This window comes from Nocardioides islandensis (assembly GCF_015352455.1).
Lineage (GTDB): Bacteria > Actinomycetota > Actinomycetes > Propionibacteriales > Nocardioidaceae > Nocardioides > Nocardioides islandensis.
This window is the reverse complement of sequence record NZ_JADKPN010000005.1, coordinates 57,672-113,190: the sequence shown is the minus strand read 5'-3', so window position 1 is coordinate 113,190 and position 55,519 is coordinate 57,672. Positions and strand designations below refer to the sequence as shown.

The 55,519-nt window shown below is 71.6% G+C and carries 57 protein-coding genes and 1 tRNA gene (2 of these 58 only partly in view); 36 read left to right on the top strand and 22 right to left on the bottom strand.

Going from position 1 to position 55,519, the window contains the following annotated elements; genetic code table 11:
- Positions 1 to 2,363 carry the 3' portion of a penicillin acylase family protein gene (locus tag ISU07_RS10645; RefSeq protein ID WP_194706769.1) on the top strand. It extends 244 nt beyond the left edge of the window, so 2,363 of the gene's 2,607 nt are visible here — the last part of the coding sequence; the start codon falls outside the window, past its left edge; it ends in the stop codon at positions 2,361 to 2,363.
- Here the strand turns inward: ISU07_RS10645 and ISU07_RS10640 are convergent, their stop codons facing one another.
- Positions 2,364 to 2,984, bottom strand: coding sequence for a 5-formyltetrahydrofolate cyclo-ligase (locus ISU07_RS10640; RefSeq protein ID WP_323742546.1), 621 nt, complete (start codon positions 2,982 to 2,984; stop codon positions 2,364 to 2,366).
- 22 nt (positions 2,985 to 3,006) lie between these two features.
- Between ISU07_RS10640 and ISU07_RS10635 the strand changes: the two genes are divergently transcribed.
- The 7 genes from ISU07_RS10635 to ISU07_RS10605 all read left to right on the top strand — a co-directional run bounded on the left by ISU07_RS10635 (position 3,007) and on the right by ISU07_RS10605 (position 8,223).
- Positions 3,007 to 4,380, top strand: coding sequence for a UTP--glucose-1-phosphate uridylyltransferase (locus tag ISU07_RS10635; protein ID WP_194706768.1), 1,374 nt, complete (start codon positions 3,007 to 3,009; stop codon positions 4,378 to 4,380).
- A complete protein-coding gene (glp, locus tag ISU07_RS10630; protein WP_194706767.1) occupies positions 4,373 to 5,626 on the top strand; it encodes a molybdotransferase-like divisome protein Glp in 1,254 nt (417 codons plus the stop codon). Before ISU07_RS10635 ends, glp begins: the two co-directional genes overlap by 8 nt.
- A complete protein-coding gene (moaC, locus tag ISU07_RS10625) occupies positions 5,626 to 6,105 on the top strand; it encodes a cyclic pyranopterin monophosphate synthase MoaC (RefSeq protein WP_194706766.1) in 480 nt (159 codons plus the stop codon). Before glp ends, moaC begins: the two co-directional genes overlap by 1 nt.
- A 19-nt stretch (positions 6,106 to 6,124) precedes the next feature.
- Positions 6,125 to 6,616, top strand: a complete 492-nt coding sequence (locus ISU07_RS10620) for a MogA/MoaB family molybdenum cofactor biosynthesis protein (protein WP_323742545.1) — start codon at positions 6,125 to 6,127, stop codon at positions 6,614 to 6,616.
- Positions 6,612 to 7,214, top strand: coding sequence for a GNAT family N-acetyltransferase (locus ISU07_RS10615; RefSeq protein ID WP_194706902.1), 603 nt, complete (start codon positions 6,612 to 6,614; stop codon positions 7,212 to 7,214). Before ISU07_RS10620 ends, ISU07_RS10615 begins: the two co-directional genes overlap by 5 nt.
- Before the next feature lie 73 nt (positions 7,215 to 7,287).
- Positions 7,288 to 8,094, top strand: a complete 807-nt coding sequence (sepX, locus tag ISU07_RS10610; protein WP_194706765.1) for a divisome protein SepX/GlpR — start codon at positions 7,288 to 7,290, stop codon at positions 8,092 to 8,094.
- Between the two features lie 56 nt (positions 8,095 to 8,150).
- A tRNA-Ala gene (locus tag ISU07_RS10605) sits at positions 8,151 to 8,223 on the top strand.
- Between the two features lie 17 nt (positions 8,224 to 8,240).
- Here ISU07_RS10605 and ISU07_RS10600 read toward each other — a convergent pair.
- Both ISU07_RS10600 and ISU07_RS10595 read right to left on the bottom strand, forming a co-directional pair.
- Positions 8,241 to 8,963: a maleylpyruvate isomerase family mycothiol-dependent enzyme gene (locus tag ISU07_RS10600; protein WP_194706764.1), complete on the bottom strand. Its 723-nt coding sequence runs from the start codon at positions 8,961 to 8,963 to the stop codon at positions 8,241 to 8,243.
- A gap of 4 nt (positions 8,964 to 8,967) precedes the next feature.
- On the bottom strand, positions 8,968 to 9,660 hold the full coding sequence (locus tag ISU07_RS10595) for a TetR/AcrR family transcriptional regulator (RefSeq protein WP_228521711.1): 693 nt from the start codon (positions 9,658 to 9,660) through the stop codon (positions 8,968 to 8,970).
- 131 nt (positions 9,661 to 9,791) lie between these two features.
- On the opposite strand from ISU07_RS10595, the gene ISU07_RS10590 reads away from it, so the two are divergent.
- From ISU07_RS10590 to ISU07_RS10580, 3 genes are all read left to right on the top strand, one after another.
- Complete coding sequence (locus tag ISU07_RS10590; protein ID WP_194706762.1) at positions 9,792 to 10,772, top strand: TolB family protein; 981 nt, start codon at positions 9,792 to 9,794, stop codon at positions 10,770 to 10,772.
- A gap of 11 nt (positions 10,773 to 10,783) precedes the next feature.
- Entirely contained in the window at positions 10,784 to 11,203 is a 420-nt protein-coding gene (locus tag ISU07_RS10585) for a hypothetical protein (RefSeq protein ID WP_194706761.1), read from the top strand.
- A gap of 220 nt (positions 11,204 to 11,423) precedes the next feature.
- Positions 11,424 to 12,092, top strand: coding sequence for a GDSL-type esterase/lipase family protein (locus ISU07_RS10580; RefSeq protein ID WP_194706760.1), 669 nt, complete (start codon positions 11,424 to 11,426; stop codon positions 12,090 to 12,092).
- Positions 12,093 to 12,162: 70 nt separating this feature from the next.
- Here the strand turns inward: ISU07_RS10580 and ISU07_RS10575 are convergent, their stop codons facing one another.
- The 6 genes from ISU07_RS10575 to ISU07_RS24770 form a co-directional block, all read right to left on the bottom strand.
- Positions 12,163 to 12,456, bottom strand: coding sequence for a 2TM domain-containing protein (locus tag ISU07_RS10575; RefSeq protein WP_194706759.1), 294 nt, complete (start codon positions 12,454 to 12,456; stop codon positions 12,163 to 12,165).
- Between the two features lie 19 nt (positions 12,457 to 12,475).
- Complete coding sequence (locus ISU07_RS10570) at positions 12,476 to 13,273, bottom strand: hypothetical protein (protein WP_194706758.1); 798 nt, start codon at positions 13,271 to 13,273, stop codon at positions 12,476 to 12,478.
- A gap of 70 nt (positions 13,274 to 13,343) precedes the next feature.
- On the bottom strand, positions 13,344 to 13,892 hold the full coding sequence (locus ISU07_RS10565; RefSeq protein WP_194706757.1) for a nitroreductase family deazaflavin-dependent oxidoreductase: 549 nt from the start codon (positions 13,890 to 13,892) through the stop codon (positions 13,344 to 13,346).
- Positions 13,893 to 14,099: 207 nt separating this feature from the next.
- Positions 14,100 to 15,488, bottom strand: a complete 1,389-nt coding sequence (locus tag ISU07_RS10560) for a phospholipase D-like domain-containing protein (RefSeq protein WP_194706756.1) — start codon at positions 15,486 to 15,488, stop codon at positions 14,100 to 14,102.
- Between the two features lie 657 nt (positions 15,489 to 16,145).
- On the bottom strand, positions 16,146 to 16,802 hold the full coding sequence (locus ISU07_RS10555; RefSeq protein ID WP_323742544.1) for a class I SAM-dependent methyltransferase: 657 nt from the start codon (positions 16,800 to 16,802) through the stop codon (positions 16,146 to 16,148).
- A gap of 260 nt (positions 16,803 to 17,062) precedes the next feature.
- Positions 17,063 to 18,568 (bottom strand): glycosyltransferase family 61 protein, encoded by a 1,506-nt coding sequence (locus ISU07_RS24770; RefSeq protein ID WP_194706754.1) that lies wholly within the window; start codon positions 18,566 to 18,568, stop codon positions 17,063 to 17,065.
- A gap of 286 nt (positions 18,569 to 18,854) precedes the next feature.
- On the opposite strand from ISU07_RS24770, the gene ISU07_RS10545 reads away from it, so the two are divergent.
- Together ISU07_RS10545 and tatA are read left to right on the top strand one after the other, a co-directional pair.
- The gene (locus ISU07_RS10545) at positions 18,855 to 19,679 is read left to right on the top strand and encodes a matrixin family metalloprotease (protein WP_194706753.1); all 825 of its coding nucleotides are present in this window, start codon (positions 18,855 to 18,857) and stop codon (positions 19,677 to 19,679) included.
- A 103-nt stretch (positions 19,680 to 19,782) separates the two neighbouring features.
- Positions 19,783 to 19,944 (top strand): twin-arginine translocase TatA/TatE family subunit, encoded by a 162-nt coding sequence (tatA, locus tag ISU07_RS10540; protein WP_194706752.1) that lies wholly within the window; start codon positions 19,783 to 19,785, stop codon positions 19,942 to 19,944.
- 59 nt (positions 19,945 to 20,003) lie between these two features.
- Here tatA and ISU07_RS10535 read toward each other — a convergent pair whose 3' ends face one another.
- Positions 20,004 to 21,389: a hypothetical protein gene (locus tag ISU07_RS10535; RefSeq protein ID WP_194706751.1), complete on the bottom strand. Its 1,386-nt coding sequence runs from the start codon at positions 21,387 to 21,389 to the stop codon at positions 20,004 to 20,006.
- A 176-nt stretch (positions 21,390 to 21,565) separates the two neighbouring features.
- Here ISU07_RS10535 and ISU07_RS10530 point away from each other — a divergent pair, with 176 nt between their 5' ends.
- The 5 genes from ISU07_RS10530 (at position 21,566) to ISU07_RS10510 (ending at position 28,232) form a co-directional block, all read left to right on the top strand.
- Positions 21,566 to 21,964, top strand: a complete 399-nt coding sequence (locus ISU07_RS10530) for a hypothetical protein (RefSeq protein WP_228521671.1) — start codon at positions 21,566 to 21,568, stop codon at positions 21,962 to 21,964.
- A 97-nt stretch (positions 21,965 to 22,061) separates the two neighbouring features.
- Positions 22,062 to 23,066, top strand: a complete 1,005-nt coding sequence (locus ISU07_RS10525; RefSeq protein ID WP_194706750.1) for an iron ABC transporter substrate-binding protein — start codon at positions 22,062 to 22,064, stop codon at positions 23,064 to 23,066.
- A gap of 56 nt (positions 23,067 to 23,122) precedes the next feature.
- Positions 23,123 to 24,637: an ABC transporter permease gene (locus ISU07_RS10520; protein ID WP_323742543.1), complete on the top strand. Its 1,515-nt coding sequence runs from the start codon at positions 23,123 to 23,125 to the stop codon at positions 24,635 to 24,637.
- Positions 24,634 to 25,665: an ABC transporter ATP-binding protein gene (locus ISU07_RS10515; protein ID WP_194706749.1), complete on the top strand. Its 1,032-nt coding sequence runs from the start codon at positions 24,634 to 24,636 to the stop codon at positions 25,663 to 25,665. Before ISU07_RS10520 ends, ISU07_RS10515 begins: the two co-directional genes overlap by 4 nt.
- Positions 25,662 to 28,232: an AMP-binding protein gene (locus tag ISU07_RS10510; RefSeq protein ID WP_194706748.1), complete on the top strand. Its 2,571-nt coding sequence runs from the start codon at positions 25,662 to 25,664 to the stop codon at positions 28,230 to 28,232. The genes ISU07_RS10515 and ISU07_RS10510 overlap by 4 nt, the downstream gene beginning before the upstream one ends.
- On the opposite strand, the gene ISU07_RS10505 is transcribed toward ISU07_RS10510, so the two are convergent.
- Positions 28,129 to 28,701 carry a TetR/AcrR family transcriptional regulator gene (locus ISU07_RS10505; protein WP_194706747.1) on the bottom strand — a complete coding sequence of 191 codons (573 nt, stop codon included), beginning with the start codon at positions 28,699 to 28,701 and terminating at the stop codon, positions 28,129 to 28,131. The genes ISU07_RS10510 and ISU07_RS10505 overlap by 104 nt on opposite strands.
- A gap of 493 nt (positions 28,702 to 29,194) precedes the next feature.
- Here ISU07_RS10505 and ISU07_RS10500 point away from each other — a divergent pair, with 493 nt between their 5' ends.
- Positions 29,195 to 29,332 (top strand): hypothetical protein, encoded by a 138-nt coding sequence (locus ISU07_RS10500; protein ID WP_194706746.1) that lies wholly within the window; start codon positions 29,195 to 29,197, stop codon positions 29,330 to 29,332.
- A gap of 1 nt (position 29,333) precedes the next feature.
- On the opposite strand, the gene ISU07_RS10495 is transcribed toward ISU07_RS10500, so the two are convergent.
- Positions 29,334 to 30,704: a helix-turn-helix domain-containing protein gene (locus ISU07_RS10495; RefSeq protein ID WP_194706745.1), complete on the bottom strand. Its 1,371-nt coding sequence runs from the start codon at positions 30,702 to 30,704 to the stop codon at positions 29,334 to 29,336.
- Between the two features lie 297 nt (positions 30,705 to 31,001).
- The gene (locus ISU07_RS10490; protein ID WP_323742542.1) at positions 31,002 to 32,723 is read right to left on the bottom strand and encodes a dolichyl-phosphate-mannose--protein mannosyltransferase; all 1,722 of its coding nucleotides are present in this window, start codon (positions 32,721 to 32,723) and stop codon (positions 31,002 to 31,004) included.
- 20 nt (positions 32,724 to 32,743) lie between these two features.
- Between ISU07_RS10490 and rsmI the strand changes: the two genes are divergently transcribed.
- The 6 genes from rsmI (at position 32,744) to ISU07_RS10460 (ending at position 39,434) form a co-directional block, all read left to right on the top strand.
- The gene (gene rsmI, locus ISU07_RS10485; RefSeq protein WP_194706743.1) at positions 32,744 to 33,580 is read left to right on the top strand and encodes a 16S rRNA (cytidine(1402)-2'-O)-methyltransferase; all 837 of its coding nucleotides are present in this window, start codon (positions 32,744 to 32,746) and stop codon (positions 33,578 to 33,580) included.
- An 87-nt stretch (positions 33,581 to 33,667) separates the two neighbouring features.
- The gene (locus ISU07_RS10480) at positions 33,668 to 34,564 is read left to right on the top strand and encodes a TatD family hydrolase (protein ID WP_323742541.1); all 897 of its coding nucleotides are present in this window, start codon (positions 33,668 to 33,670) and stop codon (positions 34,562 to 34,564) included.
- Between the two features lie 177 nt (positions 34,565 to 34,741).
- Positions 34,742 to 35,830 (top strand): transglycosylase family protein, encoded by a 1,089-nt coding sequence (locus ISU07_RS10475; protein ID WP_194706742.1) that lies wholly within the window; start codon positions 34,742 to 34,744, stop codon positions 35,828 to 35,830.
- A 22-nt stretch (positions 35,831 to 35,852) separates the two neighbouring features.
- Positions 35,853 to 36,719: a 16S rRNA (adenine(1518)-N(6)/adenine(1519)-N(6))-dimethyltransferase RsmA gene (gene rsmA, locus ISU07_RS10470; protein ID WP_194706741.1), complete on the top strand. Its 867-nt coding sequence runs from the start codon at positions 35,853 to 35,855 to the stop codon at positions 36,717 to 36,719.
- Positions 36,716 to 37,648: a 4-(cytidine 5'-diphospho)-2-C-methyl-D-erythritol kinase gene (locus ISU07_RS10465; protein ID WP_194706740.1), complete on the top strand. Its 933-nt coding sequence runs from the start codon at positions 36,716 to 36,718 to the stop codon at positions 37,646 to 37,648. Before rsmA ends, ISU07_RS10465 begins: the two co-directional genes overlap by 4 nt.
- Before the next feature lie 13 nt (positions 37,649 to 37,661).
- Positions 37,662 to 39,434 (top strand): ABC-F family ATP-binding cassette domain-containing protein, encoded by a 1,773-nt coding sequence (locus ISU07_RS10460; RefSeq protein ID WP_194706739.1) that lies wholly within the window; start codon positions 37,662 to 37,664, stop codon positions 39,432 to 39,434.
- Positions 39,435 to 39,438: 4 nt separating this feature from the next.
- Here ISU07_RS10460 and ISU07_RS10455 read toward each other — a convergent pair whose 3' ends face one another.
- Positions 39,439 to 40,242: a class I SAM-dependent methyltransferase gene (locus ISU07_RS10455; protein WP_194706738.1), complete on the bottom strand. Its 804-nt coding sequence runs from the start codon at positions 40,240 to 40,242 to the stop codon at positions 39,439 to 39,441.
- A gap of 2 nt (positions 40,243 to 40,244) precedes the next feature.
- The gene (locus ISU07_RS10450; protein ID WP_194706737.1) at positions 40,245 to 40,787 is read right to left on the bottom strand and encodes a MarR family winged helix-turn-helix transcriptional regulator; all 543 of its coding nucleotides are present in this window, start codon (positions 40,785 to 40,787) and stop codon (positions 40,245 to 40,247) included.
- A 65-nt stretch (positions 40,788 to 40,852) separates the two neighbouring features.
- Between ISU07_RS10450 and ISU07_RS10445 the strand changes: the two genes are divergently transcribed.
- Together ISU07_RS10445 and ISU07_RS10440 are read left to right on the top strand one after the other, a co-directional pair.
- Positions 40,853 to 41,644 (top strand): trans-aconitate 2-methyltransferase, encoded by a 792-nt coding sequence (locus ISU07_RS10445; RefSeq protein ID WP_194706736.1) that lies wholly within the window; start codon positions 40,853 to 40,855, stop codon positions 41,642 to 41,644.
- On the top strand, positions 41,641 to 42,021 hold the full coding sequence (locus ISU07_RS10440; RefSeq protein WP_228521670.1) for a VOC family protein: 381 nt from the start codon (positions 41,641 to 41,643) through the stop codon (positions 42,019 to 42,021). Before ISU07_RS10445 ends, ISU07_RS10440 begins: the two co-directional genes overlap by 4 nt.
- Here ISU07_RS10440 and ISU07_RS10435 read toward each other — a convergent pair.
- Positions 42,018 to 42,167: a hypothetical protein gene (locus ISU07_RS10435; protein ID WP_194706735.1), complete on the bottom strand. Its 150-nt coding sequence runs from the start codon at positions 42,165 to 42,167 to the stop codon at positions 42,018 to 42,020. The two genes, ISU07_RS10440 and ISU07_RS10435, sit on opposite strands and share 4 nt — an antisense overlap.
- 42 nt (positions 42,168 to 42,209) lie before the next feature.
- Here ISU07_RS10435 and ISU07_RS10430 point away from each other — a divergent pair, with 42 nt between their 5' ends.
- From ISU07_RS10430 to ISU07_RS10410, 5 genes are all read left to right on the top strand, one after another.
- Positions 42,210 to 44,042, top strand: a complete 1,833-nt coding sequence (locus ISU07_RS10430; RefSeq protein ID WP_323742540.1) for an alpha/beta hydrolase family protein — start codon at positions 42,210 to 42,212, stop codon at positions 44,040 to 44,042.
- 166 nt (positions 44,043 to 44,208) lie between these two features.
- A complete protein-coding gene (locus ISU07_RS10425) occupies positions 44,209 to 44,643 on the top strand; it encodes a hotdog fold domain-containing protein (protein ID WP_228521669.1) in 435 nt (144 codons plus the stop codon).
- 72 nt (positions 44,644 to 44,715) lie between these two features.
- The gene (locus tag ISU07_RS10420; RefSeq protein ID WP_194706733.1) at positions 44,716 to 45,075 is read left to right on the top strand and encodes a thioredoxin family protein; all 360 of its coding nucleotides are present in this window, start codon (positions 44,716 to 44,718) and stop codon (positions 45,073 to 45,075) included.
- A 67-nt stretch (positions 45,076 to 45,142) separates the two neighbouring features.
- Positions 45,143 to 46,615 (top strand): tRNA (N6-isopentenyl adenosine(37)-C2)-methylthiotransferase MiaB, encoded by a 1,473-nt coding sequence (miaB, locus tag ISU07_RS10415; protein WP_194706732.1) that lies wholly within the window; start codon positions 45,143 to 45,145, stop codon positions 46,613 to 46,615.
- 4 nt (positions 46,616 to 46,619) lie between these two features.
- Positions 46,620 to 47,879, top strand: coding sequence for an MFS transporter (locus ISU07_RS10410; RefSeq protein WP_194706731.1), 1,260 nt, complete (start codon positions 46,620 to 46,622; stop codon positions 47,877 to 47,879).
- On the opposite strand, the gene ISU07_RS10405 is transcribed toward ISU07_RS10410, so the two are convergent.
- From ISU07_RS10405 to ISU07_RS10390, 4 genes are all read right to left on the bottom strand, one after another.
- Complete coding sequence (locus ISU07_RS10405) at positions 47,843 to 48,340, bottom strand: NUDIX hydrolase (protein WP_194706730.1); 498 nt, start codon at positions 48,338 to 48,340, stop codon at positions 47,843 to 47,845. The two genes, ISU07_RS10410 and ISU07_RS10405, sit on opposite strands and share 37 nt — an antisense overlap.
- A complete protein-coding gene (locus ISU07_RS10400) occupies positions 48,337 to 48,528 on the bottom strand; it encodes an antitoxin (RefSeq protein WP_194706729.1) in 192 nt (63 codons plus the stop codon). Before ISU07_RS10400 ends, ISU07_RS10405 begins: the two co-directional genes overlap by 4 nt.
- 81 nt (positions 48,529 to 48,609) lie before the next feature.
- Positions 48,610 to 48,852 carry a hypothetical protein gene (locus ISU07_RS10395; protein WP_194706728.1) on the bottom strand — a complete coding sequence of 81 codons (243 nt, stop codon included), beginning with the start codon at positions 48,850 to 48,852 and terminating at the stop codon, positions 48,610 to 48,612.
- The gene (locus ISU07_RS10390) at positions 48,852 to 49,043 is read right to left on the bottom strand and encodes a hypothetical protein (protein WP_194706727.1); all 192 of its coding nucleotides are present in this window, start codon (positions 49,041 to 49,043) and stop codon (positions 48,852 to 48,854) included. Before ISU07_RS10390 ends, ISU07_RS10395 begins: the two co-directional genes overlap by 1 nt.
- A gap of 90 nt (positions 49,044 to 49,133) precedes the next feature.
- Here ISU07_RS10390 and miaA point away from each other — a divergent pair, with 90 nt between their 5' ends.
- The 3 genes from miaA to ISU07_RS10375 all read left to right on the top strand — a co-directional run bounded on the left by miaA (position 49,134) and on the right by ISU07_RS10375 (position 51,727).
- Positions 49,134 to 50,066 (top strand): tRNA (adenosine(37)-N6)-dimethylallyltransferase MiaA, encoded by a 933-nt coding sequence (gene miaA / locus ISU07_RS10385; protein WP_323742539.1) that lies wholly within the window; start codon positions 49,134 to 49,136, stop codon positions 50,064 to 50,066.
- Positions 50,059 to 50,886 carry a diaminopimelate epimerase gene (gene dapF, locus ISU07_RS10380; RefSeq protein WP_194706725.1) on the top strand — a complete coding sequence of 276 codons (828 nt, stop codon included), beginning with the start codon at positions 50,059 to 50,061 and terminating at the stop codon, positions 50,884 to 50,886. The genes miaA and dapF overlap by 8 nt, the downstream gene beginning before the upstream one ends.
- A gap of 64 nt (positions 50,887 to 50,950) precedes the next feature.
- Entirely contained in the window at positions 50,951 to 51,727 is a 777-nt protein-coding gene (locus ISU07_RS10375; RefSeq protein WP_194706724.1) for an SDR family oxidoreductase, read from the top strand.
- Between the two features lie 117 nt (positions 51,728 to 51,844).
- Here ISU07_RS10375 and ISU07_RS10370 read toward each other — a convergent pair whose 3' ends face one another.
- The gene (locus ISU07_RS10370; RefSeq protein ID WP_194706723.1) at positions 51,845 to 54,301 is read right to left on the bottom strand and encodes a GcvT family protein; all 2,457 of its coding nucleotides are present in this window, start codon (positions 54,299 to 54,301) and stop codon (positions 51,845 to 51,847) included.
- Positions 54,302 to 54,456: 155 nt separating this feature from the next.
- Positions 54,457 to 55,218 carry a PIG-L deacetylase family protein gene (locus tag ISU07_RS10365; protein WP_194706722.1) on the bottom strand — a complete coding sequence of 254 codons (762 nt, stop codon included), beginning with the start codon at positions 55,216 to 55,218 and terminating at the stop codon, positions 54,457 to 54,459.
- Between the two features lie 228 nt (positions 55,219 to 55,446).
- Here ISU07_RS10365 and hflX point away from each other — a divergent pair, with 228 nt between their 5' ends.
- Positions 55,447 to 55,519, top strand: partial view of a GTPase HflX gene (hflX, locus tag ISU07_RS10360; protein WP_228521694.1) — the start only. The gene runs 1,283 nt beyond the window's last position; the window shows 73 of its 1,356 coding nt (coding positions 1–73); it begins with the start codon at positions 55,447 to 55,449; its stop codon lies off the right edge, out of view.

Sequence of the window (55,519 nt, the reverse complement as noted above, 5' to 3'; positions counted from 1 at the left end):
ACTCGATGGCCGACCTGATGGCCGCGCAGGGCTACGTGCACGCGCAGGAGCGCTTCTACGAGATGGACGTGCGCCGGCACATCACGGCCGGCCGGCTCTCGGAGCTGTTCGGCTCCGACAGCCTGGAGACCGACGAGTTCATCCGTACCTTGGACTGGCGGCGGGTGGCCGAGCAGGAGCTGCCCCTGCTCAAGCCGGAGACGCGCGCGGCGCTCGAGGCGTACGCCGCGGGCGTGAACGCCTACCTCGAGACCCACAGCCCCTCGGAGATGGCCGTCGAGTACACCGTCCTCGGCCTCGGCGGTCTCGACTACCGGCCCGAGCCCTGGACGCCCGTCGACTCGCTGGCCTGGCTCAAGGCGATGGCGTGGGACCTCAAGGGCAACGTCGACGAGGAGATCGAGCGGGCACTGGACGGAGAGGACCACACCGCCGACCAGGTGGCCGAGCTGTTCCCGGCGTACGACTACCGGGCCCACCAGCCGATCGTCCGGCAGGGCGCGGTGGTGGACGGGGTGTTCGAGCAGGACGCGACCACCGGAGGTACGAGGACCCCGGAGCGGCCGGCGTACACGGCCGGACAGCGCGACCAGCTCGTGCGGCTGCACCGACTCCTGGACGACCTGCCCGAGATGGTCGGCCGCGGCGACGGGATCGGCAGCAACAGCTGGGTCGTCGACGGTGCCCACTCGACGACCGGCGAGCCCCTGCTGGCCAACGACCCGCACCTCGGCGTCGGCATCCCCGGCATCTGGGTGCAGATGGGCCTGCACTGCACGACCGTCGGCGACGACTGCCCGCTGGACGTCGCCGGGTTCACGTTCTCCGGGGTGCCGGGCGTGATCATCGGCCACAACGCGGACGTCGCGTGGGGGTTCACGAACCTGGGGCCGGACGTCACCGACCTGTACGTCGAGCGGGTCACCGACGACCAGTGGGAGCAGGACGGCCGGCTACGGCCGCTCACCACCCGCCAGGAGACGATCAAGGTGCTGGGCGGGGACGACGTCACGATCACCGTCCGGGCGACCAAGCACGGGCCGATCGTCAGCGACCTCGTGGACCTCTACGCCGACCTGGCCGAGGACGGCCCGCCCGATCCCTCGGGCACCGGCCGCGGCGCGCAGCCCGGCACGACGAGCGCGCTGTCCCTGGCCTGGACGGCGCTGACCCCGACCACCACCGCCGACGCGATCCTGGAGATCGACACCGCTCACGACTGGGCGAGCTTCCGCGAGGCGGCCTCGTCGTTCGCCGTACCGGCGCAGAACCTCGTCTACGCCGACCGCGAGGGCCACATCGGCTACCAGGCGCCCGGCCTGGTCCCGATCCGCAAGTCCGGCAACGACGGCCTCGTGCCGCAGGCCGGCTGGCTCAGCGAGAACGACTGGACCGGCGACTACGTCCCGTTCGACGGGCTGCCCAACGTGCTGGACCCCGACGAGGGCTTCATCGTCACGGCGAACCAGGCCGTCGTCGGGCCGGACTACCCGTACTTCCTCACCTCCGACTGGGACCGCGGCTACCGGTCGGAGCGGATCCGGGACCTGATCGAGCAGCAGGGCCGGCTGTCGGTCGACGACATGGCGGCGCTGCAGCTGGACACCCGGAGCCCGCTGGCGCCGGACCTGGTGCCCCGGTTGCTGGCGGTCGACCTGCCGCGCGGGTACGCCTCGGCCGGCCAGCGGCTGCTGCGCCACTGGGACTTCGACCAGGATGCCGACAGCGCGGCCGCGGAGTACTTCAACGTGGTCTGGCGCAACATCCTCGAGATGACCTTCCGCGACGACCTGCCCGAGGACGCCTGGCCCTTCGGCGGCGACCGGTGGACCCAGGTGGTCGGGAACCTGCTCGAGCAGCCCGACTCCACCTGGTGGGACGACGCGGACACCCCCGACGTGGTCGAGCACCGCGACGACATCCTGCGCGAGGCGATGGTCGAGGCGCGCGACGAGGTGACCAGGCTGGACGCCGTCTCGGTCGAGGGCTGGGAGTGGGGCCACCTGCACCACCTCGACCTGCGCAACCAGACCCTGGGGGAGTCGGGCATCGGCCCGGTCGAGTGGCTGGTCAACCGCGGCGGCTGGGAGGTCGGCGGCAGCGCGGCCTCGGTCAACGCGAGCGGGTGGGACGCCACCGACCCGTACTCGGTCGACTTCGGTCCGTCGATGCGGATGGTCGTGTCACTGGCCGACTTCGACGACTCCCGCTGGGTGAACCTCACCGGCGTCTCGGGCCACCCGTTCAACGCGCACTACACCGACCAGACCGACCTCTGGGCCGAGGGCAGGACGCTGCCGTGGTTGTTCTCCCGCGACGCCGTCGAGGAAGCCGGCGAGCACACGCTGACCCTCATGCCGTGATCAACCACCGAGACGGTGGATGCCGCTCGGCGTCACGGCGCCGGTGACCCGGCGGTCGTGGGGCTCGACGGGTACCTCGCGGCCCAGCTCGTCGTCGTACACCAGCACCCACACCGGCGTACCCACCGGGACGCGGGCCAGGGCGCGGTCGTAGCAGCCGCCGCCGCGGCCCATCCGGTCGCCGGTCGGGGAGACGGCCAGGCCGGGGATGAGCAGCACGTCGGCCGTGCCGATCGAGTCGACGCCCAGGCGCGGGCCGGCCGGCTCCAGCAGGCCCATCCGTGCGGGCATGAGGGAGGTGGGTCCCTGGTACACCGCCCAGTCCAGGTCGAGGTCCGGCAGCACGACGGGGAGCACGACCCGCTTGCCCAGGCCCACGAGCCCGTCGAGCAGCAGGCTGGTGCCGGGCTCGGTGCCGACCGAGACGTACGCCGAGAGGGTGGCCGCGCGACGTACCTCCGGAGCCGCCAGCACGTGCTCGGCGATCGCCCGTCCGGCCTCGCCCACCTCGAGCAGGCCGCGGCGGTGGCGGGTCGTCATCAGCTGGTCGCGCAGGGCGAGCTTCGCGGCGTTCGCCGAGGGCGGACGAGGAGGCTGGGAGGGGGATTGCCGCTCGACCACCCCGCAAGCCTACGATCGAAGCATGGGTAGTCCAGGTTTGCACCAGGCGCGGCAGAAGATGCTCGACGCCGGCGTGGACGAGGTGGCGGTCGACACCTTCGCCCACTACTACCGCCTCCTGGAGCACGGCGAGACGGGCATGATCCCCGAGTCGTCGATCGAGCCCCTGGACATGGAGTCGCTGGCCGACGTCGAGGTCGACGACGACGCCGCCGCCGAGGCGATCCGCACCACTGCCGTCATCAAGCTCAACGGCGGTCTGGGCACCTCGATGGGCATGGACCGCGCCAAGTCCCTGCTGTGCGTGCGCCGCGGCCTGTCCTTCCTCGACGTCATCGCGCGGCAGGTCCTGCACCTGCGCCAGGAGTACGACGCGCCGCTGCCGCTGATCTTCATGAACAGCTTCCGCACGTCGGCCGACACGATGGCCGCGCTGGCCAGGTACGGCGGCCTGCCGGTCGAGGGGCTGCCCCTGGAGTTCTGGCAGAACAAGGAGCCGAAGCTCCTCAAGAAGGACCTCAGCCCCGCGGCGTACCCGAAGAAGCCCGACCTCGAGTGGTGCCCTCCCGGCCACGGCGACCTCTACACCGCGCTCCGGGGCACGGGTCTGCTGGAGCGGTTGATCGAGCAGGGGTACGAGCGGGTGTTCGTGTCCAACTCCGACAACCTGGGCGCCGTGCCCTCCCCACGCATCGCCGGCTGGTTCGCCGGCAGGGGCATCCCGTTCGCGATCGAGGCCGTGCAGCGCACGCCGTCGGACCGCAAGGGCGGGCACTTCGCGCGCCGCAAGAGCGACGGCCACATCGTGCTGCGCGAGACCGCGCAGACCCTCAAGGAGGACCAGGCAGCGCTCGCCGACCTGGACCGGCACCGGTTCTCCTCGACCAACAACGTGTGGTTCGACCTGGTCGCGATGCGCCGTGAGCTCGACCGTCGCGGCGGCATCCTCGGCCTCCCGCTGATCCGCAACGTCAAGCACCTCGACCCCGCCGACCCGAGGACGCCCGAGGTGATCCAGATCGAGACCGCGATCGGGGCGGCGATCGAGGTGTTCGAGGACGCGCAGACCATCGAGGTCGGCCGCGACCGGTTCATCCCGGTGAAGACGACCAACGACCTGCTGGTGCTGCGCTCGGACGTCTACGACCTCGGCCAGGACTTCGGTCTCGACCAGGCGGCCGACGTGCCGTTCGTCGAGCTGGACCCGGAGTTCTACAAGCTCGTCGGCGACTTCGACCAGCGCTTCCCGGAGGGTGCGCCCTCGCTGCGCAAGGCCAGCTCGCTGAAGGTCGACGGCGACTTCACGTTCGGGCGAGGGGTCCAGGTCGTCGGCGACGTCGAGCTCGAGAGCAACGCCGCCCAGCGGATCCCGGCCGACACGGTGCTCGATGGGTGATCCGCTCCAGACGTTGCGCAGCGTCACCGAGCACCAGACAGAGATCCTCGACAGCCTGCGTCCGCTGCCGCCGTACGAGCAGCCGCTGCTCGACGCCCTCGGGCTGGTGGCGGCGGCCGACGTGTACTCCCCGATCGCGCTGCCGAGCTTCGACAACTCGGCGATGGACGGCTACGCCGTCTGCTTCGACGACGTCGCGTCCGCGACCGACGAGCACCCGGTCCACCTGCCCGTGGTGGGGGAGATCGGCGCCGGTCAGGCCCGGATCCTGGCGATGTCGCCGGGCACGGCGGTGAAGATCATGACCGGCGCGCCGGTGCCCGCGGGTGCGGACGCGGTGGTGCCGTACGAGTGGACCGACCGCGGCGTCGCGCAGGTGGTCATCGCGCGGGCGCCGGAGGAGGGCCAGCACGTGCGGTCCGCCGGCGAGGACGTCACCGAGGGCGACCTGCTGATCGAGGACGGGACCGTCCTCGGCCCGCGGCAGCTCGGCCTGCTCGCGAGCGTCGGGCTGGCCACCGTGGTGGTGCGGCCGCGGCCGCGCGTGGTGATCCTCTCGACGGGCTCGGAGCTGCGCGACCCGGGGTCGCCGCGCGGCCACGACTCGGTCTACGACGGCAACTCCTACATGCTGGCGGCCGCCGTGCGTCGCGCCGGTGCGATCGCGTACCGCGTCGGGATCGTGCCCGACGAGCCGAAGCTGTTCCTCGACGCCCTCAACGACCAGCTCGTGCGCGCCGACGCGGTGATCACCAGCGGTGGCGTGTCGATGGGCGACTTCGACGTGGTCAAGGAGGCCCTCTCGCCGTTGGGCACCGTGTGGTTCGGCGGGGTTGCCATGCAGCCGGGCAAGCCCCAGGGTTTCGGTGTGGTGGGCGAGGACGCGACCCCGATCTTCACCCTGCCGGGCAACCCCGTGTCGTCGTTCATCTCCTTCGAGATGTTCGTGCTGCCGGCGTTGCGCCGGATGATGGGCCGGCTGCCGTACACCCGTCCCACCGTCGCGGCGACGCTGACCCACGCCGTGTCCTCCCCGCCCGGCCGGGCGCAGTACCTGCGCGGCGAGCTCTCCGACGGCCCCACCGAACGACAGGCGAGACCGATGGTGTCGCCGGTCGGCGGGCCGGGATCGCACCTGGTCGGCGACCTGGCCCAGGCGAACGCCCTGATCGTCGTGCCCAGCGAGACCACCTCGGTGGCCGCCGGCGAGACCGTGACCGTCGTCCCGCTGGAGCAGGAGTTCTGATGGACGCCCCCGATCGCCTCACGCACGTCGACGAGTCGGGGGCTGCGCGGATGGTCGACGTGTCCGGCAAGGACGTGACGGCGCGTACGGCTTCCGCGTCAGGTCGCGTGCTCGTCTCGCCCGTCGTCGTGGACCTGCTCCGCGGCGCGGGTGTGCCGAAGGGCGACACCCTCGCCGTCGCGCGGCTGGCCGGGATCATGGGCGCCAAGCAGACCCCGTCGCTGATCCCGCTGTGCCACCCCCTCGCGCTCTCGTCGGTGACCGTCGACCTGACGGTGGCCGACGACGCCGTCGAGATCGTCGCGCGCGTCTCGACGACCGACCGGACCGGCGTGGAGATGGAGGCGCTGACCGCCGTGTCGGTGGCCGCCCTGACCGTGATCGACATGGTCAAGGCGGTCGACAAGGGCGCGGTGATCACCGACGTACGGGTGGAGACCAAGACCGGGGGCAAGTCCGGCGACTGGACCCGGAGTTGATCCGCGGGATGATCCGCTCGTGAACGACGAGGTCACGCACGTACCCGCCGCGGTGGTCGTCGCGTCCAACCGCGCGGCCGCCGGGGTGTACGAGGACGCGACGGGCCCGATCCTCGTGGAGTTCCTGCGGTCGCTGGACTTCGCGGTCGGCGACCCGGTCGTCGTACCGGACGGGCCTCCGGTCGGCGAGGCCATCGCGGCCGCCGCGGCCGACGGCGCTCGCGTGGTCCTGACCACGGGAGGTACGGGGCTGACGCCGACCGACCGCACACCGGAGGAGACCCGCAAGCTGCTGGACTTCGAGGTGCCCGGCATCGGCGAGGCGATCCGCGCCTACGGTGCCGCCAAGGGCATCCCGGCCGCCGCGCTGTCGCGCGGGACCGCCGGCGTGATCGGGCACTGCCTGGTGGTCAACCTGCCCGGGTCACGAGGTGGCGTGAAGGACGGTCTCGAGGTGCTGGCACCGATCCTCGAGCACGCCGTCGAGCAGATCGTCGGGAGCGACCATTAGCCCGTTCCCGCCGGGGTGGCCGGCCACCCTGCACCAGGGAAGCGTCACCGTCCGGCCGCTGAGCCGCGCGGACGCCCAGGCGTGGAAGGCGGCCCGCCGCTCGAACGCCGACTGGCTGCGGCCCTGGGACGCCACGGTGCCGCCCGGCGGTGCCGAGCGGCCGAGCAGCTTCCGGCAGCTCGTGCGCCGGCTCGACCGGCTGGCCCGCAGCGGGATGTGCATGCCGTTCGCCATCGACGTGGACGGTCGGTTCGCCGGGCAGGTCACCGTGAACAACATCGTGCGCGGGTCGGCGCAGTTCGCCTCGGTCGGCTACTGGCTGGACCGTGCCTACGCCGGCCGCGGCGTGATGCCGCTGGCCGTCGCGATGGTCATCGACCACTGCTTCACGACCGCCCGGCTGCACCGCATCGAGATCGCCATCCGGCCGGAGAACACGAACTCCTTGCGGGTCGTCGAGAAGCTCGGGATGGCCGAGTACGGGTATGCGCCGCGGTTCCTGCACATCGACGACGCCTGGCGCGACCACCGGTTGTACGCAGTGACGGTCGAGGAGGTGTCCGGCCGGATGGTCGATCGGCTCAAGGAATCCCACTAGTCACACGAGTTCGCTGGCGACACACCTCTTGACATCCGTCCCAGCATGCGCTGGCAAACCTAGGCTCGACCCCGTGGACCTGAGCGGACTGATCTTCGTCGCCCTGGCGGTGGCCTGGGCCGCCTACCTGATCCCCAAGGCGCTCAAGCACCACGAGGACAGCGTCCGCAGCCGGTCGGTCGACAAGTTCTCCAGCACCATGCGCGTGCTCGCCCGCCGCGAGCCCGTCGACCGCCGCAACGCGCGCCTGGTGGTGACGCCCGGCAAGCCGGCGGCCCAGGTCGAGGTCGCCGTCCAGGGATCGCCCGCCGTCGTCACCCCCGAGGTGCTGCGTGCCCGCCGCGCCGTGGCCAACCGCGCCGCGCGCCGGCGTCGCCGCGTGCTGCTGACGCTGCTGCTGGCCAACCTCGCCGTGGTCGCGCTCGCGACGGCTCACGTCATCTCCTGGTACTGGTCCGCCGCCCCGGCCGCCCTCCTCGTGCTGTGGCTGGTCGCCTGCCGGGTGATGGTCCGCCGCGAGCGGAGCTCCATGCCGTCGCTGGTCGAGCAGGTGGTCGAGGCCGTCGAGGAGATGGTCGACGAGACCGCCGAGCGCCCCGCCGTACCCCTCGACCTGGCCGACACCGACTCCTTCGCCGCCGTCTCCGCCGACCCCGCCCTCTGGGACCCGGTGCCGGTCACCCTTCCGACGTACGTCGACAAGGCCCCCGCCGCCCGCCGGGCCGTCCGCACCATCGACCTCGACAGCACCGGCGTGTGGACGTCGGGCCGCACCGAGGCCGACAGCCGCCTCGCGCGCGACGCCGAGGAGGCGGACCGGGCCGAGCGCTCCTCGCAGGACGACCGCTCCGCGCAGGACGGTCGCGCCGTCGGGTCCTGACAGGGCCGGCTGATTCGGCCGGGCCGACGGCCCGATGCTAACGTTTCGCTTCGCTTGGGGCTGTGGCGCAGTTGGTAGCGCGTCTCGTTCGCAATGAGAAGGTCAGGGGTTCGAATCCCCTCAGCTCCACTTACCCGACATGTGTGTCAGAAGACCACTGGTCGTGCGAGGAGCCCGCTCGCACGACCGCGACCGGAAAGAATCCGGCAGAACTCAACCGCGTCCATGCTCCACGTGGCCGACTCGGGGGCGACGCCACGCGCCCACGAGCCTCCTGCCGGGCCGGTCAGGTCCAGGTGGAACGGCTGGCCGTGCAGGTCGGCCCATTCCTCGACGGCGTGGGCGACGATCAGGCCGTCGTGTGGCGGGCTGAGCTCGAGCTGTCGCCCAGTCGCGCGCGCGAGGTCGATGCGGTGCATCCACGCGTCGCGGGTGTAGATGGTCCCCAGCAGTCGTTCGAGGGAACAGGCACCAAGTGGCTGTCCCAGGGGCAGCCGCAGTCTGCGAACCGGCGTCGGGATGCGGCGTCGTGCCTGGATCGACAGTCGGGCGGACCGCTGCAGGTCGGCGCGGAGCTGGAGCGGCGTGCGGTGGTGGCGCTCGGCCACCTGGATCGCGTTCATCGCATCGATGAGCAGCTCACCTCGTCGTCGACGGCGAAGTCCGGCCACGAGCTGGTGCACACGCTCACGGGTCCCGCCGGTCGCCTCGGCAGCGCCGACCAGATGGGCCACGACGGCCCAGACGTCCCATGGGGCGCAGTCCGTGGGACGTGACCAGTCCTCGGGACCGAACGTCGCCAGCAGACGATCGAGGCGCCGGTACTCCTCCTCGGCAGCGTCCATCCATCGGGTGTACGTCACGGGCACGGGGTCAGCCTGCCGGATTCGTCTTGCGTCGGGGTCTCGCACTGGCCCCCGGTACCCGGGAATCATCCAAGGTCGCGCTCAGGAACATGTCCACCGACCTGTCGACCAGCTGCGACCAACGCCGGCCCTGCGGATCGTTGCTGACCTGTTGGGAGGCGAGCCCGGTCATCAGCGCCGTGAACAGATCGATGTCGCTCGCATCGCGAACACCAGCCGACGCCAGGACATCGACGAGAGCCTGCAGCGCAGCGACCGCCAGCCGGTAGGACTCGGGCGATGGCTCGAAGCCGGGGACGGGTCTGAGGTAGAGGAGGGCGTATCTCGCCGGCTGCTCGACGGCGAAGTCGAAGAAGACGCGAGCCGCGCGGTGCAGCATCGTGACCGGGTCGGGGTCGACCTCCGTCGCCTCGATCCGGTCGAGCATGGCGCGGCAGCCGTCGGCAAACATCGCGTCGTACAAGGCGCTCTTGCTCTCGAAGTAGACGTACAACGACGGCGCCCGCATCCCCACCCTGCCGGCTACGTCCCGCAGGCCCCATCCGGTCACCCCGCGCTCGTCGGACAGCTGCCACGCAGACTCGACGATCTCGCGCTTGGTCGACTGGTGCCGGATGGAGCGGCGGTCCCGCGGCGCTGGCTCCTCCCACTCGGATGGCACAGGGCCTCCACCTGTGTTTTCGCCGGTAGCTCTTGACATGCCCACCAGGCAGAGCCTAACAATGTTAGGAAAACCGTGCGCTGTTCAGGAAAGGCGTGTCGCTACCTTGCGACGCCCACCCTGTCGAACTCGGGTCCGGCGCCGACCGACCCGACCGACGGAGGCTTCCCATGGCGTCACTCGCCGATGGCATCCAGACCAGAGCCCGCACCAGGTTCGTCCTGCTCTTGCTGGCCTCACTCATCGCCGCGGCGCCGGCCGCCCTGGTGCCCGTACCGGCGACCTCGGCGGCGCGCACGAACGCTGGGCACAACGGGATGCTCGTGTTCGCGGGCGACCTGGGACAGGGGTCAGAGATCTTCGTGATCGACGCGCGCGGCCGAGGCTTCACCCAGCTCACCGACGAGGCTGGGGAGGCAACATCCCCGGACTGGTCGCCCAACGGCGCCCGGATCGCATTCCAGCTCGACCACGACGAGACCGCCGACATCGCCGTCATGAGGGCCGACGGCGGCGGGCTGCACGTGCTCGACCTGCCGGGCTACCAGGCGCAGCCGGCCTTCACCGCGGACGGCACGCGCCTGGTGTTCGAGTGCGGCGACTGCGACGGGCGCAACGGCATCTTCGTGATGGACCTCGACGGCACCCAGCCGCAGCGGCTGACCACGAATCCGTTCCAGGACGAGGGCGACTCCGACCCCAACGTGTCGCCTGACGGCAGCACCGTCACCTTCGTCCGGCACCTCGTCGACGGCAAGCTCCAGGCGCTGTTCGCTGTCGACATCGACGGCACCAACCTGAGGAAGCTCGTCGACTACGGACGAGAGGTCGCCGTCAAGCACGACTGGGCACCCGACGGAGCTCACATCGTCATCACCACCGCGGCCGACTACCCCCACCACCGATCGCCCAACATCGCCACGATCCGCGCGGACGGCACCCACCTGAGATTCCTCACCCACTTCCGAGGAGGACGCTGGGGTGCGTTCGCCGGCAGCTACTCCCCGAACGGCGAGTGGATCGTGTACCGGATCGAGAACCTCGAGTCCGAGCGCTACGTGATGATGAAGATGCACCCGGACGGCTCCCACAAGACCCGCATCGCGGCGATGCCCTTCCGGCCCCGCGGCACCGACTGGGCCGTCCGATGAGGCCGCGTCCGGTGGGGTCTCTGAGCGCGGTCGCAGCCGTCCTGACGCTGGCGGTGGCCGTGGCGCCTGCTGCTGTCGCCGATCCGGCAGGCTCCCCGCAGTCGTCGGCTCAGACCATCACGTGTGACGCAGGCGCGGTCTTCCGTACCGCTGCGGCCGGCCACGGGCTGTACTCGCCCGCGCACGACCTGGACAGCACGGCCGTGCTGACGCCGGTCCACTTCGGGGAGATCACGTTCACCTTCGTCGGTGCGGACGGGAGCGTGGAGGTCGACGTGGTGCCCGGGGACAGCAAGGGCCCGGGGGCGCTGGGCACGGCCGGAGCGGTCCGGTGTGACTACGTGAGCAGCTTCGACGTACCCGGCGGAACCGTGTTCGTCTCCGGCGAGATGGTCGCAGTCATCACTCCTCGCGCAGGGGAGCGTGGATGACGGCGGCCAGGGCCGTCGAGACCGCTTCGGGGCCGTTCATGACCATTCATCGTTGCCACGGGGCGGCGTCGTGAAGCAGACGGTGCCGGCGGTGGTGCTGCTGATCGCGCTCGGGGCGACTGGCTGCGGAGCGGATGGTGGTACGGCCGAACCCAAGACGCCGACCGGGTCCAGCGCAGCGACGTCAGTCTCGTCACCCGCAGCCGAGAGTCGTGTCTATGTGTCACTCGGCGATTCGTGGCCGGAGGGCGCGCACTGCAACGGGTGTCGTACGTTCCCGCAGCTGCATGCCGAGATGCTCCAGGAGTCGCTCGGCGAGCCGGTCACGCTCGTCGACCTCGCGGGGCAGGCGCAACCCTCGTTCGACGCTCCGGGGGGCGGCGGCAGCGCGGGACTGCTCCACGCGCTCCGGACGGCGGAGTCGTTCCGCGCAGAGGTCGCGACCGGCGACATCATCGTGATCGCGACGGGACCGAACGATGGCGGTGAGATCTTCGAGCAGATCATGGACGGCACCTGCGGTGGCAAGGATGACGCCGGCTGCGTCGTACCTCTGGCCCGCACGTGGATGCGCGAGTTCGACGCGATCCTCGACGAGATCGAAGCTCTGCGGGCCGGACTGCCGACCGCGATCCGTCTGGTGAACGCTGCCAACGCCTTCAACGACCCCACGGCCAGTGCCGCGACTCGGCGCGGGTTCGCGGCGTACTTCCAGGCGCTGACCGTGGCGCTCTGCGACAACGCAGAAGCGCACCACGTGGTCTGCGTCGACGTCCGCCCGGTTCTGAACGGGCCGGACTTCGACCAACCGGTGGACGACAGCACGCAGGAGTCGATGGACGCAGTGGCCGAACTGCTCCGTCGGACGGGAGTGCCCGAGCTCGAGTAGCCGCGAGGAGAGCAGCGGAAGCTCTCGACGGTTGCCCATCCGCGAGGGACGTGATGGACCCCCGGGCCGGCTACCGCCTCATCTGGGCGGCGCGCGCCTCCGTCTTCTCCTGCTGCCTGGTGAGCTGGTCGTCGAGCTTGACGTAGCCGAACCACCAGTGGGCGAGCAGGCCGATCAGCATGCCGCCGACAGCGAACGCGGACCATGGGAACTCGGGCGCCAGGGTGATGTTGATGATGATCAGCCCGGCGGCGACCAGCAGGGTGACGATGCCGTGGACGACCACGCCCGTGGTCGCGTTCTCGTGCGCCATCGCCCGTTCGGCTGTCTCGTAGTCGTGCAGAGTGATGTTCGCGGTGCTCATGGAGTTCACCTCCCTTCCCTCAAGCGTTGGTGGCGCGCTGGCGCCGGACCAGGGCGGTGACGGCGCCGGCTGCGAGGAGGACCCACACCCCGGCGAGGCCGGCGGCCAGGTCGCTGTTGCCGTGGCTGGCGTAGTCGGCCGTCTCTTGGGGTGGCAGCATCTTGGTGGGGCCGCCTTCACTCTGATGCACCGCGGCCGAGACGTGTGCGGTGCCATGGGTGATGAAGGCACCGACCGGGTTACCGGTGAGCACCGCGGCGGAGTCGGCCATCACGGTGCCGACCAGCGGCGAGCGCATGTCGGCGTCGCGGTACTCGGGGTAGCCCAGGTGGTAGCTGGCCGACATCAGCAGCGACAGGGCCAGGACCAGTCCGGCGTACCCGACCTTGCGACGTGCTCCGGCACGGTCGCCGTGCATCAGCAGGTACGCGACGGCGGCGGGGAAGACGAACAGGATCAACGCGTCGACGCTGCCGTAGACCAGGCCACGCCAGCCGATCTCGAACCACCACCGCCACCCCTCGGGGTGGCCGGTGGCGTCGGAACCGAACACGACGGCGGCCACACCGACACCGGCGACCGCGCCGACGACCAGGCTCCACGCCAGGTTCAACGGCCACAGGTCGCGTAGCTGGGTCCCATAGGAGGCCAGGAACGCGCCGAACCACGCCAGCGCGACGGTGAAGTAGACCAGGTAGTACAGGTCGGGCTGGAGCCCGAGCACGTCGGCCCCGACGAAGGGCACCACGAAGAACAGCGCGGCTCCGCTGGCCAGCCAGATCAGCGGTCCAGCCGTGGCTTGGGAGCGTGGGCTCAACTCCGGGTGTGCGGGCGGGTCAGGACGACTCACCACAGGGTGTCCAGCGTGCGAGGTGATCATCACGCGTTCATCTCCTCTCCTGAGTGCTTCCGAGGGGTTCCACCGGCCGCAGCCCGACGAACGGCCGGGTGCTGAAGTAGTCGCGCATCGCGGCGTCCGAGTGCAGGTCGACTCCCAGCACGCGCTGGATCAGGCGCACGCGCCACGGGTGACGGCGGCGGAACTCGACCCCCACGGCGAAGGCCTCCTCGTCGCTGAGGAACCGATGCTGCGGTACGAACGACTCCCGCCCGATCTGCACGCGGAGCGCCGGGCCGGCCCGGAGGTTGCGGATCCAGTCCGCGCGGGCTCCCCAGACGGAGCAGATCACGGCCTCGCCGGTGGCCTTGTTCTCGGCCAGCACCATCGCGGCCGTCGCGTGTGGCTGCCCGGTCGTGCGTCCGACGTGGGTGAGCACGAGAAAGGTGCGGCCCAGGAACAGCCACCCCAGTCCCACGCGATAGAGGGGCAGGGGCAGCCGGAAGACGAACAGCGCCAACCTGCCGGGCTGCCGGCGGAAGCCCAGCAGCGACCGAGTGTCTGTCCGCTGGTTCCCTGGTCTGGTCGTCATCGCCATCGATGTCACCTCCATGGAGGCGGCTCGCGGTTGGGTGCGGTCCCCACTCGGATCACCGTGTCAACGTGAACGAGCCGACTCTCGCGATCCGTGGTCGCTCACTTCAAGGATGACCCTCGACCGCCACGCCGGTGCAGGGTCCTTGGACCGTCCTGCGAGGGACTTCGTGGCCGGTAGGCAAGTGACCAGCGTCAGTCCGCCGCCTCGTCAGTCCATGTCGACGTGGTCGTAGGGGTCGATCCGCCCACGGGCCACGGCGCGGGCGGTGCGCCTGTCCATCCGGGCGCTCCGGGGGAAGTTCTCGTACCAGTGGTCGATGAACCGCTGGTACTTCAGGGTGGGCGCGCGTCGCTTCAGGATCGCGTAGTTCTCGTCCGAGTACATGGCCGAACTCGTCCAGTTGGCAGATCCGTTGAGGGTGACGTAGGCCGTACGGTCGCCGTTCCACCTGCCGTTGATGGTCAGGGCCTTGAGGTGGAAGTAGTTGTCGAACTCCCCGTCGCCGTCGAAGTCCTGGACGAGGTGCTTCTTGGGCACGACCCCGCGGACGGTGGGGCGGTTGAGGAACCGGAAGACGTTGACGCCCATGACGGTGTAGGCGATGCGGACGTCGCAGCCTTCCGCCCACAGCTTCTTCAACTGGGACGCGATCTCCATCCCACGCTCCTCCCGCAGGACGTCGGGAGCGGCCCGGATGATCGTCCGACCGTGGGGGGTGTTCGTGGCGCCGTGGCAGGCGACCTTGTCCAGCAGGTCCCGGACGGGGTCTGGGCCGACTCCGTCTGGACCGAACATCGGGAAGAAGCCGAGGAGGTCCTTGCCGGAGCTGCGGTGGACGAACTGCTCCTCGACCGGCTGGTCCTGCCACATCTCCCGGTAGACCCCTACCGCGAAGTCGTACAGCGCGCGGTTGCCGACCCAGGTGTACATGTCGTTCCACTGGTTGATGACTCCGGCCACGGTGAGGTTGGCCGAGCCCGACATGACGACGTCGTGGGCCTTGCCGGTCTTGGAGAACAAGAAGACCTTCGTGTGGGCCGACCCCCTCCGTCCCCGGCAGGACAGGATGCACGTCTTGGCGTAGCTGCGCCGGCTGGAGGGGACAGTCTGGTTGCCGCGCTTGAGTCCGGCCCTGAGACGCTTGAACCCCGGGTTGGGCACGTCGACCAGGTTGGTGTTCGCCATCAGCACGCGGACCTTCACGCCACGCCTCTGGGCGTCCAGCAAGGCGTCGACGGCGACCCGCGACACGATGTTCCAGGACATGATCCGGATCCGCGACCTGGCCGGGGCGTGGCTGATGGCCGCGATGATCTTGCCGTAGACCGCGTTGCGGCGGTCTGGTGCGCCAAGGGCCGTGTTGAAGACCACGCCTGGGCGTGGCGCGTACCGGCGGGTCTTGGGAGCGGCCTTCTGCCGGGGCCCGGGAACGGCGCTGATCTTCGCGGCGGCAGGAGCTGACACGGAGGCCTCACGCGCCGACACGCCGGGGCGATGGGCCTGGGAGACGAGGGTGTCGTCGGCGGAGGCGCTCACGTCGACGGCAAGGGTCACGGCTACGAGGACGAGCGGGGCCACCCATGGTGCAAGCCGCACCTGCCACTCCTTTGAGACTCGGTCATCAAGGATCCCGATCCGGGCAAGCCACAGCGAATGGTGCCCCGCTGGAAGCGCCCGGCGCCGTGGCGAAACGGCACTATAACGCGCGCCTACGCCAGCGATGTCCCCGCTGGCGGACCCGTCACCCCGGTCGTCGACGGAGGCGTCAGGACCGCCGCCCGGCGCGGCTGCTCCGGTCGCGGGCAGCGCGCATTGCGGACCTGGCCGGGGCGGGGAGTCGTCGGACCACGCGACGCGCCAGCGCGTGCGCGCTCGAGTGGCGCCGACGGGGAGCCGGGGCACGGAGCCTGGTGACAGGAGCCGGGCCCGGGAGCAACGCGACGGGGAGGTGTGGCGCGGCGAGCAGCCTGGCGGAGACAGGGATCGACGTCCCGACGGAGGTGCGAAGCGACACCTGCCACGCGGAGTCGCCCAACGACTCCCGCCGTATGTCGAACCTGATGGCGACGGACTGGCCGTACGGGGTCACCTCAGCCGGCGCGACCAGGCTGTTGCCGTTCCCGTCGCTGAGCTCCATCTCCGTGGGCCCAGGCCCATCCGGAACGCCGGTCACGACGAGGCTGACACTGATCCTTCCCTGCTCTCGGCGCGCCCAGCTCAAGTGGTCGACCGCCAGCGGCTCGCCTGGGTCGGTCATGGGGTCAGGTCCTTAGCTCCGAGATCGGATCGCTCCCAGGCAGCTCGCAGTTCGCTCCTCGCCCTGGCGGGGTCGCGGTGGCGCGCCTTGCGAACAGCCGCGAGCAGCGGGCTGTCCAGCAGGGCTTCCGGAGAGATCGCGCGAGTGCGGGCCAGGACCCAGGGGGGCACGCCCTGCGGATCGGGTGAGACGAGGTCGGCGACGACCTCGTCGTACGCGGTCGCCAGCCTGCGGTCTTCGCGGTCAGCCATCAAGACGACCAGGCTGCCGGTTGGCGCCGTGTCGACCTCGAGCACGATGAGGTCGGGCCGGTGCCTGCGCAGCACGTCGATGATCTTGTAGACGTCGCCCGCCCATGCGCCCCCCGAGGCGGCGGTGCCGATACGGCCACGGCTTGCTTCGTCGGCCGACCGTGGCAGTACGTCGTCGATCACCACCACGGTCGCAGGATGGCAGTGACGCTCCGTGTTGATGAAGTCGCGCAACGCGAACTCGGCCAGATGCATCCCATCGATGAAAGCGAGATCCACCATCTGGCCCGGAAGATGCGCGAATGGATGGCGCCGAGCGAAGAACTCGTCGCTCGACGTCCTGACCAGGTGGACGTCGCACATCAGCTCGTGGCTGACCTCGAAGAAGGGGTCGACGCCCACACTGGGGACCCGAGACATGGACAGACTCTCCCCCCTGCGCACGCCGATCTCGAAGTAGGTGCGCGGCTGCAGCGTCCGGTGCAGACGGCGGAGGAGAGTGTGTTTTCGCACGCCGCGTCACCCCTTTCGACGGCAGGTCGAAGCGGGCCTGGTCGTGACGTCGGGTCCCACCAGACGAACCTAGTGCTTCACCACGAGGACTGATATCCCGGGCAGGGGCGAGGGCCCGAGTCTCCGATGGACTCCTGCCCTCACGTCGGCTACAAGCCGGCGAAGAGGTCGCGCAGATAGTCGCCCTCATCGCCGTCGGTGTCGAAGTAGAACGGTGAGACGAACCCCCGGCCAGCGCGCCGGCAGAAGAGCTGGTCGAGCCGGTGCCCCATCACGGAGGCGATCATGTACTCGTTGGTGGGGCCGTAACGACGCGACGTCACGGTGATCATCCGCTTCGGCTCGGTGGCGAAGAGAGCGCCGAACATCCCGGCCCCGGAGAACCCGGCTATCACGTCGGCCTCCCGAAACGTGCGCGCTTGTTCTGGCAGGCTCATGGTCTCGGGCCGCAGCACCGTGAATCCGAACTCCTCGGCGAGCCTCTCGACATCGTGACGGTTGCGGCAGTTGCGCCGTTCCTTGGACCGGGTCATGAAGACCCTGCGTGGGTACTCGCGCTCGGGCGCGCGGGTGACCAGCTCGTCTCCGACGCGCCGCCAGACCTCTGCGATCTCGGGGTGGACATACGCCGGCATGCTGAACATCGGCGTCGCCGTCAGCAATCGTTGCACGCGGACCGGCCGCCGGATGACGGCCAGCTGCTCGGGGCGGATGCCGGCTGCCTGCCAGAGCTCCAGCTCCCACGGCTGGATCCTGTGGGTCGTGACGCCCACCAGCACCTTGACGTCGGGAGCGATCCGGCGTGCCGCGGCCAGTGCCCACAGTCGTGACATCTGCTCGGTCATCGCGTGGCCGAACAGGCCGCGCCACTCGCTGTCCAGGTGGAAGAACGTAGCTCGTCGCAGCGGTGGTTCCTCAGCGGGTCGGTCGCTGATCCGGGCGAACAACGGTGCCAGCTCGTCCGTGCAGTGGTTGTGGAGCGGCCGCTCGAGGTGGTGGCGGTAGGTGTCGGGCATGAGGACGCTGTCGTGCGCGACCACCTGACCGGGCGCGCACACGGCTCCCTCGAGCTCGCGCAGGTGCAGCTCAGGAACCTCGAAGGCCGGCTCGTACGGGATGCGCAACGCCGAGGTGTTCTGGCTCAGTTCGCACCGCGACTCGAAACGCAGGCCCGGACGGCGCTCCACCACTCGTGCCGTGGCGCTCCCGCGCAGCTCGATGTACCGCGCCGACTCCACCTCATCGAGCTTGGCCAGCGCCCCTTCTGCCCGCGACACCAGCCAGAGCCACCCGTGCGCCAGATACGTCGCACTGGTCTCGGCGGCCAGCCGAGGCCGGCCCGAACGAAGCTTGGCCAGCATCTGTTCCAGCCCGTCCTGGCCGTCCTGGGTGAGAAAGCAGCCCCCTCGTTGCACGTGGTAGAACACCTCGCGCACCCGGGCGAGCCCGCATGGTCCGCCACGCAGGTCGACCACGACGGAGAAGGGGCCGGCTGCGGCCAGCTGGACGTGCACGTCTTCAGTGACCACGACAACGTCCGCGCCGCGTGCGGTGAGGGCGTTGCGCAGGGCGACGCCACTGGCACCCTCGGGCCCGCTCACGACCGCGACGCGCAGGGGTCGCTGCGTCGTGACGTCGAAGAGGCGACGAGTCACGCGCCTCGCACTGGCCGGCCCCGATGCGCGGGCAGCCCGCGCGCGGCGGAGCCTTCTGCGCACGAGTGACGCCAACCGCGGACCCACTCGTCGTGCGCTGGTCACATGTGCCTCACAACGTCCACACCGGGCTCGCGCCGAGATCGGCCTGCTTCCCGACACTCTAGGTCCAGCAGGGATTCCTGGCTCGCGGCTCGTCGGGTCGACGTCGGGGCGCAGGCTGACCGCACCGTTCGCCCGGAAAGTCGGTGAGTTCGGTCGTTCGGCGACGTACTCTCGTCCGGCCATGGACGACGACGAGCGGCCGCTCCCCACTGCTGAGGAGCTCGGCATCAGCGAGGCGGAGTACCAGCGCATCCTGCGCGGGCTCGACCTGGCGCCGGAGCAGATCGCGGCGACGGTGCGATCCGGTCAGGACCCCGGTGAGGACAAGCGGGGTGTGCGCTGGGAGAAGTGGCCGCTCGTCCTCACCGCCGCGATCCTGGTCGTCATCCTGGTACCCCGGTTCGGGCTGGTCGGCGGCAAGGACTACCCGCCGACGTACGAGTTCCTCCAGGCCGTCGACGGCCAACCCGTGACGTACAGCTCGTGCAGCCTGATCCAGGTCGCGGTGTACCCCGCCGGCGGACCGAGCAACGCCGAGCAGCTGGTCCGCGAGGCGGTCGCGAAGGTCAAGGCCGCGACCGGGCTCGACATCGTCGTGGTCGGGTCGTACGGCGGGCACGCCCCGAACTGGAACTTCGAGGCCGCGCCGGTCACCTACACGGACCCGGTCAGCGTGTCGTGGCAGGACGGCAACGCGATCGCGGCGATGACCGAGGACACGGCGGGCCTCGGCGGCAGCCCCGTGGTGACCAGCGTCAACGGGACGCAGCGCCGGGTGGCCGGCACGATCGCGCTGTCCCGCGACTACTACGCCCAGCTGCAGCAGCGCGGCGACCACGCCGAGGAGGTCGCGGTGCTCCTGCACGAGTTCGGGCACGTGATGGGTCTGGGGCACGTCGACTCGCCGCACGAGCTGATGTACGAGGACAACGTCGGGCAGACCGAGTTCGGCGCCGGCGACCTCGAGGGCCTGCGGCGCCTGGGCCAGGGGCCCTGCGTCTCCTGAGGACGACGTCGCGGCAAGGTGGCACGCGTACGTCGCGGGCGGCCGTAGTTGAGAAGTTGCTGAAGGCCCTTCCGTACGGCGCCGGGGTCCGTAGCCTGGCAGCGTGGACGTGGGTGCTCCCGAGCTGATCCTCCTGCTGGTGGTCCTCGTGCTGCTCTTCGGGGCCAAGAAGCTGCCGGAGCTGGCCCGCGGCAGCGGTCGGGCGCTGCGCATCTTCAAGCAGGAGGTCAACGCCAAGGACGAGGCGCCCGAGCAGGACGCCTGAACGACGAACCGGGGCCGCCGGCATGGTGCCCGTGACCCCGGTCCGCGTTCAGCGGCGGATCACCTCACGGGCTGGCCCGGCGGGACGTTCATGACCAGGAGCTGGCCCTTCTCGACCTGAGCCGGGTCGGCGACCGCGGTGTGGTTCTGGTCGTCGAGCAGGTACTTGCCGGCGCCGAGGAACGGGGCCCAGATGATGCCCGAGGACTCCTCGTCGATGGTGGTGAACGAGCTCCCGCCCGGAGTGAAGCGCTGCGGGTCGTGGTCGGCGATCCGTCGCATGGCGCCCGTCGTGGTGTCGTACTGGTAGATGCCGGCGAGGTAGGCGTTGCCACCCGGGTCCTCCTGGATGAGGACCTGTCCGCGACCGTTGATGGTCAGGTTGTCCATCATCTTGGGCCCGACGGAGGCCGGGGTGTCGTCGGCCGGGCCTTCGAGGACCTTGGTGATCGTGCCGCCGAGCTCCGGGTGGGCGGCGTCGACGAAGCTGAGCCGCCACAGACGGCTGTGCTTCGTCATGCCGGCCGTCGTCACGAAGTAGTAGTCGTTCGGGTTGCTGGGATCCCAGGCGCCGTCCTCGGGACGGTCGAACGCCGTGCCGGTGTCCGACAGGGTGAACGGCTGCGGGGTGCTGGGGAAGGCCGTCGCGCCGCTCTCCGTGGGGAAGCCGGTGACCGCGATGCTCTTGCGGGTCCCGCCGGTCAGACCGGCCCGCTCGATCGGGGAGCCGGTCGCCTTCTTGGTGCCCGAGTACACGTAGACGTTCTGCGTGCCGCCGTCGCTCTGGCCGATCACTGTCGTGGCGTCGCCGGTGGCCGGGTTGGCGACCACGTTCTCCCAGCCGGCCTTCCCCAGCGCGGTCAGCTCGTAGCTGGTGCCGCTGTCGACGACGTGGGCGAACGCGCGTCCGTTGGGCGCGCTCTCCTCGCCGTCCATGAAGATCCGACCGTCGTAGCCCAGGCCCGTCTCCGGGTTGTAGAAGGCCGTCAGGGCCGGCAGGTCGGCCGAGCACAGACGATCGAGGTTCTTCGGCCCCGTCACGTTGACCAGGTTGGTGATCTGGTCGCGACCGGAGATCACCTCCAGCGTGTCCTTGTCGATCACCCACCGGGAGACGAACGATCCCGACGTGTTGCCGTGGCTGCGCGCCACGCTCGTGGCGGCACCGAACTCGTGGTTCATCAGCACGGTGAAGGTGCCGTCACCGTTGTCGTAGGCGCCCAGGCCGTCGGGGGTGCCGGCCATCGTGTAGCCGCCGACGGTGTCACCCGCGGTGAGGATGCTGGTGAGGGTGACGCCCGGGACGTGGCGGACGAGGTACGGCGTGTCACTGCTGGACGGCCCGGAGGAGCCGCCGGGAGCGGCCATCGCGGCGCCGCCGACGCTGAGTGCGAGAGCGGACGCCACGGCGCCGGCGGCGAAGCGAGGTGTGGACTTGGCAGACATCGACGATCCCTTTCGAAGGTCTCCGCGGGGTGCGGACGTGGCCACGACGCTAGGGAGCGGAATCGACCCGGCCGCGGCACGTGGGACGACGAACGGGTGAACAGTCGGCGACGCTCGATCGCGCCATGGCGTCAGGGGCCGCGTGAGAGACTCCCGCCCCGAGCCAAGGAGTGCCCATGCCCCTGCCCCACATCACGCGCATGCCGATGCGCCGCACGGCCGCGGCCGCGGTCGCGACCGCCCTGCTGGCGCTGTCATTGACCGCCTGCGGGGACGACGGCTCCTCGTCGCCCGGCGGTGGCGCGACCGAGACCAAGACGATCACCATCACCTTCGACGGCGACACCGTCACGCCCAACGGTGAGCGTGTCGACGTCGCGGTCGGCCAGCCGATCGAGCTCGACGTCACCGCCGACGCCCCGGGCGAGATCCACGTGCACAGCAACCCCGAGCAGGAGCTCGAGTACGACGAGGGGTCCACGACCCTGACGCTCGACCCGATCACCCAGCCCGGGGTGGTCGACGTGGAGTCCCACAGCCTCGAGCAGACGATCGTCCAGCTCGAGGTGAAGTAGCGCGAGCGCTGGTCGGGGAGGTCGCGCTGGGTCGGCTTCCTCCACCAGGAGCGGCGTGAGTATGGTTAGGCTGCCCTAACTCCTTCGAGAGGTCGTCGTGAAGCCTGCTCCCGTCCTCCTCGCGCTCACCCTCGTCACCGCGCTGGCGGCGACGGGCTGCAGCAGTGACGACGGACCGTCGATCGTCGTCTACAACGCCCAGCACGAGCAGCTGCTGGAGGAGATCGCGCCGGCGTTCACCGACAAGACCGGGATCGAGGTCGAGCTGCGCAACGGCGACGACGCCGAGCTGTCCGCCCAGCTGGTCCAGGAGGGCGACGCCTCCCCGGCCGACGTGTTCCTCACCGAGAACTCTCCGGCCATGTCGGCCGTGGAGCGGGCCGGCCTGTTCGCGCCGCTCGACGCCGCCGCCACCGACCCGATCCCCGCGCAGTACCGCCCGGAGAGCGGCCTGTGGACCGGCTTCGTCGCACGCTCCACGGTGCTCGTCTACAACCCGAGCCTGATCTCCGAGGACGAGCTGCCGGACTCGATCATGGACCTCGCCGACCCGGCGTGGGCCGGCAAGATCGCGTTCTCCCCGACCGGTGCCGACTTCCAGGCCATCGTCGCGGCGGTGCTCGACCTCGAGGGCGAGGACGCCACGCGCCAGTGGCTGGCCGGTCTCAAGGCCAACGGCACGGTCTACGACGGCAACAACGTCGTGCTGGAGTCGGTCAATGCCGGCGAGGTGCCGATCGGCATCGAGTACCACTACTACTGGTACCGCGACCAGGCCGAGTCCGGCGAGAACAGCGACAACACCGAGCTCTACTTCTTCGGCGACCAGGATCCCGGAGCCTTCCTGTCGATCTCCGGGGCGGGCGTCCTGAAGTCCAGCGACCACGCGGCCGACGCCCAGAAGTTCGTGGAGTTCCTGACCAGCACCGAGGGCCAGCAGGACCTCGCGGACAGCTACGCGCTGGAGTACCCGCTCAACCCCGCGGTCGGCCTCGACCCGCCGGTGAGGCCGCTCTCGGAGCTCCAGCCGCCCACCGTCGGCATCAGCGACCTCGACGGGCAGCAGGTCGTCGACCTGATGACGGAAGCGGGGTTCCTCTGACGGCTCCCACCCGCGCCGGGGCTCCTGGTCCGGGCGCGGTCCTCGCCCTGCTGGGGGTGCTGGTCGCGGCGACGTGCCTGCTGCCCCTGGGGTACGTCGTCGTCTCGTCCGCCCAGCTCGGGCCCGGCGAGGCGATGGACTTCCTGGTCCGCCCACGCGTCGGCCGGCTGCTCTGGAACACCACCCGCCTGCTGCTCGGCGGCGTGACGCTCAGCGTGGTGCTGGGGGTGGCCTGCGCGTGGCTCGTCGTCCGCACGAACCTGCCGGGGCGGCACCTCTGGCACGGCCTGCTCGCCGCGCCGCTCGCCGTACCGGCGTTCGTGAACGGCTGGGGCTGGGTGTCCACGACGCACGGCGTCCGGTCCTTCTGGGGAGCGGTCCTCGTGGTCAGCCTGTCCTACTACCCGCTGGTGTACCTGCCCACGGTCGCCGCCCTGCGGCGCCTGGACTCCGGGCTCGAGGACGTCGCCGCGTCGCTCGGCCACCGGTCGGTCGCCACGTTCCTGCGCGTCGTGCTGCCGGCGATCAGCCCCGCGGTCCTGGGCGGCGCGCTGCTGGTCGGGCTGCACCTGCTCGGCGAGTACGGCGCGCTGCAGATCCTCAACTACCCGACCCTGACGACGGGGATCCTCGACCAGTACCGCACCAGCTTCAACGGCCCGGCGGCCACGTTGCTCGCGCTGGTGCTGGTCGCGTTCTGCCTGCTGCTGCTGGCGCTCGAGCTCCTCGCGCGCGGGCAGCGGCGCCGGTCCCGTGTGGGGTCCGGGGTCAACCGGCTGGCCACCCGCACCAGGCTCGGCTCCTCCGCGGCGCCCGTCGTCCTCGGCCTGACCGGGCTCGCGGTCCTCTCCCTGGGCGTCCCCCTCGCGAGCCTGGCGCGATGGCTGGTCCGGGGTACGTCGACGGCGTTCCCGGTCGGCGAGCTGACGTCGGCGACGTTCACGACCCTCGGTCTGGCGGTCGCCGGCGGGCTGGTCGCCACCGTCGCCGCGCTGCCGGTCGCCTGGCTGGCGGTCCGCCACCGCGGCGTCCTGGCCACCGCGATCGAGCGCAGCGTGTACCCCGCCAACGCGCTGCCCGGCATCGTCGTCGCCCTCGCCCTCGTCACGGTGTCGATCCGCTCCGTCCCGGCGCTCTACCAGACGATTCCCCTGCTGGTGCTGGGCTACAGCATCTTGTTCCTGCCCCGCGCCGTCGTCAGCGTGCGTGGCACCCTCGAGCTCGCGCCGCCCGTGCTCGACGACGTGGCCCGGTCCCTGGGCTGCACCGACGTCGAGGCCGCACGCCGGGTGACCCTCCCCCTGATCCTGCCGGGGCTGGGTGCCTCGCTGGCCCTGGTGTCGCTGGCGGTCAGCACCGAGCTCACCGCCACGCTGCTGCTCTCGCCGATCGGCACCAACACCCTGGCCACCCGGTTCTGGCAGCAGGCGTACTCCGTCCAGTACGGCGCCGCCGCGCCGTACGCCGTCCTCCTGATCCTGCTCTCGGTGCCGGCCACCTGGCTGCTCTCGCGGGCGGCCAACCGGGACGGACTGCGGGCCCCTGTCCGCCCCCTGGGAGCGGTCACGTGACCGGACTGCGCGTGGAGGGGCTGGCGAAGTCCTTCGGCCAGACACGGGTGCTCGACGGGCTGGACCTGACCGTCACCGACGGGATCACCGCCGTGCTCGGGCCGTCGGGGTGCGGCAAGACGACCCTGCTGCGGCTGGTCGCGGGCTTCCTCGACCCCGACGGCGGCACGATCGCGATCGGCGGCCGGGTCGTGGCGGGGGCCTGCCGCTCGGTGCCTGCCCGGGCCCGGAAGGTGGGGTACGTGCCGCAGGAGGGTGCGTTGTTCCCGCACCTCGACGTCTCCGCGAACATCGGCTTCGGGCTCCCACGGGCCGAGCGGCGCGGCGCCCGGGTCACCGAGATGCTCGACCTGGTGGAGCTGCCCGCCGTGGTCGCGCACCGCTACCCGCACGAGCTGTCGGGCGGCCAGCAGCAGCGTGTCGCGCTGGCCCGGGCCCTAGCCCCGGCGCCGACCCTGGTCCTCCTCGACGAGCCGTTCTCCTCCCTCGACGCCGGGCTGCGCGAGGACACCGGCCGCGCCGTCGCCCGCGCACTGCGCGCCAGCGGGGCGACGGCCCTGCTCGTCACCCACGACCAGGGCGAGGCGCTGTCGCTGGCGGACCAGGTGGCCGTCATGTCGCGCGGCCGGTTCCTCCAGGTGTCCTCGCCGGCCGACATCTACCTGAGACCGGCCTCTCCGGACGTCGCCGGGTTCGTCGGCCACGCGACCCTCCTCGCGGGCTCCGCCGCAGGTCAGCAGGCCAGCAGCGACCTGGGCGACGTACCCCTCCTCGACCCGCACGACGGTCCCGTGCTGCTGGCGATCCGGCCCGAGCAGGTCACCGTGGCGCCGTCCGGCGGGGTACGTGCGGAGGTGCTCGACGTGTCGTACTTCGGCCACGACGCCACCGTCCGGGCTCGCATCGAGGGCAGCGACGCCGTCGTGATCGCGCGCGTGCCGGCCGGCGGCGTCCCCGACCCCGGCTCCACGGTCTGCCTGCGCGTCTCGGGGGCCGTCCTCGCCTTCCCCCAGGGGGACGGGCGATGACCACCCAGCCGACCGTCGCCCTCCCGCTCCTCGGCGGTCGCGAGGACGCCCCGGCACTGCTCACCACGACGGGGTCGGTGACGTACGCCGAGCTGGCCGGCCGTGTCGAGGCCCGCCGCGCGACCCTCGGCCCGACCCGCCGACTGGTGCTCCTCGAGGCCGGCAACGACGTCGACAGCGTGGTCACCTACCTGGCGGCGCTGGCCGGTTGCCATCCCGTGCTGCTCGCCGCGCCGGGCGACGTCGAGCGGCACGCCGATCTCGTCGCGCACTACCGGCCGGACGTCGTGCAGACCGGCGACGGGGTGCTGCGCGAGCAGCGGCCGGGCACCGCCCACGACCTGCACCCCGACCTCGCGCTGCTGCTCAGCACCTCCGGCTCGACGGGGTCGCCCAAGCTGGTGCGGCTGTCGCTGGCCAGCGTGCTCGCGAACGCCCGCAGCATCGCGTCGTACCTCTCGATCCGCGACACCGACCGCGCCATCACCTCGCTCCCGCTGCACTACTGCTACGGCCTGTCGGTGCTGAACAGCCACCTGGTGGGTGGCGCCGCGGTCGTGCTCACCGACCTCTCGGTCGCCGACGAGTGCTTCTGGACGCTGGCCGCCGAGACCCGGGCCAGCAGCCTCGCCGGCGTGCCGTACACCTTTGACCTGCTGGAGGCCTCCGGCTTCCGTGACAGAGACCTGCCCCACCTCAGGTACGTCACGCAGGCGGGCGGCCGGATGGCCCCGGAACGGGTGCGCGAGTACGCCGCCCTCGGCCGCGAGCGCGGCTGGGACCTCGTCGTGATGTACGGCCAGACCGAGGCCACCGCCCGGATGGCGTACCTGCCCCCTGACCTGGCCGAGCCACGGCCCGAGGCGGTCGGCATCCCGATCCCGGGCGGCAGCTTCCGGCTGGCCGGCGTCGACGGTCAGCCGGTGCACCTCGGCGAGCTGGTCTACGAGGGCCCGAACGTGATGATGGGGTACGCCGTGGAGCCGGCCGACCTCGCTCGCGGCGCCGAGCTGACCGAGCTGCGCACCGGTGACCTGGCGCGGCAGGCCGACGACGGGCTGTGGGAGATCGTCGGTCGCCTCGGCCGGCACGCGAAGCTGTTCGGCCTGCGGCTGGACCTCGACCGCATCGAGTCCGTGCTCGCGAGCGAGGGTCGAGCGGCGCACGTGGTGGTGCGCGACGAGCACCTCTGGGTGTTCACCGACCGACCCCGTGCTGTCGAGCGCACCCGGCTCGCCGTTCTCGGGCTGACCGGCCTGCCCGCGTCGGCGGTGCGCGCCGTGCGCCTGGACGCGATGCCGCGGACGGCGGCGGGCAAGCCGGACCACGCCGCTCTGACCCGCCACGCGGACCGGCTCACAGCGGACGGCACGGCAGCCACGGAGTCGGCCGGGGCGACGGCCACCGGGATCCGCGACCTGTACGCCGTGCTCCTCGGCCGCCCCGACGCAACCGTCCGGGACAGCTTCGTGGACCTCGGCGGCGACTCGCTGTCCTACGTCGAGGCCACCACGCGCCTCGGCCGGATGCTCGGCACGCTGCCGCCCGGGTGGCAACGCCTCGACCCCGACTCGTTGGCCCGGTCCCGGCGTCGTGCCCCGCGGTACACGCTGCCGGTCGACCTGTCCGCGGTCCTGCGCGCGGTGGCCGTGAGCCTGGTCCTGGTCAGCCACGCCGACATCGCCCAGCTCCAGGGCGGGGCGCACGTGCTGCTGGCCGTCGCGGGGTACAACCTCGCGCGGTTCCAGCTCGACATGCCGGGCCGCGCGGAGCGGGCGCGCGCGATCGCGCGCACCGCGGCGACGGTGGCCGTGCCGGCGGCGCTGTGGATCGGTGCCGTGGCGCTGGTCTCCGGCACCTACCGCTGGCAGACCGCGCTCCTGCTCAACAACGTGACCGGCGCCGGCCACTGGACCGACGACTGGCAGTTCTGGTTCCTCGAGGCGCTGGTCTGGGCCTACGTGTTCATCGCCCTCGTGCTCGCCGTGCCGTGGCTCGACCGCTGGCAGCGGGCGCACCCGTTCGGCGCACCCCTGCTGGTCCTCGGCGCCTGTCTGCTCGCCAGGTACGTGCTGGTCGGCGTCGAGGCCGGGCCGGTCGAGCGCTACACGACCGTCGTCGTGCTGTGGTGCGTCGCCCTGGGCTGGGCCGCCGCGGCCGCTCGCACCCACGCCCAGCGACTGGTCGTCGCGGCGGTCACCGTCGTGGCGACGGTCGGCTTCTTCGACGACCCGCGTCGCGAGCGGATCGTGATGGCCGGGATCCTGCTCCTGCTCGTCGACCGGGCAGTGCCGCTGCCGCGCTGGGTGGCCGCCGTCGTGCAGACCGTCGCCGCGGCGTCGTTGTGGATCTACCTCACCCAGTGGCAGGTGTACCCCGAGCTCGAGGACGCCGGCCACCCGTACGCCGCGGTCCTCGCCGCACTCCTGGCCGGGGTCGTCGCCAAGGCGCTCGTGGACCGAGTCAGCCCCAGAGTGCTCGGCGAACGGCGTCGGCGGCCCACGCGGCGTACCGCCGCGACGCCCACCCGCGGTCGCGCACCAGCACGGCGTGCAGCTGTGGGCTGAGCAGCGCGAACACCACGTCTGTCACCCGCCTGGCGGTGACGCCGGGCGCGAGCGGTCGCAGCGCCCGCAGCTGCTGCACGAGCGCACCGGCCCGTCGGGACCTGTCGGCCTCCAGGCGTGCATGGACCGCGACGGCCGCTGTGTCGGAGGGCGGCGCCGAGCCGATCGCGAGCGCCAGGGCGCCCGTGGCGTCCAGCTCCGCAGTGGCATCCTCGGCCAGCCGGAGCAGGAGCTCGTCGGGGTCGGTCACCGCGTTGTGCGCCCGGCGTTCAGGAGTGCCGGCCTCGACGGCCGCCTGGAGCAGGTTCGCCTTGTTCTGGTAGGCGAAGTACACCCCCTGCACGGACATGCCGGAAGCCGCTGCGACCGCCTCGATGGTGGTGCCGGCGTACCCCTCGGTCGTGAACAACCGCGTCGCGGCGTCGGTCATCGCGCGCCTGTTGGCCTGCTTCTGCTGGTCTCTGCTCACGCGTCGAGCGTACTGGAGTCACTCTCTAGAGTGACACTCTAGAAGATCGCTCCAGTCGCTCGCCGGCGGCCGGCAGCTCGCGGGACCCCGAAATGTGAAGGACCCCCTGCGGGGGGCCACAGGGGGTCGCTAGCACTGGTTGGGGGGATTGCCAGTGCAGAATCTCACGGTTGCCGGGGGGGTTTGACGCCCGCGAGATTTGTTCACTTCGACCGGGGGGCGGGGTTCTTGTTTGCCCCCCGATGTTGACTCAACTTTACAGCGGAGGCACATCCCGGGGGCCGAAACGGGGATTTCGGAGACCCTTTCCGAGGGTGGTCTAGCACAGTTGGAAATGGCCTCTGACCTGCGGAAACGTCTCGACCAAGGGTACCTGGGGATGCGCATGCTGGACGACCGTCAAAAGTCAAGATCGACTTTTACCTTGAAGGGGGTCCACCATGGTCCCCGACCGGACTAGTCAGCCGGTCGACCTGTGAGAGGGAGACAGATCATGGCTCGTCGGAGCAAGCTCGCCGTCGCGGCAGTCGCCGCGGCACTCGTCGCCAGCCTGGGCGCAACCGCCGTCGCGGCCTCGCCGGACGCCGGTGGTGTCCACATGGTCAAGCGCGACGCAAGCGGCTGCTGCTAACTCAGCGCAGCTCGATACCCAGCTTGTTCGCGGACTTGACCCGCGGCCTCGCTTGGATGCCCGACGATGCTGCCGCGCTTCGATAAGCGTCGCGCGCCGCGTCGAACTCGTCCACGTCCTCCAACAGACCGGCGAGCTCGAACCACATCTCGGCCGCTGAACGATCCGACCCGACTCCCGTCAGGATGAGCACGGCCTCGCGGTAGGCCGTTGCCGCCTGGGCAACATCGCCGCGCGCGGCATGGACCTGACCCTCCAGTGACTTCGCATCGGCTGCGGTGAGCGGCGAAAGTGTCAGCACACTCTCCAGGACCCGAACCGTCATCATCTCGGCGAGGTCGAACTCGCCGCTCAGGTAGTGGGCCCGAGCCTGAGCCAGCTCGTTGCGCCCGATGTCGACCGGGTTGGCGCTGTTGTTGCGCATCTCTTCCAGGGCCTGCACCAGGTTGAGCTTCGCCTCGTCGACCTGCGGCGGGTCCAGCTGCAGCTGCAGGGTGCCGAGGTTGGTGCGCAGGACGGCGAGGTTGCGAGCGTCCTGCCCCTCGGCGAAGAGCGCGAGCGCGCGCTGGGCCAGCGGCACCGCGTCGCGGACCGAGCCGCGGCCGGCCTCGAAGATGCTGGCGTTCCAGTAGGCCGAGGCCCGAGCCACAGGGGAGTCGAGCTTCTCCGCCTTGGCCATCGCCTTGCGGCAGACGCGCACCGCCTGGGCCACGTCGCCACGGAAGTAGTAGGCAAGAGACATGCTGACGGCCAGCTGGACGGCCTCGTCGGTGCTGTCGAGCGGGGTCTCGGCCAGGTGCTCGAGCAGCATCTCGCCGACCTCGATGGACTTCGAGAAGTCGCCGGACGTCCGGTAGCAGCGGACCAGGGCCAGGCCGACCTTGATCTGGAGCACGTTGCCGACCCGCGGGGTCAGCAGGGCTTCCAGCTCGATCACTGCGTCGTCGATCAGGCCCTGCGCCTCGAGGGCGCGGGCGACGAGGAAACGAGCCCGGTAGGTGTGCTCCTTGAGAGCGGCGGCTTCAGCGGCCTCGCGCGCGTCGCGGGCCTGCAGCTCGGCGGCCTGCGGCTCGCCGGACTCGAGCGAGAGCTCGGCGAAGTCGAGGTTCAGGTTGATCTGCTCCAGCTCCTGCGGGGCCACGCCCATGAGCAGCTGCTCGACGGGGGTCCCGAGGCGGAAGCAGAGGTCGGTGAGGACCTGGAGGTTCGGCCTGCGCTGGCCGGCCTCGATCCTGGAGACGTAACCCACCGACACGTCGGCGCCGGCGAGATCGGTCTGGGTCATGCCCTTGGCCACGCGCGCGGCGCGCAGCCGTTGACCCAGCTCGGCCGGGTCGATCTTGCGAAGCAGGTCCGCCTGTCGCGCATCCATGTGCGCCAGTGTGACCGACACGTGTCAATTCCGGTCGAAAACGCGACAACTCGTGATGTGACCGCTCAGATCGTGGGCTGGTCCAGACCACGGGCAGGCCGCGGCACCGTTTCAGCCGGGCACGCCGCGGGTTCTGACAGGGGGGTGACAGGGGCGCTTGAAGGGGGGATGGGGACCATTCTGCGTGACCGTTCGGAGGCTCACTGACGAATGCGGTGGTCGGATCGGGTGAAATCGTCTGGCTCGAAAGGACTAGACGGACTGGTCGCAGCGGGTGGTTTCCGCCCGCCCGTTGCGTCAGATCCAGCGTGAGAACCAGATCCGGTCGAGCCATTCCTTGTGGGTCAGCAGCTGGTCGGTGTAGATCGGCCAGAACCACGCGAAGTTCAGCAGCACGAGCATGAAGAACGCGCCGGAGACGATGACCCCCGCTGTACGCCGTGGGCTGGGCGCCGCCGACGCGCCGAGCAGCCGCCCCATCAGCAGGGCGATCGCGATGACCATGAACGGGATGGTGATGATCGCGTAGAAGATGAAGATCGGCCGGTCGGCGTACTGCAGCCAGGGCAGCCAGGTGGACAGGGTGCCGACGACGGCGACGCCGTACCTCCAGTCGCGGGCGCCGATCCAGAGCACCGCCGCGGCCAGCACGGCCAGGCAGCCGCCCCACCAGAGGGCGGGCGTACCGAGCAGCGTGATCACCCGCAGGCAGTCGCTCCCGCTCGGGGCGTCGCAGCCCTGGGTGCCGGGCTGGATCTTGGTGTCCGCGTCCACGCCGACGGGGCGGTTCAGGATCAACCAGCCGGACGGCTGGGAGGCGTAGATGTGCGTGGAGCAGTTCAGGAAGTGCGTGTGGAACGTGTAGACGTCCTGGTGGTAGTACCAGAGCGACCGCAGTGACTGGACGACCTCGCCCAGCCCGGAGGCGTCCGGCTCGGTGGCCGTGGGCCACCGGGCATCGGTGTCGGGGTCGTCGCTGATGTAGCTGGTGCCGTCGCAGTGCCCGTGCCCGGAGTACTTGGTGTACTGCGTGGAGGACAGGTCGTGCTCGTACTTCTCGGCGTGGACCAGCCAGCCCGTCCAGGTGGCCGTGTACACGACCACGGCGACGCCGACGACGCTCAGGAAGGCCGGCACGCCGTCGGCGAGCACCGAGCGCGCCAGAGCGGCCCGGACGCCGTACGCGCGGCGTGCTCCGGCGCTCCACGCGAACGTGAGCAGCCCGAAGGCCGCCATCGGGTAGACCGCCTCCCACTTGCTGCCGCAGGCGAGTCCCCAGCTGACCCCTGCGGCGACCAGCCACGGCCGGAACGCCAGGGCGCGCACCGGCCCCGTGCCGGCGGCCACCTGGCCCCCTGAGGAGGCGGTGAGGCGGGCGAGGCGCGAGCGGTACCAGTCGCGGTCGGCGACGTGGCAGTGCACCGCCAGCAGCAGGAAGAACGCCACGAAGATGTCGAGCAGCGCGATCCGCGACAGCACGAGCTGCATCCCGTCGAACGACAGCAGCAGGCCGGCCACCAGGCCGAGGAGGGTCGAGCCGGTCATGCGTCGTACCAGCCGGCACATCACCAGGATCATCAGCGAGCCGATGATCGCGGCGGCGATTCGCCAGCCGAACGGGTCCATCCCGAAGGCCTTCTCGCCGGCGGCGATCAGCCACTTGCCGACCTCGGGGTGCACCGACATGGATGCGGTGGACTTCCACTGGTCGGTGGTGTCCCCGGCGAGGATCGCGGAGTTGACCTTGTCGCCGTCGAGGTAGTCGCGCGCGTAGCCGAAGTGGAGCATCGACCAGGCGTCCTTGGCGTAGTACGTCTCGTCGAAGAGGAACTCGTGGGGCGTCCCGAGCTTCCAGAGCCGCAGGAACAGCGCCAGGACGGTGACGCTGAGGGCGCCGACCCAGCCGACGAACGGGTCCTCGACGCGCAGCCGGTTGCGCGACCGCTCCGTCGCCGGCGGAACCGGACGGTCGTCGGCGGTCCGCGAGAGGCCGGCCCTCTCCGGTGCGGCGGTCGTCACGGTCGGCAAGACTACGAGACGTGCTGGTGCTTGCCGCGACTCCGATCGGACGCGCCGACGACGCGTCGCCACGGCTCGCCCAGGAGCTCGCCACGGCCGACGTGGTCGCCGCCGAGGACACCCGCCGGCTGGCCCGGCTGGCCCGCGACTTGGGGGTGACGGTCGGGGGTCGCGTGGTGTCGTACTTCGAGGGCAACGAGTCCGCGCGTACGCCGTCCCTCGTCGAGGCGATGCTGGCCGGCGAGCGCGTGCTGCTGGTGACCGACGCCGGGATGCCGAGCGTGTCCGACCCGGGGTACCGGCTGGTGGTGGCCGCTCTGGACGCCGGCGTGGACGTGGCCGCCGTACCCGGCCCGTCCGCGGTCCTCACCGCCCTCGCCGTGTCGGGGCTCCCGGTCGACCGGTTCTGCTTCGAGGGGTTCCTGCCGCGCAAGGGCGGCGAGCGGTCCCGCCGGCTGGCGGACCTGGCCACCGAGCCGCGGACGATGGTGTTCTTCGAGGCCCCGCACCGCACCGAGGCCGCCCTGACGGCGATGCGGGAGGCGTTCGGGGAGGACCGGGCAGCGGCCGTCTGCCGCGAGCTCACCAAGACCCACGAGGAGGTACGCCGCGGCCCGCTCGCCGACCTCGTCGCCTGGGCCGCCGACGGCGTCCGCGGCGAGGTGACGATCGTCGTTGCCGGCGCCCCACCGGCGGCCGCCCTCCCGGCCGACCCCGACGCCTGGCGCTCCGCCGTCGCCGCCCTCGAGACCTCGGGCACCCCCCGCAAGCAGGCCATCTCCGAGGTCGCCCGGTCCGCCGCGGTACCCAAGCGCGAGGTCTACGACGCGGTGCACAAACCCCTGCCGCCGGGATAGTCCGGTGCGGTTGTGCAGCGCGGAAGCGCTTCCAGCGACCCAAACGCACCGGACTATCCCGGCGGGGCTGTGGATAGCGTGAGCGGCGTGCAGGAGCCCACGAGGAGCCGCTCGGCGACGAACGAGGACGGCGGGAGGCGGGACCGGGAGCGGCCGCCGCTGCCCGAACCGCTGCCGGGACCGGTCGTCGACAACCACTGCCACCTGGACATCGCGGACGGCCCCGAGGACGACCAGTGGCTGGCCACCGAGGAGGCCATCGACAAGGCCGCGCGGGTCGGCGTACCTCGGATCGTGCAGATCGGGTGCGACCTGCCGGGGGCGCGGTGGGCAGTCGAGGCCTCCCAGAAGTACGACGCGCTGGTGGCCGGGGTCGCCATCCACCCCAACGAGGCGCCCCGGCTGGCTGCCCGGGGCGAGCTCGACGCGGCTCTCGAGGAGATCGAGCGGCTCGCCCGGGCCCACGACAAGGTGCGCGCCGTGGGGGAGACGGGGCTGGACGACTACCGGACCGGCCCCGAGGGCATGCCGGTGCAGGTGGAGTCGTTCCGGCGGCACATCGACATCGCCAAGCGGCTCGACAAGACGCTGGTCATCCACGACCGGGTCAGCGGCGACCAGGTCCTCGACGTGGTCGACGGGGAGGGCGCGCCCGCCCGGTGGGTGATGCACTGCTTCTCCGGCGACGTGGAGTTCGCGAAGAAGTGCCTCGACCGCGGCGCGTACCTCTCGTTCGCCGGCACCGTGACGTTCAAGAACGCCCAGCCGCTGCGCGACGCGCTGCTCGTCGTCCCTCCCGACCGCCTGCTCGTGGAGACCGACGCCCCGTACCTCACCCCGGTCCCGTACCGCGGCCGGCCGAACGCGTCGTACCTGGTCCCGCACACGATGCGCGCGATGGCCGAGGTGCGTGGGGACGACCTGGAAACCCTGTGCGAGCATGTGAACCGCGCCACGGAGGCCGCCTTCGGCGGCGCCTGGTGAGCCCCGCGTGAGGCCCCGCTGAGTCGACAGGATTTGTCGACAAACGGGGGTCTCGTTATCGTCTCGTGACTGTTGGCCGGATCGATCGGGGGAGAGCAGCACACACGATCCGGGAAGATCGACGTTCGGAGAGTTTTGCTACTCAAGCTCGACAAGCTCAGTCGCAGGCGTGGCCTGATGGCCGTCCTCGTCGCCGTGGTCCTCGTGGCCGTGGCCGGGACGACCGTCGCGTACGCCGCGATGACCAAGTCCGTGACCCTGTCCCTCGACGGCCAGTCCCAGGACGTGACCGCCTTCGGCGGCACGGTGGGCGACGTCCTGGACGCCCAGGGCGTCGAGGTCGGCGCGCACGACCGCGTGGCGCCCCAGCTCGACGAGCCGATCACCGACGGCACCAGGATCAGCGTGCGGTTCGGCCGCCCGCTCGAGCTCACCGTCGACGGGGACGGGCAGACCTTCTGGGTCACCGCGACCGACGTCGGCAGCGCCCTGGAGCAGATCGGCCGGGCCTACGAGGGCGCCGCGATGTCGGTCAGCCGCGGCGCGCAGATCACCCGCGGCGGACTGGAGGTCGCGGTCGCCACGCCGAAGCGGATCACCGTCAAGATCGGTGGAGGCAAGCCCGAGAAGCAGACGGTGGCGGCGCTCGACGTCCGGCACCTGCTCGAGCAGCTCGACGTGAAGGTCGACGCCGACGACCGCGTGAAGCCCGGCCTCGACAGCGTCCTGCGCCGGGGCGACACGGTCGTGGTCACCCGCATCCGCACGGTCACCAAGCACATCAAGCGCGAGGCGATGCAGCACCGCACGATCGAGCACGAGGACGACTCGATGGACGAGGGCACCAGCACGGTGCTCCGCGCCGGCCAGGACGGCGTGCGCGACGTGACGTACCGCCTCACCTTCCGCAACGGCCACCTCGTGGTGCGCACGGTGCTGCGCCAGCACGTGCTCGACCAGCCCGTCGCCGAGATCGTGCGGGTCGGCACCCGCCCGGTCGTGACCACCAACTTCGCCGGCGGCAGCACCGTGTGGGACCGCCTCGCGCAGTGCGAGTCCGGCGGCAACTGGGCCACCAACACCGGCAACGGCTACTACGGCGGCCTGCAGTTCTCGCTCGGCACGTGGCAGGCGTACGGCGGCTCCGGCCTGCCGAGCAACGCCAGCCGCGAGACGCAGATCGCCATCGCCACCAAGGTCCGCGACGCATCGGGCGGGTACGGCGCCTGGCCGGCGTGCGCAGCCTCTCTCGGACTGCCCCGATGAGTGCGTCGCTAGATTGACCACCATGCCCGCCGCCGGTCCGAGACTCCTCGGGCCGGCGGAGGTTCGTCTGCTGGCGGCCGAGCTCGACCTGCGGCCGAGCAAGCAGCGCGGGCAGAACTTCGTCATCGACGCCAACACCGTGCGCCGCATCGTCCGCGAGTCCGGCGTCGGGCCCGACGACGTCGTGGTCGAGGTGGGTCCTGGTCTCGGCTCGTTGACGCTCGCGCTCCTCGAGGCCGGCGCGCGCGTCGTCGCGGTGGAGGTCGACGACCGGCTGGCGGCGCGGCTCCCCGAGACGGTCGAGCACTACGCACCCGAGGCCGCCGACCGTCTCACCGTCGTACCCGCCGACGCCCTGCGCATCACCGAGCTGCCCGGTCCGCCGCCCACGGCGCTGGTCGCGAACCTCCCGTACAACGTCTCGGTCCCCGTCCTCCTCCACCTCCTGACCCTGCTCCCCTCGCTCGAGAAGGGCCTGGTGATGGTGCAGGCCGAGGTGGCCGACCGGCTGGCCGCAGCGCCCGGTTCCAAGGTCTACGGGGTGCCGTCGGTGAAGGCAGCCTGGTTCGCACAGGTACGCCGCGCGGGTGCGGTGGGCCGCCACGTGTTCTGGCCCGAACCCAACGTCGACTCGGGCCTGGTCGCCTGGGAGCGGCGCGACCCGCCGGCCACGGACGTCTCCCGCCAGCAGGTGTTCGCGGTCGTCGACGCGGCGTTCGCCCAACGTCGCAAGGGACTACGGGGCGCGCTGCGCGGGCTCGCCGGGTCCACCGAGGCGGCGGAAGCGGCGCTGCGCACCGCCGGCATCGAGCCGCTGGCCCGTGGCGAGTCCCTGGCCGTCGGCGACTTCGTCCGCATCGCGGAGGCCCTGGCCGGTGGTCGGGCATGACCTTGTCCATCCAGCCCGAGGAGCAGCGCTCGGTCACCGTTCGTGCGCCCGCGAAGATCAACCTCCACCTCGGTGTGGGGCGCCCGACCAGCGACGGCTTCCACCCACTCGACACGGTGTTCCAGGCGGTCGGGTTGTACGACGACGTCCGGGCCAGCGACGGCGACGGCAGCGTCACGGTCGAGACCGCGTCGTACCTCCCGCTCGGCGTCCTCCCCGACCACGCCGACAACATCGTCAGCCACGCGGCCCGGCTGCTGGCCGCCACCGCTGCCGAGGGCACCGAGCTGCCGCCGGCCGACCTGCTCGTGGAGAAGCGCATCCCGGTCGCGGGCGGGATGGCCGGCGGTTCCGCGGACGCGGCGGCGACGCTGGTCGCGCTGGACCGGCTCTGGGACCTCGACACCAGCGACGAGGTGCTCCTGGACCTCGGGGGACGGCTCGGGAGCGACGTGCCGTTCTCGCTCCTCGGCGGGACCGCCCACGGCACCGGCCGGGGCGAGCTGCTGCAGGCGCTCCCCGACGGCCACACGTGGTGGTGGGTCGTGGTGCCCTCGCCCGAAGGGCTGTCGACGCCCTCGGTGTACCGCCGCTTCGACGAGATGTTCCCCGACGCCCCCGAGTCCCCGGCGAGCTCGCACGCGGTCCTCTCCGCGCTCTCCTCGCGGGTCCCGGACCGGCTGGCCGCCGCGCTGCACAACGACCTCGAGGCGCCCGCTCTCGACCTCCGGCCCGAGCTCGGCGACCTGATCGCGCGCGGCGAGGCCGACGGCGCGCTACGCGGCATGGTCAGCGGCTCGGGCCCCACGGTGGTCTTCCTCTGCGAGAACGGCGACCACGCCCGGGCTCTCGCCGACGGGCTGCAGGACGACGACCTGCCCGTCGTGCTCGTCGCCAACGGGCCGGTGTCGGGCGCGCACGTCCTGTGAGGCCGGGGCTCTGATGGCCAACCTCCTCAACCTGGAACGGGTCTCGAAGGCGTACGGCGTCCGCCCGCTGCTCGACGACGTGTCCCTCGGCGTCGGCGAGGGCGAGCGCATCGGTGTGGTCGGCCGCAACGGCGACGGGAAGACCACGCTGCTCGAGGTGATGGCCGGCCAGGTACCTCCCGACTCGGGGCGGGTCTCGCACGCACGCGGCCTGGAGATCGGGTTCCTGCACCAGCACGACGCCCTCGTCGACAGCCACTCCGTCCGGGAGGCGGTGCTCGGCGGCCGCGCCGACCACGAGTGGGCCGGCGACCCGCGCACCCGCGAGATCGTCGAGGAGCTGCTGACGGGCATCACCCTGGACCGAGCGGTGTACGGGCTGTCCGGCGGCGAGCGGCGCCGCTGCTCGCTGGCCGCCCTGCTGCTCGGCGAGCACGACCTCGTGGTCCTCGACGAGCCGACCAACCACCTCGACGTCGAGGCGGTCGACTGGCTGGCCCGGCACCTGGCGGGGCGCTCCTCCGCGCTCGTCGTGGTGACCCACGACCGCTGGTTCCTCGATGCCGTCTGCCAGTTCACGTGGGAGGTGCACGACGGCCAGGTGGACGCCTACGAGGGCGGCTACGCGGCGTACGTGCTCGCCAAGGCCGAGCGCCAGCGACAGGCCGCCGCCAGCGAGGAGCGCCGGCAGAACCTGGTGCGCAAGGAGCTGGCCTGGCTACGTCGCGGGCCGCCGGCGCGCACCTCGAAGCCGAAGTTCCGCATCGACGCCGCCAACCTCCTCATCGAGGACCTGCCTCCGCCGCGGGACCGGTTCGAGCTGCAGCGGTTCGCCGCGCAACGCCTCGGCAAGGACGTGCTCGACCTCGAGGACGTCGACCTGGTCCGCGGCGAGCGGACGTTGCTCCACCACGCCACGTGGCGGCTCGGCCCTGGCGACCGCGTCGGCATCGTCGGCGTCAACGGCGCGGGCAAGACGTCCGTCCTCGGTCTGCTGGACGGCTCGATCGCACCCTCTGCGGGCCGCCTGCGCACCGGCCGTACGGTGTCCCTCCAGCACCTCACGCAGGCGCTCGACGACCTGGACCCGGAGGGCCGCGTGCTGCCGACGCTGGAGGACGTACGCCGCGTCACCAGGACGGTGGACGGGGAGGTGACCGCGACGTCGCTGCTGGAGCGCTTCGGGTTCACCGGTGACCGGCTCACCACGCGGATCGGCGACCTGTCCGGCGGGGAGCGACGGCGGTTCCAGCTGCTGCGGCTGCTGATGACCGAGCCCAACGTGCTGCTGCTCGACGAGCCCACCAACGACCTCGACATCGAGACGCTCAACGTGCTGGAGGACTTCCTCGACGGCTGGCCCGGCACCCTCGTGGTGGTCTCCCACGACCGGTACTTCCTCGAGCGCGTCACCGACTCCGTCTGGGCGCTGCTCGGGGACGGGCAGGTGTCGATGCTGCCCGGCGGCGTGGACGAGTACCTGCGCCGCCGCGCGGCGGCCCTGGCCGCCGTACCTCTGCCCACGGTGTCCTCGGAGCCGGCGCCGGCCGTCGCCAAGGCGCGACCGGGCTCGGCCGAGGAGCGGGCGGCCCGCAAGACGATGGCCCGCCTGGACAAGCAGCTCGAGCGGCTGGCGGAGCAGGAGGCGACCCTGAACGCCGCGATCCTCGAGGCCGGCCAGGACTACGAGCGGCTCGCGGTGCTCGCCGCCGAGCTGGACGAGGTGTCGGCCCAGCGTGACGCGGTCGAGTCGGAGTGGCTGGAGGCCGCCGAGCTGCTGGAGTGACCCGTCAGGGCCTCTCGCCCCAGACCTGCACCACGCGCGGGATCGCCAGGTACGTGCGCGGGTCGCGCGCCAGCGCGTACAGCTCGTCGACCACGCGGTCGATCTCGTCGGCCTCGGCGATCCCGTGGCGGACGGCGGTCGCCTTGATGTTCTCCAGGGTCAGCGCGGGCATCAGCTTGGCCTCACCCTCGAGCCCGGCCGGCTGCACGATCGTCGGCTGGACGCGGTGCAGGCCCGCGTCGAGGAGCAGCAGGGGTAGGGCGGCACCGATGTACGGGTCGCCCCCTGTGGCCTGCGCGCTGCGCACGTAGATGTCGTGGTGGGCGTCCGTCGCGGCCGAGTCGGGATGGGCGAACGACCCGCGGTAGTCGATGTCCTCGACGACCAGCCGCCCACCCGGCTTGAGCGCGGCGACCATCGTGGCGACGCCGGCGGCCGGGTCCGGGAGGTGGGTGAGGACGAAGCGGGCGTACACCACGTCGTACTCCGCCTCCCCGAGGCCGTCGGCCAGGTCGGCCACCCGGAACTCGACGTTGGAGATCTCGGCCTGGTGCGCGTCGCCGCGCGCGAGCTCGACCTTCGTGGGGTCGAGGTCGACACCGACGACCGAGCCGGTGATGCCGACGAGCGACGCGAGGTCGAACGTCACGTCGCCTCCGCCGCACCCCACGTCGAGGCAGCGCATCCCCGCCGTCACGCCGGCGCGCTCCAGCAGTGGCAGCGTCGTCGGCCGCATCACCCGGCCCAGCACCCGGAGCCGCTCGCGGCCCTCGAGCCCCCCGCGGATCAGGTAGTGCTGGTCGCCCATGGCTATCCCGGCCGGTCGATCTGCTGGTCGGTGGGCTGGTCGACGGTCTGGTCGATCGGTCGGGCGAACGGCGTGAGCAGGGTGCGCAGCAGCGTCGCGAGCCTGGCGCGGTCCCGCTCAGGGAGATCGTCGAGCAGCGCGCGCTCGGCGTCCACCAGCGCGCCGAACGCGCCGTCGACGGTGGCCTTGCCCTCGGGCGTGAGCCGCACGATCACGCCGCGCCGGTCGTCGGGGTCGGGATAGCGCTCCACGAGCCCGCGCGCGGCCAGCCGGTCGACCCGGTTGGTCATGGTGCCGCTGGTCACCAGCGTCTCCCGCAGCAGCCGCCCGGGGGAGAGCTGGTACGGCTCCCCGGCGCGTCGCAGCGCCGCCAGCACGTCGAACTCCCACAGCTCGATCCGGTGCGCCGCGAAGGCGTCGCGGCGTGCCTGGTCGAGGTGCCGGGCCAGCCGGGTGATGCGGCTGAAGACCGCGACGGGGGCGAGGTCGAGGTCCGGCCGCTCGCGCGCCCACGCGTCGGTGAGGTCGTCGACGTCGTCGCGCATGGTCCACAGTGTAGCCGTCCGTCAAGAATCTTGACATCAAGAGAGTTTGCTTGCACGCTGGGGACATGCACTCCTGGGACCCCGACCGCTACCTGACGTACGCCGACGAGCGCGGCCGGCCGTTCGTGGAGCTGCTCTCCCGCGTGGGTGCCCAGGAGCCGGCGACCGTGGTGGACCTCGGCTGCGGGCCGGGGAACCTGACCGCGCTGCTGGTCGAGCGCTGGCCGGGCGCCGGTGTGGTCGGCCTGGACTCCAGCGCGGAGATGGTCGCCCAGGCGCAGGAGACCACGCCGGCGGTCGAGTTCCGGGTCGCCGACCTGCGCGACTGGGCGCACGCCGGCGGCGAGCGCGTCGACGTGCTCGTCTCCAACGCGACGCTCCAGTGGGTGCCGGACCACCTCGACCTGCTGCCGGCACTGCTGGGCAGGGTGCGGCCGGGCGGGTGGCTGGCCTTCCAGGTGCCGGGCAACTTCGGGGAGCCGAGCCACACGATCCGGACCGACCTGGCCGCGGAGGCGCCGTACGCCGCGGCTCTGGCGGAGCACGCCCCGCAGGTGCCGGCCTCGCACGACCCGGCGGTCTACCTGCAGGCGCTGCAGGGGCTCGGCTGCGAGGTGGACGCCTGGGAGACGACGTACCTGCACGTCCTGCACGGCGAGGACCCGGTGTTCACGTGGGTCTCCGGCACCGGCGCGCGGCCCACGCTGCAGGCGCTGCCGGACGACCTGCGGCCGCGGTTCGAGGCGGAGCTCAAGCGGCGCCTGCGGGCGGCCTACCCCGAGCGTCCGGGCGGCGTGGTGCTGCCGTTCCGCCGCATCTTCGTCGTGGCCCACGTGGGATCGGATGGCCTCGCATGATCGCGCTCCACCACGTGCAGGTCGCGTGCCCGGCCGGTGGTGAGGACGTCGTGCGCCGGTTCTACGGCGACGGGCTCGGCCTGACCGAGGTCGAGAAACCGGAGGCCCTGCGCGGCCGGGGCGGCGTGTGGTTCCGCTCGTACGACGACCACGGCGCGGTGGCCGCCGAGCTCCACGTCGGCGTGGAGGACCCGTTCGTGCCGGCGCGCAAGGCGCACCCGGCCTTCCTGGTCCACGACGTCGGCGCGGCGGCGTACCGGCTCAGGTCCGCCGGCTTCGAGGTCGACGAGCGCGAGCGGGAGACGTTCGAGGGCTACCTGCGCTTCCACGCCGCCGACCCGCACGGCAACCGGGTCGAGGTCCTGCAGGCCCGCTAGACGAAGAGGCGGTCGGCCTGGACGTCCTCGTCGTGCCCCTCGCACCAGAGCTCGGCGGGCACCATGGCGCGCACCTCGTCGACGTGGTCACCACAGCCGGACCAGGTGATCTTGCCGCAGGTACGGCACCGCACGGGACTGCACATTGCATCGATTCTGCCATCGGCCGCCGGTGCTAGCGTCGCCGCGTGGCCGCTGCAGAGAACCTCGGGACCTTTCGCGACACCGTCCGGGCCCTGCTCGACATCCGGACCTGGGTGGCGCTGGACATGGACGAGGACGGGCGGGTGCTGGCCGCCCACGACGACCTCGGGAGCCTCCAGCTGGTGGAGATCGCGCCGGACGGCTCGACCACCGCGCTGACCAACCTGCCCTCCCGCTGCCAGGGGAGGTACGTGCCGGGTCGCCGCCAGGTGCTGGTCGAGCACGACACGGGCGGCGACGAGAAGTGGCAGATCTCCCTGCTCGACCTGTCCGCGCGGCGCGACGCGCCCGCCGGGCTCGACGACCTGACACCGGTCGTCAGCGACGCCGACCACATGAACGTGCTGCACGACGTCACCAAGACCTCGCTGATCTACTCGACCAACCGGCGCAACGAGGTCGACATGGACATCGTCGTCCGCGACCTCGACTCCGGCGACGAGACCGTCCTGTTCGACGACGGCGGGTACGTCGCGCTGACCTCGGTCTCCCACGACGAGTCGTCGGTCGCCGTCACGGCGCTCTCGCTGCAACCCCACGGGACCGTCGTCTCGCTGGCCGGGCCGCTGGGGTCCGGCGCGCTGACCGACCCCGAGGAGCACGCCCAGCACTCCGTGTCCGGCTGGGCGCTCGGCGATGCGGGTCTCGTCGTCGCGTCCGACCACGAGCGTGACTTCCGGGCCGTGCACCACCTGGCGCTCGACGGCACCTTCCGGATCCTGGTCGAGGCCGACGACCACGACCTCGACGTCAAGCTGTCCCGGGACGGTACGTCGATGGTCGTGTGCCACCACGTCGACGGCCTGGACACCTTCGCGGTGCACGAGTCCGACGGCGCGCACCGCGTCGACGTCGACCTGCCACCCGTCGTACCGGTCTCCATCCGCTGGGCACCGGACGGGTCGCGGTTCGTGCTCACGGCGATGACGCCGACCGACCCCGGCTCCATCCTCAGCGTCGACGCACGCACCGGCGCGGTCACCCACCTCGTCGACGGCCGGGCCGTGCTGCCCGACGACCTGCGCGACCGGCTGGTCACGCCGACGGTGCACCGGGTGCCGACGGCCGACGGCGAGCAGGTGCCGTGCTTCCGGTACCCCGGGGCCGCCGGCTCGTCGGTCGCGGGCGCGTCCGTGGTCCACCTGCACGGTGGTCCGGAGGCCGAGGCGGCGCGGATCTTCTCGCCGGTGATGCAGGCGCTGGCCCTGACCGGCTTCGACGTGCTGGTCCCCAACGTGCGCGGGTCGGCGGGGTACGGGAAGCGCTGGGTCTCCCTCGACGACCTCGAGCTGCGCCTCGACTCCGTCGCCGACCTCGGGGCGATCCACGACTGGCTGCCCACGCTCGGCCTCGACCCCGCGCGGTCGTCGCTGTGGGGCGGTTCGTACGGCGGGTACATGGTGCTCGCCGGCGTCGCCATGCAGCCGCAGCGCTGGGCCGCCGGCGTGGACATCGTCGGCATCTCGTCGCTGGTGACGTTCCTCGAGAACACCTCGGGCTACCGCCGGGCCTACCGCGAGCGCGAGTACGGCTTCCTCGACCGCCACCACGACTTCCTGGTCAAGGCCTCCCCGATCACCTACCTCGACGACATGGTCGCCCCGCTGTTCGTGATCCACGGCGCCAACGACCCGCGCGTCCCGCTCTCGGAGGCCGAGCAGATCAAGGCCGCCCTCGATGCCAAGGGGGTCGACTGCGAGCTGCGCGTCTACCACGACGAAGGCCACGGCCTCGCCAAGCGGGCCAACCGCCTCGACGCCTACCCCGACGCCATCGCCTTCCTGGTCAAGCACCTCCACAAGGTGGTCGAGCCGTGAGGCCGGCCGCGGTGGTTCCTGAGGAGCCGAGGGACGAGGCGTCTCGAAGGACCGAGCGTGTCGAGACCGCGGTCCCGTCACCGGGTCTCGACACGTGCTCGCCGGCGCTCGCCCGGCTCGACCACCAGTGAGCGGCGTCCTGTCCCTCTGGAGGACCGCGAGCCGCTTGCCGCTGGGGGACCGGCTGTTCTCGCGGGCGTTCGCGTTCCGGGCGCCGTACTTCGCGAGCATCCGGCCCCGGTTCACCGTCATCGAGCCGGACCATGCGGAGCTGGTGGTCCGGGACCGGCGGCGCGTGCACAACCACCTCGGCACCGTGCACGCGATCGCACTGTGCAACGGGCTGGAGGCCGCGATGGGGGCGCTGGCGGAGGCGAGCATCCCGGCCACGAAGCGGTGGATCCCGAAGGGGATGGAGGTCGCGTACACCGCCAAGGCGAGCGGCGACATCACCTGCATCGCCGAGACCGACCGGGCGCAGTGGACCGGCGACGACCCCGACGTACCCGTGCGGGTGCGTGGCGAGGACCGGGACGGGACCGTGGTCGTCGAGGGCGAGATCCGGCTCTGGGTCACCGAGAAGACGGCCGGCCGGCGGTAACGTGCCGGGAAGGATTCGGGCCACTGGTTCGTTGCACCGGGTGCACGACCACCAGCAGGAGGAACTCCACCCATGACCACCGTGACCGTCGGTGCCGACAACTTCGCCACCACCATCGAGCAGGACGGCATCGTGCTGCTCGACTTCTGGGCGTCGTGGTGCGGCCCGTGCCGCAACTTCGCACCGGTCTACGAGGCAGCCAGTGAGGCCAACCCGGACATCACGTTCGGCAGCATCAACACCGAGGACGAGCGTGACCTCTCCGGCGCCCTCCAGATCTCGTCCATCCCGACGTTGATGGCCTTCCGCGACGGGATCATGGTCTTCCGGCAGCCCGGCGCCCTCCCGGCCCCGGTGCTCGACCAGCTCATCACCGCCGTCCGCGACCTCGACATGGACGAGGTACGCCAGAAGGTCGAAGCCCAGGGCTGAGCACAGGCTGATCGGACCGGGGCCGGAATCGGCGGCACGGTCGTGGTCGCCGTACCCTGATCGCGCTATGGCGCGCACGTACGAGGTCCGCACCTTCGGGTGCCAGATGAACGTCCACGACTCCGAGCGGCTGACCGGTCTGCTGGAGGAGGCGGGGTACGTCGCGGCTCCCGCGAACGCCCAGGCCGACGTCGTCGTGTTCAACACCTGCGCCGTGCGGGAGAACGCCGACAACAAGCTCTACGGCAACCTCGGGCACCTGGCGCCGGTGAAGGCGAGGACGCCGGGGATGCAGATCGCGGTCGGCGGCTGCCTCGCGCAGAAGGACCGCGGCGAGATCACCCGCAAGGCGCCGTGGGTCGACGTCGTGTTCGGCACCCACAACATCGGCTCGCTGCCGGCCCTGCTCGAGCGCGCGCGGGTCAACGACGAGGCGCAGGTCGAGATCCTCGAGTCCCTCGAGGTCTTCCCGTCCACGCTGCCGACACGGCGCGAGTCGGCGTACGCCGCCTGGGTCTCGGTCTCCGTCGGCTGCAACAACACCTGCACGTTCTGCATCGTCCCGGCGCTGCGCGGCAAGGAGAAGGACCGGCGGCCCGGCGACGTCCTCGCCGAGGTGCGCGCGCTGGTCGCCGAGGGCGTCAGCGAGGTCACCCTGCTCGGGCAGAACGTCAACGCGTACGGCGTGGAGTTCGGCGACCGCCAGGCGTTCTCGAAGCTGCTGCGAGCCTGTGGCGAGGTCGAGGGCCTGGAACGGGTGCGGTTCACCTCGCCTCACCCCGCGGAGTTCACCGACGACGTCATCGTCGCGATGGCCGAGACCCCGAACGTCATGCCGCAGCTGCACATGCCGCTCCAGTCGGGCTCCGACCGCGTGCTCAAGGCGATGCGCCGGTCCTACCGCCGCGAGAAGTACCTCGGCATCATCGACCGCGTCCGCGCCGCGATCCCGGACGCGGCGATCACCACTGACATCATCGTGGGCTTCCCCGGCGAGACCGAGGAGGACTTCGTGCAGACGCTGCAGGTCGTGGCCGCGGCCCGGTTCTCCGGGGCGTTCACGTTCCAGTACTCCATCCGGCCCGGTACGCCGGCCGCGACGCTCCCCGACCAGGTCCCGGCCGACGTCGTGCAGGACCGCTACGAGCGGCTGGTCGAGCTGGTCAACGACATCGCCTGGGAGGAGAACAAGTCGCTCGTCGGCACCACCGTCGAGCTGATGGTCGCCGAGGGCGAGGGCCGCAAGGACGCCGCGACGCACCGCCTCTCCGGCCGCGGGCCCGACAACCGCCTCGTCCACTTCGACCCCACGCCGTTTGGTGATCGAGCCGCCGCGAGGGACGAGCGGCGTGTCGAGATCAGGCCCGGCGACATGGTCACCGTCGAGATCACCCGCGCGGCCCCGCACCACCTGGTCGCGGACGGCGGCGTGCTGGCCGTCCGCCGTACCCGCTCCGGCGACGCCTGGGAAGCGCGTACAGCGGCGCCGAGCGCGCCTGTCGTCGGCCTGGGCATGCCGGCCGTGGGCGCCCCGGCCTGAGCGGATGAGTCTCGGGGAGCAGCGCGACTTCCGGCTGTTCTGGACCGCGGAGACGGTCTCGGGCTTCGGCTCCTACGTCACCACCCTGGCCATCCAGGTCCTCGTCGTCGTCACCCTCCACGAGAGCGCCGCCGGCGTCGGCCTGGTGAACGCCGCCCGCTTCCTGCCGTACCTCGTCCTCGGCCTGGTCGTCGGCGTGCTGGTGGACCGGGTGCGCCGTCGTCCGATCCTGGTGGCCACGGACCTCGGGCGCGGACTGCTGCTCGTCGCGATCCCGCTCCTGGCGATGGCCGACCAGCTGACGCTCGCCCTGCTGGTCGTGTTCATGGTCGCCTTCGGGACGCTCTCGCTGCTCAACGACTCCGCGTCGCAGTCCTTCGTCCCCCGGCTCGTGCCCCGCCCTCTCCTGACGCGCGCCAACGCGCGGCTCGACCAGAGCGACGCCGTCGCGCAGACGTCCGGGCCGGCGCTGGCCGGTGGCCTGGTCGCCCTGCTCAGCGCGCCCTGGGCGGTGCTGGTCGACGCCGCGAGCTTCCTGGCCTCGGCCCTCCTGGTCGCGCGGACCCGGGTGGCCGAGCCCCCGAGCCGGTCGGTCGACCTGAGGTCGATGCGCCAGGTGCCGACGGAGCTCCGCGAAGGGCTGCGGTGGGTGTACCGCCACCGCACGCTCACGCCGTTCGCGATCGGCACGCACATCTGGTTCCTCTTCAACGCGATGGCCGGTGCGGCGCTCCCGGTCTTCGCGCTCCGGCAGCTCGACCTCGGCGCGCTGGGGTTCGGGCTGCTGCTCGCGCTCGCCGGCGTCGGGGCGGTCGTCGGGTCGTCCTACGCCGAACGCCTGGGCAACGCGTTCGGCGCCGGCCGCGTCAGCATCGCCTGCATCGTGGGCAACGCGGTCGCCTGGGCGCTGGTGGCCAGCAGCCCGGGCGACAGCGTGCTGACCTGGGCCGTCTTCGGGGCCGGCCAGCTGCTCCTCGGGGTGTCGATGGGTGCGGAGAACGCCAACACGATGGGCTACCGCCAGAGCGTGACGCCCGACGAGCTCCAGGGCCGGATGAACACCACCATGCGCTCGATCAACCGGGCCATGGTGGTCGTCGGCGCACCGCTGGGCGGTCTGCTCGCGGACTCCGTCGGGCTGCGCCCGGTGCTGTACGTCGCCGCGGCCGGCTTCCTGCTCGTCGCCGCGGGCCTGGCGCTGACGCCGTTCAGGGACGCGCGGATCCCTCAGGAGACGTCGGTCGCGAACCCGAACGACGAGTAGCTCGCGATCCCGTCGCGCAGTCCGCGCAGCACCTTGAGCTCGTGTGGGACGACCGGGTCGGGCAGGCCGCTGAGCGGGAACCACTCGAGCGCGGCGGCCTTGCGCGGTTCCATGATCCGCGGTTCGCCGGACCACGTCCGGCAGGTGAAGAAGAAGTCGATGCGCTCGTCGATCGGCTCGCCGCCCTGGGTGCGCTGCATCGCGGTGACGAACTCGAGCTCGAGGTCGCCGACCCCGACCTCCTCGACGGCCTCGCGCCGCGCCGCGTCGTACGCCGTCTCGCCCTTCTCGACGTGCCCGGCTGCCGCCGCGGCCCAGTGGTCGTCCATGAAGCCGGTGTTCTGACGCAGCTGGAGGAGCACGTGGTCGTCACCGTCGACCGGCCGGAGGAAGAACACGTACGAAGCGGGCACCACGACGAACCGGTCGAGGGTGCCCGCTCGCGTGGGGGAATGCGTCACCGGTTGGTGTCGCCCTCGCCGGTCTTCTCCTGGAGGAAGTCCTGCCCCTTGTCGATCTGGCCGGTGTACTTGTCGCCGGTCTTGTCGTCGACCAGGTCGCCCGCCTTCTCGATGGCGTCGTCGACCTTCTCGTCGTGCTCGTCGATGAGGCCCTTGGCCTTGTCCATCGCGTCGTCGAGGAATCCCATGCCGAGACCTCCTGCTCCTGCGGCCCCGGTGGCCGCGCCGCCGTCAGCGTAGTCCCGCCGCCCGCCGGCCTCGGGCGTCGCTCAGACGGGCGTCTCGGGCTCGTCGGACTCGTCGTCCTCCGAGGGTTCCTGGGTCTTGTCGTCCGGCTCGGTGATCTCCTCGGGGAGCTCGACCGCGTCCGGGCGCAGGTCGGGTGGGAGGTCCACGCCCAGCGGCGCGTCCGGGATCTCGCCGTAGCGCGACTGGTCCTCCAGCGCGTCCGCGCCGCCCGGGAACTTCTCCGGCTCTTCCTTCTGCGGTGTGGGCATCGGTCCGACGGCCATCACGGGCGCACCTCCGGCTGGGGGTTCGGTTGCGTGTCCGGCAACGGGTCGATCTCCGGGCCTCCCGGGACCGGGTCCCCGCTCGGCACGATCTCCGGGTCCGGCGGTGCGGCCGGCTCACTGCCCGGGTCCGGGTCCGGGATCGGATCGCCGGGCGGCAGCGGCTCGTTCGGGTCGGGTGTGGTGGTCATGTGATGGATCAACTCCCTCCACCTCCACCAAACCGGTGTCCGGGGCAGACTTCAACCGCCCTCACGGGTGATGCTTGGGAGACTGTCGGTGTGCCGCTCGCTCCCTCCGTCCCGCCGATCGTCGCCGTCGTCGGCGCGACCGCGTCGGGCAAGAGCGAGCTGGCGCTGGACCTGGCCGAGAGGCTCGGCGGCGAGATCGTGAACACCGACGCGATGGCGGTGTATCGCGGCATGGACATCGGCACGGCGAAGCAGCCGGTCGCCGAGCGGCGCGGGATCGAGCACCACCTCCTGGACGTGCTCGACGTGGTCGAGCCGCTGACCGTCGCCGAGTTCCAGGGCTGGGCGCGTGCCGCCGTCGCGGAGCTGCGAGGGCGCGGTCGGGTGCCGGTGCTCGTGGGCGGGTCGGCGCTGTACGTGCGGGCGGTCCTGGACCGGTTCGAGTTCCCGGGGACCGACGAGGAGGTGCGACGCCGGCTCGAGGGCGAGCTCGCCGCCGTCGGCGCGGAGGCCCTGCACCAGCGACTGGCCGAACGGGACCCGGTGGCGGCCGGGAACATCCGCCCCGACAACGGCCGCCGCGTCGTGCGCGCGCTCGAGGTCGTCGAGCTGACCGGCCGGCCCTTCTCCGCGACGCTGCCGACGCTGGAGTACGCCGACCCAGCGACCGTGCAGGTCGGCGTCGACATCGACCGGCCGACCCTGCACGAGCGCATCGAGCGGCGGGTGGCGGCGATGTTCGAGGGGGGGTTCGTCGACGAGGTCGCCGACTTGCTGGACCGGGGGCTGCGCGAGGGCCGCACGGCCTCGACGGCGATCGGGTACCGCGAGGTGACGGCGTACCTGGACGGTGAGCTGAGCCTCGACGAGGCGCGCGAGCGGACGGTCGTCGCGACGCGCAGGTTCGCGCGCCGGCAGGACTCGTGGTTCCGCAAGGACCCGCGGGTGGTGTGGGTGCGGTACGACGACCCGGGACGTGTCGAGCAGGCGCTGGCCGCCGTGGGACCATTCCTGGGTGGGTAGCTACCCGTTCCTCAAGGGCCACGGCACGGAGAACGACTTCGTGCTGCTGCCGGACCATGACGGGACCGTCCACGGCGGGCTGAGCCCGGAGCAGATGGCCGGGCGGGTGCGGGCGCTATGCGACCGGCGGGCCGGGATCGGCGGCGACGGTGTCCTGCGCGTCGTCCGCGAGGACGACCACTGGTTCATGGACTACCGCAACGCCGACGGGTCGGTCGCGGAGATGTGTGGCAACGGGATCCGGCTGTTCGCCCGGTACCTCGTCGACGAGGGGTTGGTCGAGCCGGCCACGCCGTTCCTGGTCGGGACCCGCGACGGGATGAAGATGCTCGACGTCGACGGGGAGAACGTCACGGTCGACCTGGGCACGGCCACGGTGCTCGGCGAGACCAAGGTGGGCGTCGGCGACCGCAGCTGGCCCGCCCTTCACGTCGACATGGGCAACCCGCACGCGGTCGCGTTCGTCGACGACGAGTCGACCCTGGCCGGCCTCGACCTCACGCGGGCTCCGGAGCACGACCCCGCGACGTACCCGGACGGCGTCAACGTCGAGCTGGTGGTGCGTCGCGGCGACGTGCACGTCGGCATGCGCGTGCACGAGCGCGGCTCGGGGGAGACCCGCTCGTGCGGCACCGGCGCGGGCGCCGTCATGGTCGCGACCGCGGTGGCCGACGGCGCGGACCCGACGGTCACCGGCGAGCAGGCGATGTACCGCGTCGACGTCCCCGGCGGGATGCTGGCGGTCACGTGGAGCCCCGAGGGTCACGTGTACCTGACCGGGCCTGCCGTCTTCGTGGCCCGGGGGACGACCTCCCTCTGAGTCAGGGTGGTCGAGCCGGGAGGCCGTCCACGGCCGAGCGTGTCGAGACCATAGGCTCGCCACCATGGACTTCGAGGGAGCCTCAGCACTCGTCACCGGCGGCGCGTCCGGCATCGGCGCCGCGTGCGCCCGAGCACTGGCCGCCCAGGGTGCGCGCGTCGTCATCGCCGACCTGAACGCCGAGAAGGGCGAGGCGCTCGCCGGCGAGATCGGCGGGATGTTCGTCCCGGTCGACGTGACGCGGACCGACCAGATCGTGACCGCGGTCGACCAGGCGCTCGAGATGGGCCCGTTGCGCGCGCTGGTCTGCTCGGCCGGCATCGGCTCGGCGCAGCGCACGGTCGGCCGCGACGGGACCTACGAGTCGGCGCACGACCTCGACGTCTTCAAGAAGGTCATCGCGATCAACCTGGTCGGCACGTTCGACACCGTGCGGATCGCGGCCACCGCGATGAGCCGCAACGAGCCCGACACCTCGGGCGAGCGCGGCGCGATCGTGAACGTGTCGTCGGTGGCGGCGTTCGACGGGCAGATCGGCCAGGCGGCGTACGCCGCGTCCAAGGGCGGCCTCGTCGGCCTCACGCTGCCGGTGGCCCGCGACCTCGCGGCCTCGGCGATCCGCCTCAACACCGTGGCGCCCGGCCTCGTGGACACCCCGATCTACGACTTCGCGCCGGAGCCGGAGGCCTTCAAGGAGCAGCTCGGCCAGTCGGTGCTGTTCCCCAAGCGCCTGGGCACTCCGGACGAGCTGGCGGGCATGGTGCTCGCCTGCCTGACCAACACCTACATGAACGGCGAGACGATCCGCGTCGACGGCGGCATCCGGATGCCTCCGAAGTAGGTCACCGCTGGTCGAGGAAGGCGCGCTAGCGCCTGTCACGAGACCCCGTGACACGACCCCTGACCGCTCGCCGGGTCTCGTGACGGGACTTCGTCCCTCCTCGACCTGCGTGCGGCGTCAGGCCTTGATGCGCTCGTTGGTCGCGTCGTACATCGGCCGCAGCGAGACCACGGCGTCGTACGCCGTGCCAGCGACGTCGACGGTCCAGGTGCCGGCCTTCAGCCAGTCGGCGGTCAGCGGCTGGTCGCCGGCGTCGAGCATGGCGAGGCCGACGGCGCCGCCGAGGGTCCAGCCGTACGACGCCGCGCGCACGTAGCCGGCCACCTCGCCGTCGCGGAGCACCAGCTCGGCGTGGTGCAGGACGGGCTCGGGGTCGGTGAGCCGGACCTGGACGAGTCGCCGGCGCGGGACGCCCTGTGCCTTGAAGGCGGCGACCGCGTCCTTGCCGACGAAGTCGGGCTTGTCGAGGTCGACCGCGAAGCCGAGCCCCGCCTCGATGACGTGGTCGGTGTTGTCGATGTCGTGGCCGAAGTCGCGGTAGCCCTTCTCCATCCGGCAGCTGGCGAGCGTCTTGAGGCCGACGGGCTGCGCACCGGCGCCGATGACCGCGTCGTAGACGGTGAGGGCGCCGTCGGCGGGGAGGTACAGCTCGTAGCCCAGCTCCCCGACGTAGGTGATGCGGACGAGCAGCACGCGCACTCCTGCGAGCTCGACGAAGCGCGCCGTGCGGAACGGGAAGGCGTCGTTGCCGAGGTCGGCGTCGGTGAGCGTGGTCAGGACGTCACGCGACCGCGGGCCCTGGACGTTGAGCTGCGCCCAGACCTCCGTGCAGTCCTCGACGGTCGCGTCGGCGTCGCCGATGTACCTGGCCAACCAGGCGAGCACGTGGCCGTGGGCGGTGTCGGACGCGACGACCCAGAAGTCGTCGTCGGCGAGCTTGGTGACGGTGAGGTCGGCCTGGAGCCGGCCGTCGTCGTCCAGCCACTGGGTGTAGGTGATCCGCTCGGGCTCGCCGTCGACCGCCCCCGCCGAGACGTGGTCGAGCAGGCGGCCGGCGCCCGGGCCGGTCACGCGGAACTTCGACATGAACGACATGTCCATCAGGCCGACGTCCTCGCGGACCACCCGGTGCTCGGCCTCCCAGCGCGACCACCAGTCGGCGTGGCCCCAGGTGGGTGTCGCCTGCGGCGTCTGTCCCGGTCCGGCGAACCAGTCCGCGCCCTCCCAGCCGGAGACCTCGCGGAGGTAGCCGCCGTTCGCGACCAGCCGGTCGTGCACCGGGGAGAGCTTGGCGCCGCGGGCGGAGTACAGCTGCTTGCCGGGCGTGTGCGCGGCGTACACGGTGCCGAGGATCTCGGTGGTGCGCGTGGCGCGGTACGTCTCCTCGGCCTGGTACGCGCGGAAGCGGTCGACGTCGAAGCCGGTCACGTCGACGTCCGGCCTGCCGTCGACGATCCACTGCGCGACGACGCGGCCGAGGCCGCCGGCGGAGAGGACGCCGACGGAGTTCATGCCGGCGGCGACGAAGTACCCGCGGGTGCCCGGCGCCTCGCCGACGATCGGCGAGAGGTCCGGCGTGAACGACTCGGGGCCGCAGAAGAACGTCCGTACGCCGGCCTCGAGCGTCACCGGCACGCGCGCCATCGCGGTCTCGAGGAACGGCCCCATTCGGTCCCAGTCCGGCTGGATCTTCGTGAACGACGACCCGGCCGGCACGCCCTCGGGGTGCCACGCGGCGGCCTTCGGCTCGAAGAGGCCGACCATCATGCCGCCGCCCTCCTCGCGGTAGTAGCCGTGCGCCGCGGGGTCCTCGAAGACAGGGGTGTCAGGCCCGAGCCCGTCGATGGTGTCGGTGATCAGGTAGTAGTGCTCGGCCGCGGTGTTGGGCACGTTCAGCCCGGACTTGAGCGCCAGCTCGCGCGCCCACATGCCGGTGGCGTTGACGACGTACTCGCACTCGATGACCCCGTCCCCGACCCGTACCCCGGTGACCGAGTCGAGCTGCCCGCGCTGCTCGGTGGCGACGTCGTCGACCGCCACGCCCTCGTACACGCGGACGCCCTTCATCCGCGCGCCCTTGGCCAGCGCGGTGGTCAGGTCGACGGGGTTGACCCGGCCGTCGCCGGGTACGTGGAAGCCGGCCACCAGGTCGTCGGTCTTCGCCCAGGGGAACAGCTTGCCGATCTCCGCCGGCGAGATCTCCTCGACCTCCAGCCCGAGGTGCCGCTGGAACGCCGCGACTCTCCGGTACTCCTCGAGCCGGTCCGTGTCGGCCGCGGCCTCGATGAGTCCGACCGGCTTGAACCCGGTCGCCTGCCCGGTCTCCCGCTCGAGGTTCTCGTAGAGCTCGCGCGAGTACAGCCGGATGCCCGTGCTGGTCTCCGAGAACGACCCGAAGCAGGTCATCAGCCCCGCGGCATGCCACGTGGTGCCGCTGGTCAGCCGGTCCCGCTCCAGCAGCACGACGTCGTCGCCCCACCCCAGGTGGCCGAGGTGGTAGGCGATCGAGGCGCCGATGACGCCCCCTCCGATGACGACGACGCGGGCGCGGTCAGGCAGTTCTGCGGGAGACACGGGAGCACTCTCTCAGAGGGTCTTGACGGGTCGTGCGGTTCAGGGTGCGCTAGGGCGCACTCTCAGGGACCCGACTCTCGGATCGGAGCACCATCCCATCTCCGACCAGGACCCGGAGGACACGGCCGGTCCGCCGCAGCTGGACCTGTTCGGCGTCAGGGTCCGCTGAGCCCCGACAGCTCCGTCTCGAGCGGGCCTCCCGCCCACGGCGGGTTCAACCGGATGAGGTGCTCGCGGGTGAGGAACGCGCGGTGGAGGTCGTCCGGCAGCCCGTCGAACGGCGACTTCTGCGAGGCGTGGAGCGCGATCGCGGCGTCGCGACGCTCGAGCAGGTGGCCGGTCTCCACCACCGTCGTGAACTGCTCGTCGGGCGTGCCGATGTCGGGGAGCTCGGTGTACGCCGCGTAGTCGCCTCCGGCGTGGTGCTGCACCCACGCGTGCATGAGCGAGCGCGGCAGCCCCTCGACGTACAGCGGCGTCGCGCTGCCGGCCAGCGCCTCCTCGACCGCCTCCCGGATGCGCACGTGGTCGCGGTGACCGTCGCCGCCGTCCAGGGTGACGACCACATCGGGCCGGTGCCGGTCGACGGCCCTCCGCACCGCCGCGACGACGACCTCGAGCGGCGCTCCGCACAGGGTCTCGGGGGCGGCGTCGCCGTCCATGCCCGAGTCGACGAGGTCCAGCAGCTCGACGTCGGCGACACCGAGGTAGGCCGCCGCCGCGCGCAGCTCCCCTTCTCGCAGCTCGCCGAGCCCGCCGGTCGGGACCAGGTCCGGGTCGGTCACCTCGCCGGCCTCGCCGCGGGTCGCGCAGAGCACCACCGTCCGCGCGCCGCGTTCCGCCGCGTGCATGAGCAGCGATCCGCAGCCGAAGGTCTCGTCGTCAGGATGGGCCACGACCAGGAGGAGCAGGGTCACGCCGTGATCCTGCCAGCGCTAATGGTTCGCCCCGGTCAGGCCCGCCCGCCTACCCTGGTGGACGGTATGACGAACGCACACGACGAAGACTTCTCCCTCGAGGCCGAGCTGGACGAGACCGCCGGCTGGGACCTGGACGACGAGACCGAGGGCGGCAACCCCGAGGACTGGCAGTCCGGGTACGCGGACGAGCCTGACCCCGAGGAGGCCGAGGAGCTCACCGTCGGCATGCAGGACCTGGCCGAACGCCACGCCCTGCGCCGGGTGGCCGGACTGTCCACCGAGCTCGAGGACATCAGCG

Coding starts and splice junctions, on each gene's coding strand:
- ISU07_RS10390 (WP_194706727.1), bottom strand. CDS start 49,043: ATGACCACCACACCCGACCCGAACGAGCCGCTGCCGCCCGGCGATCCG.
- ISU07_RS10575 (WP_194706759.1), bottom strand. CDS start 12,456: ATGAGCACCGCGAACATCACTCTGCACGACTACGAGACAGCCGAACGG.
- ISU07_RS10635 (WP_194706768.1), top strand. CDS start 3,007: ATGGGTAGTCCAGGTTTGCACCAGGCGCGGCAGAAGATGCTCGACGCC.
- ISU07_RS10530 (WP_228521671.1), top strand. CDS start 21,566: ATGCCCCTGCCCCACATCACGCGCATGCCGATGCGCCGCACGGCCGCG.
- ISU07_RS10450 (WP_194706737.1), bottom strand. CDS start 40,787: ATGCGCGACGACGTCGACGACCTCACCGACGCGTGGGCGCGCGAGCGG.
- ISU07_RS10465 (WP_194706740.1), top strand. CDS start 36,716: ATGACCTTGTCCATCCAGCCCGAGGAGCAGCGCTCGGTCACCGTTCGT.
- ISU07_RS10410 (WP_194706731.1), top strand. CDS start 46,620: ATGAGTCTCGGGGAGCAGCGCGACTTCCGGCTGTTCTGGACCGCGGAG.
- moaC (WP_194706766.1), top strand. CDS start 5,626: ATGGACGCCCCCGATCGCCTCACGCACGTCGACGAGTCGGGGGCTGCG.
- ISU07_RS10475 (WP_194706742.1), top strand. CDS start 34,742: ATGGCCGTCCTCGTCGCCGTGGTCCTCGTGGCCGTGGCCGGGACGACC.
- ISU07_RS10400 (WP_194706729.1), bottom strand. CDS start 48,528: ATGGGATTCCTCGACGACGCGATGGACAAGGCCAAGGGCCTCATCGAC.
- ISU07_RS10375 (WP_194706724.1), top strand. CDS start 50,951: ATGGACTTCGAGGGAGCCTCAGCACTCGTCACCGGCGGCGCGTCCGGC.
- ISU07_RS10595 (WP_228521711.1), bottom strand. CDS start 9,660: ATGTCAAGAGCTACCGGCGAAAACACAGGTGGAGGCCCTGTGCCATCC.
- rsmA (WP_194706741.1), top strand. CDS start 35,853: ATGCCCGCCGCCGGTCCGAGACTCCTCGGGCCGGCGGAGGTTCGTCTG.
- miaB (WP_194706732.1), top strand. CDS start 45,143: ATGGCGCGCACGTACGAGGTCCGCACCTTCGGGTGCCAGATGAACGTC.
- ISU07_RS10460 (WP_194706739.1), top strand. CDS start 37,662: ATGGCCAACCTCCTCAACCTGGAACGGGTCTCGAAGGCGTACGGCGTC.
- glp (WP_194706767.1), top strand. CDS start 4,373: ATGGGTGATCCGCTCCAGACGTTGCGCAGCGTCACCGAGCACCAGACA.
- ISU07_RS10440 (WP_228521670.1), top strand. CDS start 41,641: ATGATCGCGCTCCACCACGTGCAGGTCGCGTGCCCGGCCGGTGGTGAG.
- ISU07_RS10455 (WP_194706738.1), bottom strand. CDS start 40,242: ATGGGCGACCAGCACTACCTGATCCGCGGGGGGCTCGAGGGCCGCGAG.
- ISU07_RS10590 (WP_194706762.1), top strand. CDS start 9,792: ATGGCGTCACTCGCCGATGGCATCCAGACCAGAGCCCGCACCAGGTTC.
- ISU07_RS10565 (WP_194706757.1), bottom strand. CDS start 13,892: ATGGCGATGACGACCAGACCAGGGAACCAGCGGACAGACACTCGGTCG.
- ISU07_RS10545 (WP_194706753.1), top strand. CDS start 18,855: ATGGACGACGACGAGCGGCCGCTCCCCACTGCTGAGGAGCTCGGCATC.
- ISU07_RS10420 (WP_194706733.1), top strand. CDS start 44,716: ATGACCACCGTGACCGTCGGTGCCGACAACTTCGCCACCACCATCGAG.
- ISU07_RS10435 (WP_194706735.1), bottom strand. CDS start 42,167: ATGTGCAGTCCCGTGCGGTGCCGTACCTGCGGCAAGATCACCTGGTCC.
- ISU07_RS10510 (WP_194706748.1), top strand. CDS start 25,662: ATGACCACCCAGCCGACCGTCGCCCTCCCGCTCCTCGGCGGTCGCGAG.
- ISU07_RS10500 (WP_194706746.1), top strand. CDS start 29,195: ATGGCTCGTCGGAGCAAGCTCGCCGTCGCGGCAGTCGCCGCGGCACTC.
- ISU07_RS10495 (WP_194706745.1), bottom strand. CDS start 30,704: ATGGATGCGCGACAGGCGGACCTGCTTCGCAAGATCGACCCGGCCGAG.
- ISU07_RS10445 (WP_194706736.1), top strand. CDS start 40,853: ATGCACTCCTGGGACCCCGACCGCTACCTGACGTACGCCGACGAGCGC.
- ISU07_RS10535 (WP_194706751.1), bottom strand. CDS start 21,389: ATGTCTGCCAAGTCCACACCTCGCTTCGCCGCCGGCGCCGTGGCGTCC.
- ISU07_RS10395 (WP_194706728.1), bottom strand. CDS start 48,852: ATGGCCGTCGGACCGATGCCCACACCGCAGAAGGAAGAGCCGGAGAAG.